The following is a 57,671-nucleotide window of genomic DNA, read 5'->3' on the forward strand; positions in this document are numbered from 1 at the left end:
AGCCTTCGCCCACCTCAAGACCTGGCAGATCCTGCGCAGGGCCAGATGCTCCACACGCCGCATCGGAACGATCGTCCAAGCCGTCCACACCCTGCTGACCTGCGACTATTCAGGATGAAAGACGTTCACTGACGGTATTTTTCAAGTCTACGCCCGAGATTTTACCGTTATCGCCGTGTGGAAAGCTCCTGCTGTTGGGTGGCCAAGTCGTACAAAGCACTGATAGCTGCGTGAGTTACAGATGCCGAGCCTGCGCCCCGGGGATACACGACTTCTTTGGCGTACTGTCCAATACAGTTGGTCGCCGCGTGCGCGGCACACTGCGTGATCATTACGCTGAAGTCTGAGTTGCGTGCTGCGTCTTTTAGTTGCCGCGACGCGACCTTCTCTGCCGAGAGCACCACCTTGACGCGGGGGAATCGTTGGACAATGCGCTCCTGGACGCGCTGAAGGACCCCTTCGTCCAAGCCGTAAACGAGGATTTGCGCCACTCCCACAATGGGTTTATCCTCGGCGCTTTCCGATGAGGCTCGTTCTGGCCATTCCAGTCCCAGGCCAAGCTCATCACTGAGGGAGTGGGCCGTGGAGAGATATGCCTCATCGAGGCGTCGTGCATGGACGTGGAGGGGAGCCAGCAGCATCTGGGCTGTCTGAATACGGGCTTCTGGCGCTGGTGAAGCAAAGGCCGCCAGTCTGTCGACAAAGTCGAGGGCTTGTCCGGCTGTCTCCGGCGCCACCCACTGGTCGAAGCCGATGCTCATTTGTTCCAGGAATTCGGTGTACTCATGAGCGTTCGGAGCGGTACGGAGAAACAGTTCCAGAAGGAGGTCCAGGACAGCGAGGTTCGCAGGATCGCAGCGCTGGTTTACGATGCTTCGCATGACCGTGGTCAGCGCCTGCGGATAGAAGGCCTCTGAGCGGGTGAGTTCCTGCAGAAACGGCCCGAGCGCGTACTGCCACACGGCTTCGTATTCGGGGTCGGTGAGGTCAGCGAAGACGTCAGCCATTTCTGAGTCGGACGCTGTCTCGACCGGGATCGGGGCGTCGCTTTGGCGGACGTCCATCCTGCGACAGAGTTCGAAGGCAGTCTTGTCGCCCTGGGCGACAGCTTTGACTATTTCTGCCCATGTGTTGAGCGGCGCCTTGGCCGGCGTCGCTTCGGACTCGGGCTCCGTTGTGGCTACCGACTCGAGGTCTGCCGGCTCCACTGTCACGGTGTCCGCTTGCACCGACTGGCGGCGATACGAGGCCAGCGCCTCAGGGACGGTATCCCCGCGGCCCTCGGCGTCGAGCAGTGCGATGCTACGGGAGAGTTCCGCCCTATCACCTCGTCCGTGCATGCCGACGAGCAACACCGCGACGGCCTGCCCGCTGAGGGCCAGCAGGTTTCCGTCCGCCAGCAGCGAGAAATGGCTGTCCGGCGCCTTCAACGCGTCTACGGCGCGAGCCAGGTCACCTTCAGCAAGCGCGGGTTCGATGTGCGCCGTGAACAGAGCCGACAGCACCATGTCCTTCACCAAAACCGGCGGGTCCTGAAGCAGCACTTCGCGCAGCCCACGCAAGGCCAGGACCTCGCTCGCCCTTCCCTGCGCAGCCCACAGCCTGATCTCCAGGTGTTTGACGTTAGCTGGCGAGAGGCCGCCCTGGCGGTCGATCTGTTGAAGAAGAGCCTGGGCAGTTTGTGGGGCACCGCTGAGGAGGGCCGCTTCGAAATCCGCCAGCAGACGCCCCAATGGCTTGGGTGCGGACCAGGACCGCGTGGGGGCCCGCTCCACCACTTCCACCATGCGTTCTAGCGCAGTCCTCAGGCTCCTCCTCTCGTCCGTGTCTGTGGTCGCCTGGACGACGAAGGTGCTCCTTGCCCCGTAGCGCTTAAGGAGCGCAGCCTCATGCGGCTTGTCGAGCGCGGCAGGCGCGTCGTAGCCGTACTTCGCAAACGAGGGGCCGACAAACGCCACCAAGAGGTCGCGAACAGCAGTGAGCTCCTCGCGCCGGCGAGGAATCACGTAGTAGGCCATGCGCTGCGTTTTCTCGTTCAGCCAAGGCAGCACCATCGGCGACTTGCGGTACTTGACGGCTGCATCCCGAAGCAGCGTGATGCCGCTCGGGTACTTACCAGCATCGTTGCGGTCCTGATGAAGGAAGTGGTCCACGAACTGCTGTGTACTGGCCGCCTTTTTTGCTGCTTCTTCCTCAGACGCCACGTGCCGTCCATTCATGCTGGTAGTCCACTATTGCCTGCGCCGCAGCCGGTTCGTCCAACGAATAGGTGATCTTTTCCTTGTTCCGGGCAAGGCCGTTTCGCGTGAAGTTCATAGAGCCCTCGAACATCCAGCCCGGGCCCACCAGGCTCTTCTCGTGAATTACCTCGTCCAGAAACACCTCTAGATCCGTACTCTCGTCACGGCCCAAGGCGAGGCGCTCGAGGAAGAGTGCGTTCGCAGGAGCGTCCTGGGTCACCACGCGCACGGCGGTACCGCTGTTCGCCAGCATCAACAGCAGGTCGGACAGTCGGCACTGCAGTGGGGGATTTTCGCCTAGAAGGTAGTCGAAGGAGCCGTCAGCGTTGTCGACCAGGTCCACATCACTGACCCATGCAGAAACCAGCCAGACCTCACCGCCGGGCGCCGACAGTTGAGCCAGCAGTGCCGTCCGGATCAGTGAGTCCGCGCGCAGGGCGCTGCGCGCATTGGTGCGCAATGTACGAGGGGGGACAGTCACTGCTCGGACTCCTTGATGACGGCCTTTATGACGACTTCGCGGCTGTCCCTGTACACCTGGGTTACCTCGCCGTACAGCTTGAGACTTCCACGGTCCACGCGCAGGGCAGGAATGTTTAGCAGTACATGGCGCAGCAGTTCGGGCCGGTCCAGGGGAACGACTACTTCTGCGGCAGGATGCGACAAGAGCACCTGGGCATACCTGGTAGGCCAATCCGGTGATGTGGCATCCAGGCGCGGCCATGCTTGCGTGTGCACGGCGGCTGCTAGAAGTCGATCCAGGATCTGCGGGTTGTCCACCGCACGGTAGGGCTGGTAGGAGTCCAGATGGTAGTTCCGTGCCTGGTCACCCCGGGGCCATAGGATGCTGAAGGCCTGGTCCGGGCTGATCTTGTGAGGCAACTGGATCTTTGACGCGCCTACGGCGTAGGCGATGACCCGGGAGTCGACCTCGATCCCGGTTGCTTCTTCCAACTGATCCCATGCCTGCACTAGGGCAAGGGCCGTCGCGTCGGTCAGGCTATCGGAGCCGCGGCGGAGCAAGCGCATCGCGAGGGAGGCGACATCGCCGTGCCGCGGCGCACCATCCAGTTCGCTCCAAGCGGACCGAATGCGCTGCAGTGCGTCCTTGCTGTCCTGAGCCGACGTCGCCGTGCGCATCTCGCTCATCGCCTGGGCCAACTCGCCGTGAGGTTCGTGCTCCACCACATGACGGAGCAGATTCGTCAGCCGTACATCGGTCTGCTCGAAGCTGTTAGGACGCAGAGCCGTGCTCACCAGGCTCCAGAAGCGGGCAGGATCGCGTCCGTAGGTCTCCGCCAACTTCTCCACTACGCCGAGTCCGCCCTCGGACGTCTCGCTGATCCAGATATGATCTGGTGTCGAGCCAGTACCCGGCACTACGTCGAGCGTGAGGTCCTGGTCGCGTGCGTCGGGACAGGCTCGGGTCACGGCCTCCAGGATCGCGGCGGCCAAGGTGTCCCGGTAGGCGCGGCGGGCCAGGCCAGCTGTGCGGTCGTGGAGGTTCTCGCCGAACAGCAGTGAACCAGCGTCGTCCAGTACGGCCACGACATCGGGGTTTTGGCTGAGTTCCTGCAGATCGCTGATGACACGGTCGGCAGGACTGCCGACGTCCGTAGGCGAGGCAGAGGGATCCTGCCTATACAGCAGCGGGATGACCTTCGTGATGCTGTCCCGCCAGGAGCCCTGCGACAGTCCCGCGTGAATCGCGTCGGGCTTGGTGCCCTCCAGTCCCTCGAGCGCGAACGCGGAGAGGTAGACCAGGGACAACCATCCACGCTGGAATGAGTTGGCTGCCTCAGCGATCCGTTGGTCCTCCAGGACGGTGTTCACAAAGGCCTTCGAACGCCACTGGGGAGAGTTCAAATGCTCCACCACGCCCGGCACAGAGGGATCCAGGGGCTTGATCTGAATCCGGACCGCGTCGACGGACGAGGCGAAGCCCATGGCTGCCCTCGCTCCCTCGAGGATGTAGCTGACCTGCACCTTGTGCCGCTTGCCCGGCTTTCCCTTAATCACTTCAGCCACAGCGCCATAGGTCATCCGGCGCACCTCGGTGGGGTTGCCGCAGGCGTGAGTGGCGAACCCGATGGACAGCACCTGATCCCGCCACTCAGGCACCTTGGGCACGTCCGCTGCAACCGGCGGACCTGCAGGGTTGTCCACGAATTGGGTGGCCCACAAGGGGAAGCCCTGCGAGGAGGTCGCAATCTCCTCGTCCGGTTGCGCAAGCCTGATCCGCCGCGGGCGAGTGACCTCGACCGTCTGCACATCCGTGCGGCCGGTGTCCCAGCGGCCCTGCCGCTCCGCAGCCTCGAGAATGCTCCTCAGATCGATCACGGCATCAGCGACCCCGGTGGGAACCTCCAGCCACGTGCGGTGGCGGTCATCGCGATACCCGAAGCGGCGGCTGACACGGCCGGGCACAGCTTCCCGCAGAGCGCGGCCTACGGGCAGCCTGTCCTCGTCGTCGGACATGGCGAAGGGGAGATCAAAGCTTACCTCCGGAAGATTCAGCGGAGCAAAGAGCGACGTCGTGACGAACTCGGGCAGAAAAGCCTTCCGGTCGACCGTGCCAGGATCCTGATGGATCGGCGATGCGCCGACCTTAAGACGCCGCAAGAGGGTCGGAGCAACTGCCAACAGCAAAGACCGGGGCTGCTCCCACAGGAGGGCCTGCACTTCGTCGGGGCTCAGGCGCAGCGCGCCTCGCAGATGGTTGGCCAGGGAGCGCAGGAGGGTGTCGTCCCCGTCGAGGAGTTTCTCTAGATCCTCGGTGACCGCGCGCCGGGCGGCGGGCAATTGCTCATTGTTATAGTCGGGGCAGGTGTTTCCCGTTGTCAGCGTTCGGGCGCTGACCCACAGGCTACGGTTACGCAGCCGACTGCCGAGCCAGTCGATGAATGCCTGAGCGCCTTGGATCTTGATGATGTGGCGGTTGTGCACCGGCAGGGTGCGAGGGGTTACCTCGGGAGCGAACAGGGACACGTAGTCCTGGTAGGCCAGCCGGTCTCGGCCGAAGTCGGACAGGGTAACGATCGTGAGCGGGCGCGTGCCCCTCTCACGTCCGGCCCGGCCCCGGCGCTGCAGGAAGGAAGTCGGATCGCGAGGCGCTTTGTGCTGGACCACCAGTCCGACGTTGGGATCGTTGAAACCGACTTCGAGAGAGGCTGTCGCGACAACAAGATCGGCGTCCGTGTCGACGCCCGCATCCTGGGAGGAGGTCCGGCCGATCCTCAACGGCCTTTGGCTCAGGTCGGCACTGAGGTTGTGCCCGATCAACTCCGGAAGGTTCCAGGACTGGCCCGCGAGGAAACGCTCCTCTTCGGCCGGCAGGTCCCTGGAACGCAGGGCTGCCAGGACTGCGGCACCCCACCTTCGGCGGTTCTTTCCATACTGCCCGCCCTCTGCGTCCCGCAAGTCGTCATAGAGGCGGTTGGTGACATCCAGGTCGTCGGTGAAGAGGAATCCCTTGGTCCCGTGCAGCGTCGTGCCTGCCGGCCGATTCTTATCGAGGAGGCGTCCGTGGAGCATCGCCGTCTGGATAGTGGTGGACAAAAGGCTTGTACCCGACAATGGGTCGCCACGTAGCGCGAGGTGATACTCACGGCCCTCCGACTCCATGTCCCTGCTGTGCGGCTCGATGAGGGTGACGCTCTCCGCAGGGAGCCCGATGAGTTCCGCCATGAAACGGTCAGCCTGACGCAGAGTGGCGCTCAGTCCGACGAAGGTGACGGGGCCACGGCGTGCGTGACGCCAGCGCCGCAGCAGCAGGGCTGTTTGGGCACCGGTGGAATCGGAGTAGGTGTGCACCTCGTCGAGCAGGACGACACGGGGACCGTACCCCGCCCAGCCGAGAGTCCTACTCAACCTCGACCCTGTGCTGTTGCGGTTGAGCATCTCCGTTGTGGTGAAGAGCAGCTTGGGTGGAACCCTATTGATCGACTCTCGGGTGAGAGTCATGACCCCGTCAGGTATCTCCCCTTGGTTGCACACCGAGCACCGCAACACCTCAATGTTGCGGACTCTGTCCTGGTCGGACCAGAGCATGGCGCCGCCGTCCCCGGTCGGACACGTCAGATAGGGACAGACGCGGGCCCCTCCCTGTTCGGCCCACATATAGGTTCCGTGCATTACGTCATCGCTGGAGGGTGGTGTACGCCCGTAGAGCACGCCGATCGTGGGACTGGGCAGGCCTAGCCGCCGCAGTTCAAGGGCGTGCCTGATCGCTTCACGCAACTGATCACGCAGCAGTTCGATGCGCGGATAGAGCGCGAGGGTGTGCACCCCTGTGCCCTTGTGGTTGGCCATCGCCGCGAAGGCCGGAAGGTAGAACGCGAGGGTCTTGCCGCTACCCGTGCCGGCCCCGACCACGACGCCACGCGAGTCCCCGTGAGTCAAGGAACGGGTGACGGCCTTGGTGGCGTCGACCTGGAAACGTGAGAGGACATACGAGCCGATCAGCACTCTGGCGACCGTGGAATGCATCCCAGTCCACCCTGTCGTCGCCTCCATCTCGGCGATCGCCTGCGTGGCCGTGACCTCACGCTTGGGATAGTGGCGCTCGGAGACGTGCAGGCGGTAGTCGGCGACCAGAGGCTTGCCTCTCTCCCACCAGTCAGCCTGCAGCGGATTACCAGGCCAGGGGCCGAAGATCTGCCGCAGACAGGCAGTTAGCCGAACCCCTTCGGCGAATCGTGTCCGGTACCGCTCGGCTCCACCGAAGGGGACGTAGAAGAGAAGTTGCTGGTTGAGTAGTGCCGTCTTCAACTGGTCGGCGTCGGAGAACAGTGACGCCGCATCTTCGTCACCGTCGAGTACCGACCACACAGCATCCCTAACCTCTTCCTCGGAGAGTGCGCCGTCGGTGACGCCCCATTCAAGAAGGGGCAACTCCCGTTCTTCCAAGGCAGTGAGTGCCTTTCCCAAAACGTTGCGGCGCGATGTCGTTGATGCCACAGGTTGTCAGTTCGCCTTCCGAGTGACGGTGTACCAGTTGTCCTGGTCGTACTCTCGCAGCAGTGCCATGTCCGCGTCCGTGAGTTCGCGAAGAGTGACGTCGCCCGCATCCAGTCGGTTGATGAGTTCGAGGAGACCCTGCGGTGCATCGGCCGGCGCATGCTGAAGGAGCGCTGAAAGCGTGTCGCGGTCGCTGCAGAATGTAAGGATGGTGGCGCTGTCGACCTTGGGACGGTTTGCCTTGGACTTCATCGATTCATAGAGCTCAGTCGCCTCCAGTCGCTCATCGGGGCCAAGGGTGACAAAGCGGACGGGGGAGACCTCTTGGATCCGTGCGGTGGCCCAGGTCTTCCAAAGTTGTCTGAGGGAGGCACTCAACTCGCTGGTGAACGCCTCCAAGGCGCGCCTGGCATCAACGAAAGCCCGGTCACCTGGCAGGCCTCCGCGCGATTTCGATTCGAGTTTGGCCCGTGCCGTGTCGAAACCGGACATGTTCAGAGCCTGGCCGGTGCGCTCGCGAAGCAGTACCGCGGTCCGTTGCTGCACAATCGCTGCCTGCAACGCTGTGCGTACCTCATCGATACGGCGGAGGACCCGCTCCTGGTCATCTCGCTCCTTTTGGCTTTCAGAGATGCTGCGGGCTGTGTTCTGCAGTTCCTGCGCCTTCTCCAGAACCGTCACGCTGTTCATTCGCCTGCCTCCGTTTGGGGTGCGGCGTCATCTACGGCCTGCTGCCACTCCACGAGCAGACCTGCCAACTGGTCCGCGGCATCGCTGACCGCGTTCTGGGTCTGCATCCGCGCTGCCGCGAGAGCGGTGTCGAGCAAGGCGTCGGCGGTCTTCAGGTAGGCGCGCATCTCCTGCAAATGCGGTGAGCGTGGCGCGGCCACCACAGCCAGGAGGTTGTCGGTCGACTGGTCCTCCCTGGCGCGGACTAGTTCCTTCTCCAGCACGGATACCGTGTTCCAGTCGGCTTCCGCGACGGCTGCAGCCCGCATCTCCAACTCAGGCCCCTGGGGTCCTGTGATGCCTTCGGCGTTGGCCATCTGCAGGGCCGTGGCGACCTGCTGGACGAGGCGGTCACCGGGACCGCTCGACCTGGGAAAGCGTTCCCGGATCTCGTGGACGAGGGTGGTCAACTCTTGTAGTTGACCACGTACCGCAACGTCCCATCCGGCGCGAAGGGGGTGTGCGGCCTCCTTGGCCCACTTCGGCAGTTCAATGCTCGACAAGTCCCACTTCTGTGCGGCCTCCTTCACGAGGGCAACGGCACGTGCCGCGTCAATGACGTGGACGGCACCCGTGGCACCCTGGCCGAGTCCCAGAGAATTCAGCAGTGCCTCCACAAGACCGGCGCGATGCTGCAGGTGTACCTTAAGCCGCTTCATCCATGTCTCGGTGCGTGACGAGCTGTCCGGCCGAGCCCATGCCTTCCCCTTGTCGAAGGCGGCGGCATAGAGGGCATCGATCGGCATACCAGGGACAACCTGCCCGGCGAGGGCAGCCCCGAGCAGAGATACGCGCAGTCCTGCGACCAGGTCCCCGTCGGCGTGTTCAGCGTTGAGCGCGACCCGTTCACGCAGGGCTGCTCGGTGTTTCTCTGCGGAGCTGGCGAGTCTGACGACGTCTTGTGGCCGCATTCCGTCGGCATCCTGCGCGTGAACCCTGACCAGACTCTTGAAGAACTCGCCGTTGCGGGGATTGCGCTCCAGGGTGATTGCTGCGCTCTTGTTTAGCGCCTCGGCACTGGCGTCCTCGATTGAGACTGTATTGGCTTTGACGGTCCAGCCAGCTGCTTCCGCGTCGCCGACTCCGATCGGCTTGATGGGAGGCGTCAGCCAGTCCTCCCTGTAGTGAACCGATCGGGAGACCATGGTGCGGACGATGTTCGCCACCTCGGTGGTGAGGCGTAATCCGCTGGCCGCCCAGTCTTCCACCACATCGAGTTTGCGCTGGAGAGCGGGAGCAACCGGCGGAGTCTGCGGCGGATCGACGATAATGACCTCGCGCTGGGAGGTCTCTCCCGCCGGCTGCCTGTCTACGTCCAACTCCGGAAGGGAGAATGCCTCGCCGATGCCCTGTAGCAGGTTCACCAGCTGGGCGGGGGCGTCAGCCCAGAACTCCAGTGCCTTGCGCCGGCGCTTGGCGTTCACAGGGTCGCGTGCCTCGATGTCTTCGCTGATGCTGTTGGGCAGTGCCTTGTCGACGCCCTTGACGGCCTTGTAGTTCTCCTGGAAGAAGGTGCTCGGGAACTCGCCCTTCCTGATCGACCCGTAGGCGTCGTTCAGGATCGGGATGACTCCATTGCCGAGAACGGTGCGCGGGATGAACGCGTAGGGGTTCTCTTGCGGAGCCACGCTGTGAACGACACGCGTCAGCGCCGCACGATTGAACGGGTAGAGGCCGAACCCGTCGACGGATGCACCGAAAGAACCGTGACAAAGGCTCTTTACCGTGCAGTCGTCGCACTTATTGGGGACCGATTCGCCACCAGCGCGCTCCAGTGCATCACGCCCCACTCGTGCCGCATTGAGGTACTTCGCAACGAACCTGGCGATGTCCTCTATCCCCGTCTTGCTCTCTCCCAGAACGATGTCCAGGTTGTAGACGAATCCTCCGGTGGATGTGCTGATCCTGGTGGCTGCGGTCTCTGGAAGGTCGTGGAAATATCCGCTCGTGATCGCCATGAGGGTGCGCATGGGCGCGAGAGCCGTCTTCCCGTCCCGCTGCGACGTCTCGGTGATCGCGTCGAGCAGGTCTCCCTGGACACCTTGGATGAGGGCGAAATCCTCTACCAGGAGGATGATCTCCTTGCCCTGGCGAGCGTAGATCTCGCGCGCCTTCTGCATCGCTCCCAGGAGACGACCGCCTCCAAGCGACGATACTTCCTGGACGGCCTTGTCCCAGTGGTCGTTGAGCAGCTCCACAGCCAGCACTTGTAGTTCGGGCCTTGACATCACCATGCCGAAGATCTGCCGCGTAGGAGCCGCCATGTCGCCGGCGATGGCGTCAGGGCTCAAGGGGAGGTCGCCGAGAGAGAAGCGTGGAGGGCGTTCCTCACCGGACTCCCGGTCGCTGAGGAAATGCTCGGCGAACCGGGGAATGAAGTTGTCGGGCTCGAGCATCTGCTCCTGCAGAAGCGGATCCTGCAGGAGCAGGGAGATGCCTCGTGGCCCGACGAGTTGGCGCTTCTTTCCAGAGACCGCGTCCTTGCTGAGGTCGGCAAGTGTGACGCTCAACTGGGTGATGAGACGGCGCGCCAATGAGGTGGCGGTGAAGGTCCCGGTGACGTGCCGAATGTCCTTGCGGATCTGTTCGATCTCTTCGTCCTCGACCTCGTCGAGGAGAGAGTCGATCACATGCCGCAGACTCGTTTTGGACTTCTCGAGGTAGATGATCTTTCGGTTGTCGGAGTGCTTGATCTTCTCTTTGACCCAGCGCACCAGATGGGACTTGCCGGATCCTGATTCACCAACCACTGGCAGCAGCAGCGTCCCGGTGTTCGTGCGCCGGTTGAGGAAGTCGTCCCGGACATCCTCTTCTGTGACGCTCTCACCCGTGCTGTTGAACGATCGGCCATTGATCCGGCAACGCTGAATGCCCAACCGTGTGTGCGTGGAGAGGAAGATGGCTGGCGAGGAGACGACCGCCTCCGTCTGGATCGTGGAAGTTACGTTCTCCACGTCCCAGCAGACGAAGCGATGGAAGTCAGACATGTGCGGCCCCCTGTCGGGCGATGGCGGAGCAAAGGCGCATGGACGACTGCTCTGGGTCCTGCACCTTGATCGGTTGCTTCGCGTCGGAGTCGCTGCTCAGGACGAGCCACTTCTCGTACTCGCCTCGCATCAGGGCGAAGGAGAGTGCCGCGCCGGCAATCCGGTCGTCCGCAAGCCCGTAGCCCAAACTGTTGGAGATGGCTCCGCCGGGAAGGACAGGAAGGTGTTCGCGCAGCAGGCGCAGGACATCCAGGGCATCCGCAGGAGCATCAGGTGGCAGGTGCTCTTCCAACACCTGCCGCACGGCGAGTGTGCAGTCCGGAATGTAGCGTTGGGCGAGGTGGGGCGCCGAGGCTCCCAAGCCGAGGGATGTCGCCCACGTCGTGAACGGTGACCATCGAGTGTCGTTTACAAAGATCAACTCTCCGTCGGGCGCATCCCTTTGGTGCTGACTGTCCACCACGGCCCAATTGAAGGACTCCGAGAACGGGTCGCGGGTCAGGCTCCATACAAGAGCCCGCCGCAGGTCATCGGCCGTATCGGCCGGTTGGTGTCCGCGCAGGCCCAGCACGGCGGAGCGCAGGCCGCGCTGGAAGGCAGCGTAGTCGTCCCAAGTGAGGGCTGCAAGATCACCCGCCAAAACCCAGTCCTGACCGTCACCGCTTTCCTCAGCGAGCCCTAGTGATCGCAGGGTGGTGAGGGCGTAATGGACCGTGCTGAGCTTCTTTGATTCGCGGCTGTGCGGTTCAAGGAAGGCACGCAGCGTGTCGTAGGCCACCGGCCCGGATTGCGAGGCGAGGAAGCGCACCACCACCCAGATCTCGCCGGGATACGGTACGGGCGTGTTGAGCAATGCCATTACCTGAACTCGCTCCTCGCGTGCTGGATGTTTAACGACGGGTGGGTGGTCACGAAGGGAACCCCGGGCCTGGTCGGATCCTGTACCTGCCAAGGCAGCAGGAGATAGAGAGGGTCCCCGTCCTCAAGCCGGTAGCGGAGTTCTTCCGGGAGGAGCGACGTCGCCTCATCGGCAACCCAGACGACGGTGGCCCGGGTGCCACTGCCCATCAGGCTGCTGTCATGATCAACGAGCACCGGATGACCTGGTGCCTGCTCCTGTATCTGCCGGGCCAGTTCCGCGTCGAGGCCAGGGCCGGTGAAGTGGCAGACACCCGACCGTGCCAGTTTCACCAGAACAGGCAGCAAGTTCTCTTTGCGCTCCGCAGGGTCGTGCCAATAGATGCTGAGGTGCGAGGTCTGGGGGTGCAGGTGGGCCAGAGGACTGTCGCGTGGGGGCCACTCAACAGCGGCCGGATCCGGCGAGAGCGGCCTGTGATAGTGAGACGCCGCTCCTTCACGGGGAAGTCCCTGACGTCGGCACGCAGGACAGCCACGGCAGGCTGCCATGGTGTAGTGACGCCCACCGTTGCTTCCTGTGATCGAGTAGTACTCGGCCAGAGTGTCGGCAATGCACCGCTCGTGACGCAAGACCGTCAGCATTGCGCGCAGAGAGTTGCGCTGGGCACCCTTGACGCTGGAGCGGATGCGCTCGTAGGCGACGCGGAAATTCTCTGGATTGTTGGCCTGGCCCTCCACCAATTCGATCTCGATCCGGTCTCGGGCAGTTTCGTAGAACGCGGTGATCCGCGCCTGCCAGGCCGGGGTGTCTTCGCCGGGCTCACGCATCGGGGGTGTGGGTGGGAAGACACGGATCAGCCCGATGCGATCCATCATGTTGAGCAGGCGAACGTTCCAGTCCTTGTGCGTGGCGTACCCCATAGGCATCCGTGGTGGCCGCACAGTCAAGTCGAGCAAGTAGCGGTTTGCGTACAGGTGATGTCCCTTGGTGAACATCGCCCGCCATCGTCCCCATGCGGTATCCGCCATGAGGATCTTCTGCTCGTTCAGAGACTGGGCTGTGGCCTGGTCGCCAGGTGCCGACGCCAGGTAGGCGAGTGAGGGACTGCCGTCACGGCCGCCTCGTCCGACCTCCTGGTAGTAGCGGTCCACGGTCTCGGGCACGCAGGCGTGCACAACACTGCGGACGTCGTCGAGGTCGACGCCCAGCCCGAAGGCGGAGGTGCCGACGACGACGTCGTACTCGGTCGCGACAGCGCCATGGCTCGTGCGGCCCGACCAGCCCTCAAGCGCGCGGCGGCGCCCCGCATCGTTGGTGTCTCCGTGCACGACGGTGACGCGCTGCATCCCGGCGGCGCGCAGCGCATGGGCCCACTCGGTGGCGTGCTTCTTCTGGGTCGCATACAGCACCATCGGTTTCGGGAGGCGTGCAACAGCCCGGAGCACTGCTTGGGAACGCGCCTCGTCCGAGTCGAAGGCATCCAAGAAGTAGGCAGGTTCACTGCGCAGTTCGGAGGACCAGACTACGTGGGTACCTTCGCGGGAACCGAACAGGTCCCGCAGCGTCGTCACCTGTTGCTCGGTGAGCGTGGCACTCATCGCGACCGTCCTGGGAGCATGCCCCTGGGGCGCGACCTCGCGCCAAGCTCGGTGCGGGGCGGCGATACTCTGGAATCCTGAACGGAATTCGTTGCCCCACTGCTCGACGAGGTGTGCCTCGTCCAGGATGACGAAGTTCAGGTGCCCGTCCTGGGCGGCGTCGCGCAGGGCTTTGCTCAGGCTGGCGACCACGGCCTCCGGCGAAGTGATCACCAGCGCCTGCCGCCCTGCTGAAATGTCCGATCGCATCTGCTCCTTGTCGGCCTCGCTCAACTCCCCGAAGTAGGCATACCGCTTGTGCTGAGCACCGGGATCACGCCTGCTCAGCAACTCACGGACACGCCGCTCCATGTCGATAGCCAAGACCACGGTGGGCACCACCATCACGGACACGCCGCTGCGGCGGTGGGCTAGCATCGCCCCGGCGAGTGCCACCGGTGTCTTACCGTGACCGGTAGGCAGGCAGATCAGGAGGGTCTCACCCGGCGGCATCAGGGCTACCGCGCGAGCTGCTTGACGCTGCCCTTTGGAAAAGTAGTGCTCGTAGCCGAGGACGTCCGTCCAAAACGGATCGGCCGGCTCAGCTTGCAGAACTCGGGCCAGGCCAGAGTCCTTGCCCAGAACCGCTTCACGGACCTGCGCCAGACCTGCCTCGTGCGCAGGTTTGTCACCCTCGACCGGAGCCCACTCCTGGCCCCGCACCAGCGCGCGGCTCCCGTCTCTCACCACGTCGCAACCGCCCGCTCGCCATTGATCGACGGTGGGTAGGCCCTCTCGCAGCGGCACCGACAGCCGGCCTGTCCGGCCCAGTGCCTGATGGTGCAACAACAGTTGCCGAGTCAGCGAGACGATGTCCAGCCAGCCGGTGTTGCCGTTGTCTATCCCAACCAGGGCATCTGCCAGACGGCGTAGTACGCCTTTGGCCAGTGCGTCCGGCTTCACCTCGGGCCACTGGTTGAGAAGGTGCTGAGCGCTCACCCATGCGTCGTCAGACATCAGTAGGCCATTTCCAATCCGCGGCGGACCAGACAGGCAGCCGCCACGACGCGGACAACCGGCTGTGACAGCCCCTCGGCGAGCGAAGTCAGCACCTTCGCATCGGTGACCAAGCTTTCGGTATCGCGCAGCAGCCGGCCAGCGGCCTGCCGAGCCTGGGCCTGCGAGTGCAAAACCGCGGAGACCTCCAGCGCCTTCTGCTGGGCGTCCTGGCAAACCGCCGCGAGATCTGTGTGCTGGTGCAGGAACCTGAGCGCTGCCTGCTGTGCGTCCCGGACGTACGTGGCTGCGTGCTCCTGGCCTCCAAACACCTCAAACAACTCCGAGACGCGCTGGCTGTTGTAGTTGCGGTCACCCTTGCCCTTGTCGTAGCGACGATTCAGAAAGGCCAACTGGCCGTCTACGGTCACGGGCTGGTTCGTGCCCGACTCAATCCAGACGCGCCTGATGACAGGTGGGAAGATCCGATCCGCCTGGCGGCGCAGAGCCCTTGCCGCGTCCGTGCTGTCTTGGACGTGCTCCAGCGCGGCAGCGGTGTCCGCCTCGATGAGGAAATCGAAACCGAAGTACGGTTGCGGCTCGTGCCCCGGCGGCATGCCCTGGTCGATCCGCCTGAAGGCGGCACTCTGCCCGAGACTGTCATTGAGGACAGCATCGGACAGCATGTCCACCAGGGGATTGCCGACGCGGAACAGCCGTGCGTCCCGACTGCGCAGCGCACGCGACCGGTTGAACATCGCATGAGCGATTTCATCGTCTGGGATGCGATCCTTAATCCGCTTCCAGTGGCGGGGAGCAAGAAGCGGACGGCTCGAACTATTGTTGATCAGAAAGCGCCGAGCTGGGGATCCCTCGATGGAACGATCGAGGGAAGACAGCTTGATCCCCCCTCCAGCGGCGTCCGTGTAAGCCAGGAGCGCCCCTTCCATGTCGGACCAGTCACGCTCGACTTCAGTCAACGCGGCCGGAACGCTGCGCAGACGCTGCGACGACACGTGGATGGATTCCAGAAGGTCCATCTTGCGGACCTCGTCGCGCTCCTTGCCGAGCCGGGCAAGCACTTCCTGCTGCTGTGCCACAAGCCCTTCCGGTCCGTCCTCAACCGCCCCGGTCCATACACTCTTGACTGACTGGGCTATGGCGTCCTGGAGAGTGGAGACGGAACCGTCGAAGACCTTGTAAGCATCCCCGAGTAGGGTGGCCCATGCCTCCGTAAAGGAGCCGTCGGGGCCGTTGTCCTCGGCCAGTCGAAACTGGGGCGTGGGACCAGTGGCTCCGGGCAAAGCCGGGCCCGGGTAGCGGTCGACGCGGCCCAGACGCTGTTCCAGTTGGTTGGGCGACCAGGGAAGCCTCAGATGCACGACGCAGTCGGCTTCCTGTAGGTTCAGACCGTCTTCAGCCGTGTCGTCGGCCAGGAGCACCGCCTGCCCGGGCAGGCAGTCGGCCCACCGAGAGATCTCGGTTGCCGCCTTGGCCGCGCCCAGCGTACGCGTGTGCTGGGCAGTCACTACCTTCGGAAAGTCACGGCGCAATCTGCCTGCGAGCGCGTCAGCCAGCCGGCCGGGTCCGCAGAAGACGATGGTGCGCTTTGCCTTGCGCATCACGGGAAGAAGCGCCCGGATGACGTGCTTCAGGTTCTCCTCGCTCGGCTCAGCTCCCGCAGGCCAATCTTCCTCGGCCTCGGCCAACACGGTCTTCTCACATGCAGCTACCGGCACGCTGACAAGCAGTTCCCTCTCCCGCGGTGAGAGCCCGGCACGTTCGCCAGCATCGGCGTCGCCCATCACCCGCCACCGGAGTGCATCGATGGCGTCGTAGGGAAGCGCGGGTGCCCGCGAGGTGAGAATCGCCAAGGGCATGGCAAAGAGCGAGAGTTGATCGCGCATCCCCTCGTTCTCCAGGTGCTCGCGCACCGTGCTCCACCAGAGCATCACGAATGCACCCCCGGCCTCTACGACCGTCGAGGGCGAGTGGATGAGTCCGGGGCGCTGACGGCCGCGCACCTCATAGGGGAGTGCCTCGGCGTCCGGGCCGCTGCCCTCTTGCAGCACCGCTTCACGCCGGTTGCGAATCACTCGGCGATGGATCCGGTACGTCTCACTAATGTGAGCGCGCAACTCAATGACCCGACGGGCAAACTCATCCCCCGCATCGGGATTGATCAGCTCGTCCTCCTCGTCGAGCATGCCGAGGACCTCGTCCGCGAGCTCAGCCAGACGGACATCACTGGAGGAAACCTGTGCTCGGATCTCCTCGATGGAGTCCCGGATGACATAGGTGTACTCCGGGTCCAGGGAGTAGACCGAGTTGGCCAACTCCTCACGCATACGGTAGCGGTCCTCGAAGTCCTGGCGCCGCTCCCACGAGTAGAGCTCTTTGTCGAGCAGGTGGAGCAGACCGAGGTTCGTCAGGTATCCAGACGTTACGGGGGTGGCAGACAGCAGCAGCAACCGCTGGGCCGAGTGCGCGAGTCCGCACAACTCCTTGTAGGGCGTCTCATCCGGACCTGCCTGCACCAGTGCGTGGGCCTCGTCCACGACGACGAGGTCGGCCTGCCTGTATCCAGCCCACTTCTCAGGGGTCTCGTGGCTGGTGACGACGATCGTCGCATCAGGGAAGTCCCTGGTGTGGAACTTGTCCTTGAGTTCGGACAGCCACTGTCGGCGAAGAGCGCCCGGCGAGACGACCACTACGCACGCCTGGGGATTGTCGATGAGTATCTGGCGAACGATGTACCCGGCCTCGATCGTCTTCCCGAGGCCGACCTCATCGGCCAGGAGGTACCGCTGGACCGGGTCGGAGAGGACGGTAAGCGCGGCGTTCACCTGGTGCGGAAAAATCTCCACCGTCGACGACAGGAACGTGCTCATGCCAGCGCAGGCGCCACGCTGCCGGACCAGGCTTTGCAGGATCGGAAGCCGAGCGTCCCGGTACGGCGCCGTGCTTCCGCCGCGGACTGTCAAATCCGCCGCAGGATCCACCACGGGGCGATCCCACCGCACGTACAGATGTTCCTCAGGGACAGGCAGGTCGTAGTCGACATTGGGAAACCGCACGATGTAGGAGCCTTGGGCGGGCTCTGCCTGTATCACTCGTCCCGCGTTCCACAGGCCGTCCGGACTCCGCCACCAGATGCGCTCTTCGCGTTCCAACTGAACCCGATGAACCAGGTGATCCGCCACCCAGTACGACTGTGCGATCGTCGCAGCTGGCGACTCGAAGTAGTCGATGCGGACGCGCCCCGCCTCCACCTCCCCAACTTTGCCGATCCCCGGACCCTCCGGTATCCGGACAAAGGCACCGAGTTCCCATACGCTGCTCACGTGGCCCTGCTTCACGATCTTGCCCCCACCTGATGTGCAGGCCCCTCCTTAGGGCGCAGCGCCCCCGGCGCTATAGCAGCACATCTTTCACTATTTGATCACAAGTTCTCTAGTTGTTGAACCCTTGAGGATGCGCCGTCTGTGAAGAGCGGATGCAGTGACACCCCACAGATGTAACGTGCAACGGATGATAGGGGAGGCGAGCCGTCTCGTCACCGTGGCGAGGTGCTTTGGCTGCCCGCGGCCCTGTGGAGAAGCTGGGCACGGCCTTACCGCGGCCCGCGCCCACCGGATCATCAGGATCTACGAGCGCCAAAAGGTGCGGGTCCTCGCCGATCGCGCCTACATCGGTGCCGGCGCGTGCGTGACCACACTGGGTGAGGGGAACTGACGCTCACCCAGCAGTCCGTCGACCGGGCGCTTATGGAGCGGGTCCCGGTCGAGTGCAGTCGCCCGACTACAGTTCTGGTGGATCACCGCAAGACTTTGTGCAACCCGAACGTTGCTGGTTGGACGGAGCATGGGCCGGGGGATCTGACGAACGGCGAGTGTTTGCTGATCGAGCCGCATCTGCCGTCCGCGGGCAGTCGGGGAGGCCGGTGGGCGACCATCGCAAGGTGATCAACGGGATCCTGTTCAGGGTCCGGACCGCTGCCCCGTGGCGTGACCTGCCGGAACGCTATGGGTCCTGGGAAACGGTCTATGAACGGCATCGCCGCTGGTCGGCGGAAGGCACCTGGACAGGGTCCTGCCGGCGGTCCAGGTCGACGCCGACCTTGCGGGGCGGATCGACTGGTCGATGCCTGACGCTCACCTTGCAGCAGAGCGGGTCGGTTGATACTGCGGACGGAGTGGAGTCGAGCCACCTGCGCGAGATCTGGCGTCAGTACCACGCCAAGAGATTTGGATCATGCGCGTCGAGCCGGGCCCGGGCGCCGACTGGCCGCCTCAAGTGTCAGAAACGCTTGAGCAGCTCAGCCTTCTTCTCCGCGAACTCCCCGTCCGTGAGGATGCCAGCGTCGTGGAGTGACGCGAGCTTCGCGATCTGCTCGATAACATCCGGCTGAGCTGCGGCCTCGGCCGGTGCCCCATGCTTGCCTCGCTGGATCGCCGAAGAAGCGAGGTCCAAGATTTTCTCGGTCACGCCAGGCTGCGCCGGGAGGGGCTCCGAAGACTCGGCTTGAGCGGGGGTATCAGTTAGGACCCGCTGGCCCTCGAGCAGTACATAGAAAATCGTGAACAGCTTCTCCGGCAGCTCAATGATGGACTGTTTGCCGTCGGCCCAGTTCACGCGGACGGTGTGCCCGGATTTCATGGCAGCCCCGAGGCCGGCACCGACAGCCTTACCGATCACCCCAGACAGAGCAGCCTTCGCGGCGGCCTGGCCTATGAAGCCGTTGCTCTATCGATCTCAGTGGGCATGAGTTCGAGGTCACCGACTCGGTCGGGTGATCTTCTGGTTGGCTGGGCATGAGAGCGGGACCTCCCGCACAGCTCGTGGGTGTCGAATCCCGAGCAACAGGAGGCCCCTGGTGCTGCAGTCTTCCGTGCCGACGCCGATGTCGTCCAACTCGGCTTCCCTGTCGTGCGATTGTCTCGCTCACCGGTTCGGGAATGCCAGGGACCGGCCGTACAGGCGACCGAAGTATCCGTCGGACATGAGCGACGCGGAGTGGGCCGTCGTACGTGACGCGATGCCGGTTCCCGGCTGGTTGGAGGGCCGCGGCGGGCAGCCGGAGAGCTACTGCCACCGGCAGATGGTCGACGCGGTGCGCTACCTGGTCGCGGGCGGCATCACCTGGCGGGCGATGCCCGCGGACTTCCCCGCGTGGGACCGTGTCCACGCCTTCTTCCGGCGCTGGCGGGACAAGGGTCTGACCGCCGAGTTCCACGACCGGCTGCGTGACCGGGTACGTCAGGCCGCGGGCCGGGATCCGGAGCCGACCGCTGCCGTCATCGACGCGCAGTCGGTGAAGGCAGCCGCGTCGGTGCCGGCTGTGACCAGAGGCTTCGACGGCGGGAAGAAGGTCAACGGCCGCAAGCGGCACATCGTGGTGGACACTTTCGGACTGCTGCTGGCCGTGATGGTAACTGCGGCCTCGGTCACCAACCGGGGCGCGGGGCAGACCTTGCTGGCCCGGCTGCGTGAGCGCCACCGGCGCGTCACACGGGTGTGGGCCGACGGCGGCTACACCGGACGCCTGGTCGACTTCTCCCGCGAGGTGCTGCGTGTCGCGCTGACGGTGGTCAGACGCAGCGACGACGTCAGCGGTTTCGCCGTGCTGCCCAAGAGGTGGCTGGTCGAGCGGACGTTCGCGTGGCTGATGCGCTCCCGCCGCTTGGCACGTGACCACGAGACCCGCGCCGACACCTCCGAGGCGATGATCCGGTGGTCGATGAGCATGGTCATGAGCCGCCGGCTCGCCCGGCGACCGTCCTGAACATTCCCGGGCACTCCTCGACCAGCCAGCCCCGCGCGGCCAGGCGCTTCATCTTCGACCGAACTCCCTCGACTTTCGCCGCGACCACCTCCAGGCCCAGGGCCGCCGCGAGTTGCCGACAGTCCATCGCCTCCCCGCCCCGATCGGCCAGGATCTCCACGAGCCGCTGGTAGTCCGGCGCCAGCAAGTCGAGAGCGAGCCCTTCCCTCCAGGCGGGAACCACCGATCCGGGCACCGCCTTTGCGACCTGCGCAGGCCGGTGACCGGTCACCTCGGCCAGGGGCGCCTTCTCGCCTGCAGCAGGTTCTGCCAGGACCTCGGCCACCGTCTGACGGGCGATAACGAACCGTTCCCACGCGGCTTCCGCCTCCTGCAGCCCGGCCTGCAGGGCCTCCACCCGTTGCCGGGCAGCACGCTCACGCTCTTCCAGCAGCCCCATCACCGACGGCATCCGGCACCTCCACCGAAGAGACGACACGACGCCCCGTCTCTGCCACCAACGCACCGGCACTATGCCTGACCAGCGGAAACGCACCCGTCACTTTCGGAAAGACAACGGCTTCTCAGCACAATGCCCTGAGTTGCCGATGGGTGATGAGACAGCAGGCGAGTTTGAGGAACGCTTCGTGGATGTCGGCTCGCCGTTCCCAGCGGATGCGCAGGCGTCGGAAGCCGTACAGCCAAGCAAAACTCCTTTCCACAACCCAGCAGTGTGTGCCCAGTCCGGTGCCGTGGAGGGTGCCGCGGTGGGCGATCGCGGCCACGATGCCGCGGGCGCGGACCTGGTCGCGGTAGATGTCGTGGTCATAGCCGCGGTCGGCGAACAGCGAATCCGGCTTCCGGCGAGGATGACCAACCCGGCCGCGGACCGGCGGGATCGCGTCGAGCAGGGGCAGGAGCTGGGTGACGTCGTTGCGGTTGCCGCCCGTCAGCAGGACCGCGAGCGGGGTGCCGCGCCCGTCGGTGATCAAGTGATGCTTGGAGCCGGCCCGGCCCCGGTCGACCGGCGACGGGCCCGTGTGCTGCCCCCTTTTAGCGCCCTGACGTGGGAAGAGTCGACCACACAGCGGGACCAGTCCAGACATGCGGCCGCGTTCAGTTCTGCCAGCAGGACCTCGTGCAGCCGCTGCCAGACGCCGGCCTCGTTCCAGTCCCGCAGGCGCCGCCAGCAGGCCATGCCCGAGCCGAAGCCCAACTCCTTCGGGAGGTACTCCCACTGGATCCCGGTGTGCAACACGTACAGGATCCCGCACAGCACCTCCCGGTCCGGCAACGGCCTGCGGCCCGGGTACCGGAAGCGCCGCTCGCGCTGCGGCAGCAGCGGCTCCAGGCGGTCCCACAGCTCATCCGACACGATCCACGGCGAAGCCCCCACACCGCACCGAACGCTCAACTCCCGCACTGGACACAGCAACCAGGGGCGATCCACCTCATTGTGTTAGCCGCTGTAAAGCCGTGGAGCCGACCGCCCCAGCCACGACGTGCCCCTTTTCTGGTATCAGGCGGCTGATTGCTTTGAGCGCGGCACCGGCGCCGGCAGGGCTGGAGCGGGGCGAAGACAGGAGCGCAGGCCCGGCGGGAGTGTCTGCGGAACGGTGTAACTCCGTTGGTTGATTTCAGTTGTTAGCGGTGCCGAGGGTGAGTCGGCCGTCGAACGCGATGTCGAAGGCGTTCAGGGCCGGCTTCCAGCGGCGGGTCCACGCCTTCGTGCCGGTGCCTTTCGGGTCCAGGCTCATGATCGCCAGGTAGACGCACTTGAGGGCGGCCTGGTCGGTCGGGAAGTGGCCGCGGGCCCGGACGGCCTTGCGGATCCTGGCGTTGACCGATTCGATCGCGTTGGTCGTGCAGATGATCTTTCGGATCTCCGCATCGAAGGAGAGGAAGGGCACGAACTCCGCCCAGGCGTTCTCCCAGAGCCGGACGACGGCCCGGTACTTCGTCCCCCACTTCTCCTGGAACTCGCCGAACCGCTCGGCTGCCGCGGCCTCAGTCGGAGCCGTGTAGACAGGCCGCAGGTCCTTCGCGAGCTTCTCCCAGTCCTGCCGGCCCGCGTAACGGAAGCTGTTCCGCAGCAGATGAACCACGCAGGTCTGGACCACGGTCAGGGGCCAAACGCGGGTCACGGACTCGGGAAGTTCCTTCAGTCCGTCGCAGACGACCATGAGGACATCCGCGACGCCTCGGTTCTTGATCTCGGTGAGGACGTGCTGCCAGTACTTGGCTCCCTCACTGCCGTCTCCGACCCACAGGCCGAGGATGTCGCGGGTTCCTTCCGCGGTCACGGCGAGCGCCATGTAGACGGGCCGGTTGGCGACCTGGCCGTCGCGGATCTTGACGTTCACGCAGTCGATGAACACGACCGGGTAGACGCGGTCGAGCGGACGGTTCTGCCACTCGGTCATCCGCTCGAGCACGCTGTCCGTGATCGTGGAGATCGTCTGCTTGGACACCTCGGCGCCGTAGACCTCGGCGAGGTGCGCGGAGATTTCTCCGTGAGTGAGGCCCTTCGCCGACAGCGACAGCACCATCTCGTCGACGCCGGTCAGTCGCCGTTGCCGCTTCTTCACCAACTTTGGCTCGAACGATCCGCTCCGGTCGCGCGGGACGTCGATCTCCACCGGCCCGACCTCCGTCGTCACCGTCTTCGACCGGTGCCCGTTGCGGTAGTTCCCGCTGCGGCCGTCCTCGGTCCGCTGGCCGTTCTCCCGGCCGAGATGGTCGGTGAGCTCGCCCTCCAGGGCTCCTTCCAGCACCAGTTTCGTCAGCTGGGCGAGGAGTCCTCCCTCTCCGGTCAGGGTCACACCGTCAGCCTTTGCCTGAGCCATCAGCTGGGCCACCAGAGACCTGTCCAGAGACGGCGCAGCCGTCTCCTCGTCCACTTCGGTGGTCGAACGCGTATTCTGCTTCACGGTCCTGCTCCCATCGGTCACAGCAGCCTTAACTGCTGCCACTTATTGGGGAGTTACACCGTTCACGCTACAGACCCCCTGCACACCGCCGTCGACGACCACTCCCGCCTGGCCTACAGCGAGATACACACCGACGAGAAGAAGGAAACCGCCACCGCCTTCTGGAAGCGGGCACACGCCTACTTCACCGAGTGCGGGATCACCGTGGAACGAGTGCTGACCGACAACGGCTCCTGCTACCGCTCACGCGGCTGGCGCGACGCCCTGGCAGCAGCCGGGATCACCCACAAGCGAACCCGGCCCTACCGGCCCCAGACCAACGGCAAGGTCGAACGCTTCAACCGCACCCTGCTGGACGAGTGGGCCTACGCACGGCCCTACCGGTCAGAGACCGAACGCCGCGAAGCGTTCCCACAGTGGCTGCACTCCTACAATCACCACCGCGGACACACCGCGCTGAAAGGGCAACCACCCGCCAGCCGCGTCCCCAACCTCACAGGGCAATACACCTAGGGCCGCTCAGCGCTGCATCTGGCTGCACATACGCGAAGACCCCGCCCTCAGCGTTTCCGCTGGTGGCGGGGTCTTTGTCACACTTACACAGTGTGCCCCCGGCAGGATTCGAACCTGCGCACACGGCTCCGGAGGCCGTTGCTCTATCCCCTGAGCTACGGGGGCGTGTCGGTCGCGGTGTTCGCGGCGACGGGTAGAACCCTACCAGCTCTTTCGGGGTGGTCATGAACGGGTTTCCCCGGGCCCGGCGGTGCCGCCGGAGCCGGGCGCGGGACCCTGGTCCCCCGCGCGGGGCGGAAGTGGGGAAAACCCGGACGCGGTGGCCGGTCCGGACCTACTCTCAAGTTGTGTCAGGCGCGTCGGGCCGGGTGCTTGTTGTGGACGACAACAAGGTCATCCGGCAGTTGATCAGGGTCAACCTCGAGCTGGAGGGCTTCGAGGTGGTGACCGCGGCGGATGGTGCCGAGTGTCTGGAAGTCGTGCATCAGGTGAGACCCGATGCCGTCACCCTGGACATCGTCATGCCGAGGCTGGACGGCCTCACCACCGCGGCCCGGCTGCGCGCCGATCCGCGGACCCGCGACCTGCCCCTCGCCATCGTCAGCGCCTCCGCGCAGTGCGAGGTCGACGCCGGCCTCGGCGTCGACGCCTTCCTGGCCAAGCCGTTCGAGCCGAGTGAGCTCGTGGGGCTGGTGAGGCATCTGGTGGAGCGCAAGTCGCTCCAGGGAAGTCAGGTGGGCGGTGACGCCGAGGGAGCGGAGGACGGCGGCGCCCCGGAGCCGGTCGGCGAGACCGGACCGTCCACGCAGGCGACCGAGCGCGCCGGGTAGCCCGTACGCGCCGGGTAGACCGACCGTACGCGCCGGACAGCCCGTACGCGCCGGGTAGACCGACCGTACGCGCCGGACAGCCCGTGCGCGTCCCGACGGAAGCGCTGTGGTGGAGCGCCGTAGCGGAACCGACGCGGCGGAGGCGCCGCGGCGGAGGCGTGCCATTGCCCCGGGCGGCGGGCGCCGCTCCCCGTTCCCGCCGTCCACATCGCGGGACCCTCGCCCAATCGGCTCGCCCACTCACCCCCCTCCTCGCCTACCCTGGTCCCGTGACCCCCGTCGAGCTCTCCCGCACCGTGTTGCACGCGGTGCGTCGCGCTGTCGACGACGGGGAACTCGACGTGACGGTTCCTGCGCGTGCCGTCGTCACACCGCCGGGGCCCGGCGGATGCGGGGACTACGCCACCAGCATCGCCCTCCAGCTCGCCCGCCCGGCCGGGCACCCGCCCCGCCGGGTCGCGGAGATCCTCCGGCCGCGCCTCGCCGCCGCCGACGGCATCGGCGACGTCGCCATCACCGGACCGGGGTTCCTCAACATCAGTCTGCGCAGCGGCGCCCCCGTCGCCCTCGTCGGGGAGATCCTGCGGCGGGGGATCCGGTACGGGCACACCGACGGCTCGGGCGGCGACGGCGACGTGCCCGACACGGCGGGCGGCCGGAGCACGGCAGGCGGCCAGGGGCCCGGTGCCGTCCCCGGCACCCCCGTACGGCTGCGCTGCCCCCGCGAGGTCCGCGCCCTCGTCGTCATGGACGCCACCGCCCGCATCATGCGCTCCCAGGGCATCCCCGTGCGCACCGGGTGCGAGGCTCCCCCCGATGACGAGTGGATCTGCGTCCTCGGGCTCCGTGCCGACGCGTACGGCGGCACGGAGGCATCGCCCGGCTCCGAACCGCCCGGTTCCGGCGAGGACGGCGGGGACGGCGGGGAGATCCTCGTCCGGCCCGCCCCCGCGCCCGCCGACCCCCTCGCCCTCGGCCGCGACGCCGCCCGCTGGGCGCTGCTGTACCCCGCCGCCCACGACCGGCCCCGGATCACGGACGAGCACCTCGTCCAGCGGGAGGGCAACCCGCTCTTCCGCGTCCGCTACGCCCACGCCCGTACCCGTGCCCTCCTGCGCAACGCCGCCGACCTCGGCTTCGGCCCGCGGGCCGGCGACGTGGCCGGTGCGGCGGGAAGCCGTGAGCTGCTCGCCGTGCTCGCCGATCACCCGCGCGTGCTGGGCGCCGCCGCCCGCCACCGCGCCCCCGACCGTCTCGCCCGGCACCTGGTCACCGTCGCCGATGCCGTACTCCCGTTCCTGCCCGCCGTCCTTCCGCGCGGGGAGGAGAAACCCTCGGCCGCCCACCGCGCCCGGCTCGCCCTCGCCGAAGCCGCCGGGACGGTGCTGGCCGGCGGCCTGTCCCTGCTCGGCATCGACGCACCCGACCACCTCTGAAGAGCGAACAGAGAGTTCCGTAGAGCCATGAGCCGTTCCGCACACCCCGCCGGGCCCCGCCACGCCGACGTCCTCCCCGAGGGCCACTACGCCGCCCCGCCCGCCGACCTCAACGCCCTGGACCCCAAGGTGTGGGCGCAGACCGTCGACCGGGGGGAGGACGGCGTCGTCACCGTCGCGGGCCTTCCCGTCACCCAGCTCGCCGAGGAGTTCGGCACCCCGGCGTACATCCTCGACGAGGCCGACTTCCGGGCCCGCGCGCGGGCCTGGCGCACGGCCTTCGGAGACGGCGCCGACGTCTTCTACGCCGGGAAGGCCTTCCTGTCCCGGGCCGTCGTGCGGTGGCTGGAGGAGGAGGGGCTGAACCTGGACGTGTGCTCCGGCGGCGAACTCGCCACCGCGCTGTCCGCCGGCATGCCCGCCGACCGCATCGCCTTCCACGGCAACAACAAGTCGACGGCGGAGCTCGAGCGGGCCGTGCGCGCCGGGGTCGGGCGGATCATCCTCGACTCCTTCCAGGAGATCGTCCGCGTCGCCCACATCGCGCAGTCGCTGGGCAGGCGGCAGCGGGTGCAGATCCGGATCACCGTCGGCGTCGAGGCGCACACGCACGAGTTCATCGCCACCGCCCACGAGGACCAGAAGTTCGGGATCCCGCTCGCCGGCGGGCAGGCCGCCGAGGCCGTGCGGCGGGCCCTGCGGCTCGACGGGATCGAGCTCATCGGGATCCACTCCCACATCGGGTCGCAGATCTTCGACATGTCCGGGTTCGAGGTCGCCGCGCACCGCGTCGTCGGACTGCTGAAGGACATCCGGGACGAGCACGGGGTCGAACTGCCCGAGATCGACCTCGGCGGCGGCCTCGGCATCGCGTACACCAGCGACGACGACCCCCGCGAGCCGCACGAGATCGCCAAGGCACTGACCGAGATCGTCACGCGGGAGTGCGAGGCGGCCCGGCTGCGCACCCCGCGCATCTCTGTGGAGCCCGGGCGGGCGATCGTCGGACCGACCGCGTTCACGCTGTACGAGGTCGGCACCGTCAAGCCCCTGGAGGGACTGCGCACCTACGTCTCCGTCGACGGCGGCATGTCGGACAACATCCGCACCGCGCTGTACGACGCCGAGTACAGCGTCGCCCTGGTCTCCCGCGCCTCCGACGCCGAGCCGATGCTCGTGCGCGTCGTCGGCAAGCACTGCGAGAGCGGCGACATCGTGGTCAAGGACGCGTTCCTGCCGGCCGACCTGGCCCCCGGCGACCTCATCGCCGTACCCGCCACCGGCGCCTACTGCCGCTCCATGGCCAGCAACTACAACCACGTGCTGCGCCCGCCGGTCGTCGCCGTCAGGGACGGTGAGGCACGGGTGATCGTCCGGCGCGAGACGGAGGAGGACCTCCTGCGCCTGGACGTCGGGTGAACCGGCGGGTGCCGGGGACGGACTGCGCCGGGCGGAAGATCTTCCGCCCGGCGCCCCACGGAAAATGAAATAAATGTCTCACGATCCGGACGATCTGCAGAAAGTTCCGTCCGGTGCGTGAGACTGGTCCCACCGCAGAAGGTAAGAGGAAACGAGGTCGGATGATGCGTACGCGTCCGCTGAAGGTGGCGCTGCTGGGCTGTGGAGTGGTCGGCTCAGAGGTGGCGCGCATCATGACGACGCACGCCGACGACCTCGCCGCCAGGATCGGGGCCCCCGTCGAGCTGGCCGGGGTCGCCGTCCGGCGGCCCGACCGGGTGCGCGAGGGCGTTCCCGCCGAGCTCGTCACCACCGACGCCACCGCCCTGGTCAAACGCGGTGACATCGACGTGGTCGTCGAGGTCATCGGCGGCATCGAGCCCGCGCGGACCCTCATCACCACCGCCTTCGAGCACGGCGCCTCCGTCGTCTCCGCCAACAAGGCGCTGCTCGCCCAGGACGGGGCCGCCCTGCACGCCGCCGCCGAGGAGCACGGCCGGGACCTGTACTACGAGGCCGCCGTCGCCGGCGCCATCCCGCTGATCCGCCCGCTGCGCGAGTCCCTCGCCGGCGACAAGGTCAACCGGGTGCTCGGCATCGTCAACGGCACCACCAACTTCATCCTCGACAAGATGGACTCCACCGGCGCCGGCTACCAGGAGGCGCTCGACGAGGCCACCGCGCTCGGGTACGCCGAGGCCGACCCGACCGCCGACGTCGAGGGCTTCGACGCCGCCGCCAAGGCCGCCATCCTCGCCGGCATCGCCTTCCACACGCGCGTGCGCCTGGACGACGTCCACCGCGAGGGCATGACCGAGGTCACCGCCGCCGACTTCGCCTCCGCCAGGAAGATGGGCTGCACCATCAAGCTGCTCGCCATCTGCGAGCGGGCCGCGGACGGGGCGTCGGTCACCGCGCGCGTGCACCCCGCGATGATCCCGCTCAGCCACCCCCTCGCCTCCGTGCGCGGCGCCTACAACGCCGTGTTCGTCGAGTCGGACGCGGCCGGGCAGCTCATGTTCTACGGCCCCGGGGCCGGCGGTTCCCCGACCGCCTCCGCCGTCCTCGGCGACCTCGTCGCCGTCTGCCGCAACCGGCTCGGCGACACCACCGGGCCCGGCGAGTCCGCCTACGCGGCGCTGCCCGTGTCGCCGATGGGGGACGTCGTCACGCGGTACCACATCAGCCTCGACGTCGCCGACAAGCCGGGCGTGCTCGCCCAGGTCGCGACCGTCTTCGCCGAGCACGGGGTCTCCATCGACACCGTGCGCCAGCAGGGCAAGGACGGCGAGGCCTCCCTCGTCGTCGTCACCCACCGCGCGTCCGACGCCGCCCTGAGCGGCACCGTCGAGGCGCTGCGCAAGCTCGACACCGTGCGGGGTGTCGCCAGCATCATGCGGGTTGAAGGAGAGTAACCAGCAATGACCCACCAGTGGCGCGGAATCATCGAGGAGTACCGGGACAGGCTGCCGGTCTCCGACAGCACGCCGGTCGTGACGCTCCGCGAGGGCGGCACGCCGCTCGTGCCCGCGCAGGTGCTCTCCGAGCGCACGGGCTGCGAGGTCCACCTGAAGGTGGAGGGCGCGAACCCCACCGGGTCCTTCAAGGACCGCGGCATGACCATGGCCATCACCAAGGCCAAGGAGGAGGGCGCGAAGGCCGTCATCTGCGCCTCCACCGGCAACACCTCCGCCAGCGCCGCGGCGTACGCCGTGCGCGCCGGGATGGTCTCCGCCGTGCTCGTCCCGCAGGGCAAGATCGCGCTCGGCAAGATGGGCCAGGCCCTCGTGCACGGCGCGAAGATCCTCCAGGTCGACGGCAACTTCGACGACTGCCTCACGCTGGCGCGCGCCCTGAGCGAGAACTACCCCGTGGCGCTGGTGAATTCGGTCAACCCGGTGCGCATCGAGGGCCAGAAGACCGCCGCGTTCGAGATCGTGGACATGCTGGGCGACGCCCCCGACATCCACGTCCTGCCGGTCGGCAACGCGGGCAACATCACCGCGTACTGGAAGGGGTACAAGGAGTACGCCGCCGACGGCATCGCCTCCGGGGCCCCCCGCATGTGGGGCTTCCAGGCCTCCGGCTCCGCGCCCATCGTGCGCGGCGAGGTCGTCAAGGACCCGTCGACCATCGCCACCGCCATCCGCATCGGCAACCCGGCCTCGTGGCAGTACGCGCTCGCCGCGCGGGACGAGTCCGGCGGCCTCATCGACGAGGTGACGGACCGTGAGATCCTGCGCGCCTACCGGCTGTTGGCCGCCCAGGAGGGCGTCTTCGTCGAGCCCGCCTCCGCCGCGTCCGTCGCCGGCCTGCTGAAGGCCGCCGAGCAGGGCAAGGTCGACCCCGGACAGCGCATCGTGTGCACGGTCACCGGCAACGGCCTGAAGGACCCCGACTGGGCCGTCGCCGGCGCCCCGCAGCCGGTCACGGTCCCGGTCGACGCGGCGACGGCCGCGGAACGGCTCGGGCTGGTCTAGCGGGGGCGGCTGGGGCGGGGGCCGGCTCCACGGGATCCGGCTCCGGCAGGGTCCGGGCGCTGCGCCTGCCGGCCGGTTCGGCGGGGCGCCGCCCGGACGGGGGCCGTACGGTCCGGCCGGAAGCGGCCGTACCGCGTCCGGCCCTCTCCCGGGGCACCCCGGCGCATACCGTCGGACCCGGCCGGCCCGCTCCGCTCCGCCGAGCCCCGCCCCGCCCCGGTGAGCCCCCGCCCGCCCCGCAGCGCTCGGCGCGGGAAGGCGTAAGGGGACGCGTACCCGGGGAAGTTCCCCACAGGGGTTGCACAAGGGGCTTGCGACACGCATCGTGCGCCTTCCGTGCGCCCTATGTCGCCACAGAACCTTCCTTCGATAGGCTGTACCGAACCCGCCCGCCGCATATGCCCCGCATATGGCACGGGCCGTGCCGTCCCCCGGACCCGCAGTGGACCGGAAGCGGCCGGCCGTCAGCCCGGCAGCGGTCCCGGGATTCGTACGTCCTCGCATGTCCTTCGACCATCACGCAGCTCAAGGAGAGTCAACGAGCGATGGCCGGTCCAGCGTTCCGCGCCGCCGCCGTCCGGGTGCGCGTCCCCGCCACCAGCGCCAACCTCGGCCCGGGCTTCGACGCCCTCGGCCTGGCGCTGGGGCTGTACGACGACGTCGTCGTCCGGGTGGCCGACTCCGGGCTGCACATCGACATCGCGGGTGAGGGCAGCGAGACGCTCCCGCGCGACGAGCAGCACCTCCTCGTCCGCTCCCTGCGCACCGCCTTCGACGCCCTCGGCGGGCAGCCGCGCGGCCTGGAGATCGTCTGCGCCAACCGCATCCCGCACGGCCGCGGCCTCGGCTCCTCCTCCGCCGCCATCTGCGCCGGCATCGTCGCCGCCCGCGCGGTGACCATAGGCGGCGAGACCCGTCTCGACGACGCGGCCCTGCTCGACCTCGCCACCGAGATCGAGGGCCACCCCGACAACGTGGCGGCCTGCCTGCTGGGCGGCTTCACCCTGTCCTGGATGGAGGCCGGCACCGCCCGGGCGATCAGGATGGAGCCCTCCGATTCCATCGTTCCGGTGGTTTTCGTACCCGGGAAGCCGGTCCTGACCGAGACCGCGCGCGGACTGCTCCCGCGCACCGTCCCGCACGTCGACGCCGCCGCCAACGCCGGCCGCGCCGCCCTCCTCGTCGAGGCCCTCACCCGGCGCCCCGAGCTGCTGCTCCCCGCCACCGAGGACCGCCTCCACCAGGAGTACCGCGCCCCCGCCATGCCCGAGAGCGCGGCACTGGTGGAGCGGCTGCGGGCCGACGGCGTCCCCGCGGTGATCTCCGGCGCCGGACCCACGGTGATGGCACTGGCCGACGAGGGCACGGCCGACAAGGTCGAGGCGCTCGCCGGCCGGGACTGGGCGGCGAACCGGCTGGGCCTCGATCTGCAGGGCGCGAGCGTGCTGCCGCTCGCCACTTGACACACGGTTGCCGGATTGAGAGGGGGAATGTTCGTTGGATCCGGTAGTGTTAATCTCAAGTCTGCACCCGACCCCACCATGGCGAGGTGCCTCGTGTCCCCGTCCGGGACAGACATCCTTCCGGGAGCCCCCCAAGCCGCCTTGTGCGGTGCGCGCCGAGCACGGGCAGTACGGCGTACACCGGCACTGAGCGGTCCGCCGGGCACGCTCCGGAACCGGTGCGACCACGCCGCGTGATCCAGACACTGGGTGCCACGGCTCAAGGAAGCGCCATCACCAGATATTTCCTCCGCCGTTTCGGCGGATTACCGCCCCGGCACGGTCCACACAGCAAGGACCGAAGCCGGACAGCACAACCGGTCGCCGAGCCAGACAGGCCGACGTCCGCTCCAGGGAAGGACCCTTCGTGAGCGACACCACCGATCTGATGGGCGCACGTGTCGAGGAGACCGCTGCCGCGCCCGCCACGGACGCTGCCGCGCCTGCCACCGGTGCCGGCTCCCGGCGGCGCCGCGGTACCGGCCTCGAGGGCATGGTGCTGGCCGAGCTGCAGCAGGTCGCATCCGGCCTCGGCATCAGGGGCACCGCGCGCATGCGCAAGAGCCAGCTGATCGAGGTCATCAAGGAGGCGCAGGCATCCGGCGGGGCCGCACCGGCCAAGGCCGACGCCGCCGCCGAGACCAAGCCGAAGCGCCGCGCCACCTCCCGGTCCCGTACGGGCGACGAGGCTGTCGCCGAGAAGGGCGACAAGGCGGAGAAGGCCGGGAGGAAGGCCGACAAGGCGACTGCCGAGGCCCCCGCCGAGAAGGCCGTGGCCCAGCAGCAGATCGAGATTCCCGGCCAGCCCGCCAGCGACGACCTCCCCTCCGAGCGCCGTCGCCGCCGCGCCACCGCCGACGCCGGCAGCCCGGCCGCCGCCTCCGAGACGGTCGCCGCCGAGGCCAAGAGCGAGCCGAGGACCGAGGCGCCCGCGCAGCAGCAGAGCCAGGGCGAGGGCCGGTCCGAGGCCGGTGAGGGCGGCGAGGGCCGCCGCCGCGACCGCCGCGAGCGCGGCCGGGACCGCGACCGCCGGGGCAAGGGCGACGACCAGCAGCAGAACCAGGGCAACCAGCAGCGCCAGCAGCAGGGCGGCGGCCGCCAGGACCGCCAGGACCGCCAGGACGACGACGATTTCGAGGGCGGCCGCCGGGGCCGTCGCGGCCGTTACCGCGACCGCCGTGGCCGCCGTGGCCGCGACGACATCGCCTCCGAGCCGCAGATCGCCGAGGACGACGTCCTGATCCCCGTCGCGGGCATCCTCGACATCCTCGACAACTACGCGTTCATCCGCACCTCCGGCTACCTGCCGGGCCCGAACGACGTGTACGTCTCCCTCGCCCAGGTCCGCAAGAACGGCCTGCGCAAGGGCGACCACATCACCGGCGCGGTCCGCCAGCCCAAGGAAGGCGAGCGCCGCGAGAAGTTCAACGCGCTCGTCCGCCTCGACTCCGTCAACGGCATGGCGCCCGAACACGGCCGCGGCCGTCCGGAGTTCAACAAGCTCACCCCGCTGTACCCGCAGGACCGCCTCCGCCTGGAGACGGACCCGGGCGTGCTCACCACCCGCATCATCGACCTCGTGTCGCCGATCGGAAAGGGCCAGCGCGGTCTGATCGTGGCCCCGCCGAAGACCGGCAAGACCATGATCATGCAGGCGGTCGCCAACGCGATCACGCACAACAACCCCGAGTGCCACCTGATGGTCGTCCTCGTCGACGAGCGTCCGGAAGAGGTCACCGACATGCAGCGGTCGGTCAAGGGCGAGGTCATCTCCTCGACCTTCGACCGCCCGGCCGAGGACCACACCACGGTCGCCGAGCTCGCCATCGAGCGCGCCAAGCGCCTGGTGGAGCTGGGCCACGACGTGGTCGTCCTGCTGGACTCGATCACCCGTCTGGGCCGTGCGTACAACCTCGCCGCCCCGGCCTCCGGCCGCATCCTGTCCGGTGGTGTCGACTCCACCGCCCTGTACCCGCCCAAGCGCTTCTTCGGCGCGGCCCGCAACATCGAGGACGGCGGCTCGCTGACCATCCTCGCCACCGCCCTGGTGGACACCGGGTCCCGCATGGACGAGGTGATCTTCGAGGAGTTCAAGGGCACCGGCAACATGGAGCTCAAGCTCGACCGGAAGCTCGCCGACAAGCGCATCTTCCCGGCCGTCGACGTCGACGCGTCCGGCACCCGCAAGGAGGAGATCCTGCTCGGTGCCGAGGAGCTGGGCATCGTCTGGAAGCTGCGCCGGGTGCTGCACGCCCTCGACCAGCAGCAGGCGATCGAGCTGCTCCTGGACAAGATGAAGCAGACCAAGTCGAACGTCGAGTTCCTGATGCAGATCCAGAAGACGACGCCGACTCCGGGCAACGGCGACTGAGCCCAGGTCCGCCGCGTCCTCGACGCCGCACGAGTCCGCCCCGTCACCCGCGTGACGGGGCGGACTTCTGCTTTGTAAGATCGGCGGGCCGTAGTGGGGGGAAACGTATTTTCTGATACGCCACCGGGACGCTCGGGGCTGCCTTCGGGCCGCTCCGCCCCGGTGGTTCCTTTCTCTCTCCTGCGCGTGCAATCCGATCGGTGCCCCGTCCGCACGGACGCCACGGCGCCGCGCTGCCTCCCGGCAGGATCGACAGGAGACCTGAGTGACATCTACTTCCCGGAGAGCGCACAGAGCTCTCCCCGCGGCTGCTGCCGCACTCGCGCTGTCCGGCGCGGTCCTGGCAGCCGCTCCGGCCGAGGCGTCCGGCATACCCCCGGCCCCGGCCCGGCAGACCGTGGAGGCGCCGGCCGGCGCCTCCCGGGCGGAACTGCTCCGCCGCGTCCAGGGCGCCCGGGACGTGCTCGGGGCCGACACCACCACCGCCGCGCCGACGGCGGAACCGAAGCCCACCGCGAGCCCCGACGCCTCGTCCGGCACCGTCGACCCGAAGATCATCGGCGGCAAGGACGCGACCATCGCCGAGGCGCCGTGGATGGTGCAGCTGCACTACTACGACGACAAGGGCACCGCCGACGAGTCCGACGACGCCGGCTACTTCTGCGGCGGCACCCTGGTCGCCCCGGCGAAGGTCCTCACCGCCGCGCACTGCGCGTACGGCCTGGACTGGTCCCGGCACGGCGCCGTCGTCGCCGGCACCAACCGCATCCCGACCGGCCAGGACCTGCACGGCGGCCGGGCCGTCGGCGTGTGGCGCCAGTGGATCAACCCCACGTACAACAACCGCACCAGCGCGGGCGGCGACCTCGCGGTGCTGACGCTCTCCGAGGCCCTGCCGTACAAGACGCTCCAGGTGACGTCGAGCACGGACACCGCCTCGTACGGCAACGGCACCCCGGCGACGGTGTACGGCTGGGGGCGCACCAGCTCCACCAGCCAGGACATCTCGCCGACGCTGAGGAAGGCGACCGTCCCGATGCGGACGGACTCCGCCTGCAAGTCGGTCTTCGGCTCCTCCTTCGTCTCCGGCCAGATGGCCTGCGCCGGCAACCCGGCCTCCGGCCGGGACGCCGGGACGGTCTCCCCGTGCAACGGCGACTCCGGCGGCCCGCTCGTGGTCAACGGACGGATCGCCGGTGTCGTGTCGTGGGGCGTGAAGGACTGCGTCGAGTCGGGCGCGTACGGCGTCTACGCCAAGACCCGTTCCTACGTCGGCGCCCTCAACGCGCGGATCGACGACACCGACCTCGACTTCGACGGCCGGGCGGACCTGTTCGTCCGCACGCCCGGCGGGACGGCGTACGAGTACTACGCCCTGGGCAGGTCGCCGTGGCTGGGCGACCGCCTGGCACTCGGCGACTACAGCGGGATCACCCTGGTCCGCCAGGCCGACCTCGACCGGGACTCCTACCAGGACTACCTGCTGCGCACCTCCGACGGCGTCCTGTACCACTTCGGGTTCAACGGCGTCGACCACTACGAGACCACCCGGGTCGGCGGCGGCTGGAACGCGATGAAGAACATCGCGGTCCCCGGCGACCTCTCCGGCGACGCCCTGCCCGACCTGATCGGCCAGGACAAGTCCGGAGTCCTGTGGCTCTACCCGGGCAAGGGCAACGGCCTCTTCGGCACGCGCGTCCGGGTCGGCGGCGGCTGGGGCAGCCTGACCATCGCCGGCAAGGGCGACTACACGGGCGACGGCAAGGCCGACCTGCTGGCGCGGGACACCTCCGGCGTGCTGTGGCTGTACCCGGGGCGCGGCGTCGCCTCGCCCGCCTTCGGCACCCGGATCAGGGTCGGCGGCGGCTGGAAGTACAACGCCTACGCCGCCACCGGTGACATCGACGGCGACGGCAGGGCCGACCTGCTGGCGCGGGACACCTCCGGCGTGCTGTGGCTGTACCAGGGCCGCGGCGTCGCCTCGGCGCCGTTCGCCACCCGCATCAGGGTCGGCGGCGGCTGGGGAGCCTTCAACCTCTTCGGCTGATCCCCACACCGTGCCCTCCGCGCGCCGGGCCGCCTCCTCACCGGGGGCGGCCCTTCGCGCACAGGCACGAGCGCGCCGTGTGCGGACCGCCACACAGTGGGGACGCGGGGGAGTGCAACTCGTTCCGGAGGTGCCCCGCCGAACCCGGCAGGGCGATGATGGAATCGCAGGAGAGCCGAGGAGCACATGCCCGCCGACAGCACACCGGAGCCCGGCCCACCGGGCACGCCCGGCAGCACGGGCCCGCACCGCGCCGGGGGCCGCCGCCGCGGGCCCCGCGGCAGGCGGCGCACCGGCCTGATCGTCACGGCGTGGACCGCCGCGGGCATCGTGGCCCTCGGCGGCTCCGGAGCCGGTTACCTGTACCTCAAGCTGAACGGCAACCTCAGGAGCGTCGACATCGACCAGGTCCTCGGCGCCGACCGCCCGGACAAGGCCGGCAACGGCTCCGAGAACATCCTCGTCCTCGGCTCCGACACCCGCTCCGGCGGCAACGAGAGGCTCGGCGGCGGCACCGACGACGGCACCGCCCGCTCCGACACCGCGATGATCGTGCACGTCCACCGGGGCCACGAGGGGGCCAGCGTCGTCTCCGTCCCGCGCGACACCCTCGTCGACCGCCCCGCCTGCACCGACGCCGCCGGCCGGCGGCACCCCGCCGCGCACGGGGTGATGTTCAACTCGGCGTACTCCACCGGCGGCGCCGCCTGCGCCGTCAAGACCGCCGAGTCCCTCACCGGCCTGCGCATGGACCACTACCTGGAGATCGACTTCGCCGGCTTCGAGAAGCTCGTCGACGAGCTCGGCGGCGTCCGGGTCACCACCACCGAGGACATCGAGGACCCCGACAGCCACCTCGACCTGGCGGCCGGCACCCACCGGCTCGACGGCGAGCAGGCCCTCGGGCTGGTCCGCACCCGGCACGGCGTCGGCGACGGCTCCGACCTCGGCCGCATCCAGCTCCAGCAGGCCTTCGTCAAGGCCCTGGTCGACCAGGTGAGGGACATCGGCGTCCTCACCAGCCCCAAAAAGCTCTACGACCTCGCCGACACCGCCACCAAGGCCGTGACCACCGACTCCGGCCTCGGCTCGGTGAACTCCCTGATGGCCTTCGCGAGCAGCCTGAAGGGCATCGGCGCCTCCGATCTGCACATGGTCACCCTGCCGGTGCGCTACGACCCCGCCGACGGCAACCGCGTCCTGGTCCAGGAGGCCAAGGCTCGGCAGGTCTGGGACGCCCTCAGGCGCGACGAGCCGATCCCGAGGACGGCCACCGAGGGCACGGCCACCGGCGAGGCCGAGGACGTCGTGAGCGTCCCTCAGGGGGCGCGGGGAACGGCGCGGCCGGCCACGGCGCCCGCGCCCGCCCGCGCGGATCCCGGGGCGCCCCGGCGGGCGGACCCGCCCCCGCCCCGGGAACAAACGACGGCGGCCCCCGGTTTTGGGTGATGGCGCCAGTCCTGGCAGACTGGTACGTCGGCTCCGGTTCACGCCTCCGCAACCCGCGGATGCGACCCGGCGCCCTCCCGGAACCTAGGAGACACCTTGAAGCGCGACATCCACCCCGCGTACGTCGAGACGCAGGTCAGCTGCACCTGCGGCGCGTCGTTCACCACCCGCAGCACCATCGAGTCCGGCACCATCCGGGCCGAGGTCTGCTCCGAGTGCCACCCGTTCTACACGGGCAAGCAGAAGATCCTCGACACCGGTGGCCGTGTGGCCCGCTTCGAGGCCCGCTTCGGCAAGGCCGCCGGCTCCAAGAAGTAGCGAGCCCCATACCGCCGGTCCACGGCCGCGCCCCCAGCCGGGGGAGCGCCGGGACCGGCGTTTTTGGTCGCCCGCCTTCCCCTTCACCGCAGTATCAGGAGCCCCAAGATGTTCGAGGCCGTCGAGGAACTCGTCGCCGAGCACGCCGACCTGGAGAAGAAGCTCGCCGACCCGTCGGTCCACGCCGACCAGGCGAACGCGCGCAAGCTGAACAAGCGCTACGCCGAGCTCACCCCGATCGTCGCCACGTACCGCTCCTGGAGGCAGACGGGCGACGACCTCGAGACCGCGCGCGAACTGGCCGCCGACGACCCCGACTTCGCCGCCGAGGTGAAGGACATGGAGAAGCAGCGCGAGGAGCTCACCGAGAAGCTGCGCCTGCTGCTGGTCCCCCGCGACCCCAGCGACGACAAGGACGTCATCCTGGAGATCAAGGCGGGCGCGGGCGGCGACGAGTCGGCGCTGTTCGCGGGCGACCTGCTGCGCATGTACCTCCGCTACGCCGAGCGGGTCGGCTGGAAGACCGAGATCATCGACGCCACCGAGTCCGAGCTGGGCGGCTACAAGGACGTCCAGGTCGCCGTGAAGGCCCGCGGGCAGATCGAGCCCGGCCAGGGCGTGTGGGCCCGGCTGAAGTACGAGGGCGGCGTGCACCGCGTGCAGCGCGTCCCCGCCACCGAGTCCCAGGGCCGCATCCACACCTCCGCCGCCGGCGTGCTCGTCACCCCGGAGGCCGAGGAGGTCGACGTCGAGATCAACCCCAACGACCTGCGGATCGACGTCTACCGGTCCTCCGGGCCCGGCGGGCAGTCCGTCAACACCACCGACTCCGCGGTGCGCATCACGCACATCCCGACCGGGGTCGTCGCCTCCTGCCAGAACGAGAAGAGCCAGCTGCAGAACAAGGAGCAGGCGCTGCGTATCCTGCGCTCCAGGCTGCTCGCCATGGCGCAGGAGGAGGCGGAGAGGGAGGCCGCGGACGCCCGCCGCAGCCAGGTCCGCACCGTCGACCGCTCCGAGAAGATCCGCACCTACAACTTCCCGGAGAACCGCATCTCGGACCACCGCGTCGGCTTCAAGGCCTACAACCTGGACCAGGTCCTGGACGGCGACCTCGACGCGGTGATCCAGGCGTGCGTCGACGCGGACTCGGCGGCCAGGCTCGCCGCCGCGTAAGCGCAGGCCCGAGGAACCAGACCAGCCCTCGTACGAAGCACCGAGCACCGGAGGACGCGCGTGCAGCAATCTTTTGGGGGGCGACCCCCAGGCCCCCGCAGCGTGCTGCTCGCGGAGGTGGCCCAGGCCACCCAGCGGCTCGCCGACGCAGGCGTGCCCTCGCCGCGCACCGACGCCGAGGAGCTCGCCGCCTTCGTGCACGGCGTCAAGCGCGGTGCGCTGCACACCGTGAAGGACCGGGACTTCGACGCCCGGTACTGGGAGGTCGTCGCCCGCCGGGAGGCCCGCGAGCCACTCCAGCACATCACCGGGCGCGCCTACTTCCGCTACCTGGAGCTCCAGGTCGGGCCCGGCGTGTTCGTGCCGCGGCCCGAGACGGAGTCCGTGGTCGGCTGGGCGATAGACGCCGTGCGGGCCATGGACGTCGTGGAGCCGTGCATCGTCGACCTGTGCACGGGATCGGGCGCCATCGCGCTCGCCCTGGCGCAGGAGGTGCCGCGCTCGCGCGTGTACGCCGTGGAGCTGTCCGAGGACGCCCTGGTGTGGGCCCGCAGGAACGTCGAGGGATCCAGGGTGGAACTGCGCCAGGGCGACGCCCGGACGGCCTTCCCGGACCTCGACGGCCAGGTCGACCTGGTCATCTCCAACCCGCCGTACATCCCGCTCACCGAGTGGGAGTACGTCGCGCCCGAGGCCCGCGACCACGATCCGGAGATGGCCCTGTTCTCCGGCGAGGACGGACTGGACCTCATCCGCGGCCTGGAGCGCACCGCGCACCGGCTGCTGCGCCCCGGCGGCGTGGTCGTGGTCGAGCACGCCGACACCCAGGGCGGCCAGGTGCCGTGGATCTTCGCCGAGACCCGCGGCTGGACCGACGCCGCCGACCACCCCGACCTCAACAACCGCCCGCGGTTCGCCACGGCCCGCAAGGCCCTGCCGTGAGCGTTCCCCACACCCCGACTTCGCAGCACGTGTACGAGGAGGCCCGTTAGACATGGCACGGCGATACGACACCAACGACGCGACCGACCGCGTGACCGGTCTGCGCGAGGCCACGTCCGCCGTCCGCCGGGGCGAGCTCGTGGTGCTGCCGACCGACACGGTGTACGGCATCGGAGCCGACGCGTTCTCCCCGGAGGCCGTCGGCGACCTGCTGGAGGCCAAGGGCCGGGGCCGCAACATGCCCAGCCCCGTCCTCATCGGCTCCCCGAACACCCTGCACGGCCTCGTCACCGACTTCTCCGAGCTGGCCTGGGAGCTGGTCGACGCCTTCTGGCCGGGCGCGCTGACGCTGGTCGCCAAGCACCAGCCGTCCCTGACCTGGGACCTCGGCGAGACCCGCGGCACCGTCGCCGTGCGCATGCCGCTGCACCCGGTCGCCCTGGAGCTGCTCAACGAGTTCGGCCCGATGGCCGTGTCCTCCGCCAACCTCACCGGCCACCCGGCGCCGGAGGACTGCGACGCCGCGCAGGCGATGCTCGGCGACTCCGTCTCCGTCTACCTCGACGGCGGCCCCACCCCGGGCAACGTCCCGTCGTCGATCGTCGACGTCACCCGCCCCGTGCCCGTGCTGCTGCGCGAGGGCGCCCTGTCCCCGGACGAGCTGCGCAAGGTCGTACCCGACCTCGAGGTGGCCAATTGACCGCCCCTGACACGGGGCGTGGCATAGGCAGCGGGCAGTGGGCCGCCGAGGAGACGACGACGTTCGGCCTTCCGCGCGACAGCTTCCGCATCCTCCACGTCAGCACCGGCAACGTGTGCCGCTCGCCCATCACCGAACGGCTGACCCGGCACTTCGTGTCGGAGCGGCTCGGCGTGCTGGGCGGCGGCCTGATCGTGGAGAGCGCGGGCACCTGGGGTCACGAGGGCGCGCCCATGGAGCCCCACGCGGAGACCGTCCTGGCCGAGTTCGGCGCGGACGCCTCCGGCTTCACCGGCCGCGAACTGCACGACGAGCACGTCATCCGTGCCGACCTGGTGCTGACGGCGACCCGCGACCACCGGGCGCAGGTCATCTCCATGGGCCACTCGGCGGGCCTGCGCACCTTCACGCTGAAGGAGTTCACCCGCCTGGTCGACGCCATCGACCCGGCCACCCTGCCGCCCCTGGAGGAGGGCGTGGTCACCCGCGCCCGCGCCTTGGTGCGCGCCGCCGCCGCGCTGCGGGGCTGGCTGCTCGCGCCGAACGCCGAGGCCGACGAGGTGCTCGACCCGTACGGGGCGCCGCTGACCTTCTTCCGGTCGATCGGCGAGGAGATACACCAGGCCCTGGACCCGGTCGTCACCGCCCTGACCGGCGTCCCCGCACCGGCTTAGACGGCCGGGCGCCCCTCGCGCCCCGGGCCTACATTGGACGTACGTCACCGTCGACGCACGCCCGGAGCGCACCATGTCGGTCACCCACGCCCCCGCGGTCGATGTCCTGCGGCACCAGGACCCCGAGCTGGCCGAGGTCCTGCTCGCGGAACGCCACCGGCAGTCCACCACGCTCCAGCTGGTCGCCGCCGAGAACTTCGCCTCGCCGGCCGTGCTGGCCGCCCTCGGCTCCCCGCTCGCCAACAAGTACGCCGAGGGCTACCCCGGCGCCCGCCACCACGGCGGCTGCGAGATCGTCGACGTCGCCGAGACCCTCGCCGTGGAGCGCGCCCGGGCCCTGTTCGGCGCCGAGCACGCCAACGTGCAGTCCCACTCGGGCTCCTCCGCCGTCCTGGCCGCCTACGCCGCGCTGCTGCGCCCCGGCGACACCGTCCTGGCCCTGGGGCTGCCGCACGGCGGGCACCTCACCCACGGCTCGCCCGCCAACTTCTCCGGCCGCTGGTTCGACTTCGTCGGCTACGGCGTGGAGGCCGAGTCCGGGCTCGTCGACCACGACCAGGTGCGCGCCCTGGCCCGCGCCCACCGGCCCAAGGCGATCGTGTGCGGCTCGATCGCCTACCCCCGCCACCTCGACTACGCCTTCTTCCGCGAGGTCGCCGACGAGGTGGGGGCCTACCTCATCGCGGACGCGGCCCACCCCATCGGGCTCGTCGCCGGGAAGGCGGCGCCCAGCCCGGTGCCGTACGCCGACGTGGTGTGCGCCACCACCCACAAGGTGCTGCGCGGTCCGCGCGGCGGGATGATCCTGTGCGGGAGCGGCCTGGCGGAGCGGATCGACCGGGCCGTCTTCCCGTTCACCCAGGGCGGGGCGCAGATGCACACCATCGCCGCCAAGGCGGTCGCCTTCGCGGAGGCGGCGACCCCGGCCTTCGCCGCCTACGCCCACCAAGTGGTCGCCAACGCGCGGGCGCTGGCCGCCGCGCTGGCCGCCGAGGGGTTCGCCGTCACCACCGGCGGCACCGACACCCACCTGCTGACCTGCGACCCGGCGCCGCTCGGCGTCGACGGGCGCACGGCGCGCGGCCGGCTGGCGGCGGCCGGGATCGTCCTGGACTGCTGCGTGCTGCCGCACGGTGACGCCCGGGGGCTGCGCCTGGGCACGGCGGCGGTGACGACCCAGGGGATGGGGGAGGGGGAGATGCGCACGATCGGCGGGCTGCTCGCGCAGGGGGTCCTGGGGGCGGGGGAGGCCGGGGCCACACGTGCGCGGGTGCGGGAACTCGTCGCCGGATTCCCGCCCTACCCGGGGTGAGGCGGGGGAGGCACCTGCGCGTGCACGGGCGCACATGCAACCATGGTCGCTACCCGGAAGTCCTCACCCGTATGCGCGCCTCGCTAGGGTGAGGAGCCGGGAATGGCCAGCGAGACCTGTGGGGAAGCCCGTGCGTGAATACCTGCTGACGCTCTGCATCACGGCCGCGGTGACGTACCTGCTGACCGGACCGGTACGGAAGTTCGCGATCGTGGCGGGGGCGATGCCGGAGATCCGGGCGCGGGACGTCCACCGCGAACCCACTCCGCGGCTCGGCGGGATCGCGATGTTCTTCGGTCTGTGCGCCGGACTGCTGGTCGCCGACCACCTCACCAACCTCAGCGAGGTCTTCGAGACGTCCAACGAGCCGCGGGCGCTACTGTCCGGCGCGGCCCTGATCTGGCTGATCGGCGTCCTGGACGACAAGTTCGACATCGACGCCCTGATCAAGCTGGGCGCCCAGATGATCGCCGCCGGTGTCATGGTGGTGCAGGGCCTGACGATCCTGTGGCTGCCCATCCCGGGCGTGGGCAACGTGGCGCTGACCCAGTGGCAGGGCACGCTGCTGACGGTGGCCCTGGTCGTCATCACCATCAACGCGGTCAACTTCGTGGACGGCCTGGACGGCCTCGCGGCCGGCATGGTGTGCATCGCGTCGGCCGCGTTCTTCATGTACGCCTACCGGATCTGGTACTCGTACGGCATCGAGGCCGCCGCCCCCGCCACGCTCTTCGCGGCGATCCTGATGGGCATGTGCCTGGGCTTCCTGCCGCACAACATGCACCCCGCGCGCATCTTCATGGGCGACTCGGGCTCCATGCTCATCGGCCTGGTGCTGGCCGCGGGCGCGATCTCGGTGACGGGCCAGGTCGACCCGGACGCGATGCGGCTGTTCTCGGGCTCCGAGCGCAACACCGTGCACCAGATGGTGCCGGTCTACATCCCGCTGCTGATGCCGCTGACGATCATCGCGATCCCGGCCGCCGACCTGATCCTGGCGATCGTGCGCCGCACCTGGCGCGGCCAGTCGCCGTTCGCCGCCGACCGCGGTCACCTGCACCACCGGCTGCTGGAGATCGGCCACTCGCACAGCCGGGCCGTGCTGATCATGTACTTCTGGTCGGCGCTGATCGCCTTCGGCGCGCTGGCCTACTCGGTGAACTCGGCCTCGATGTGGAGCGTGCTCGTCGTGGTGGCGCTCAGCGCGATCGGCCTGGTCCTGCTCCTGCTTCCGCGCTTCAGGCCGCGCATCCCGGTCTGGGCCGAGCGCTTCGTGCCACCGCGCTACCGGCGCCGGCGGCAGGCGCCGGCCCCCGGCGCCGAGGTGCCGGCGGGCGAGGGGCTGCGCGAGTGCCACGGGGCCACCGCACTGGGGGAGCGGGTGATGGTCCCGGACCGGGTGCCCGCGGGCGACGGGCGGTAGCCCGCGGGCAGCCGGTGCGGGGCGCGGCGGCCAGGGGGAGGGAGTGCCGCCCGGCTGGTCGGGGAGCCGGCCGATCCGGACGGCCATGGCGCCGGCCTGGAAGCGGCTGCAGGCGTCCAGCCGGGTCGTCAGGGTGCCGGCGATGCGGCGTGCCGTGCGCGGGGAAGGCCCCCGGGCGCCTGGCGATCGTCTCGCCGGTGTGGCCCTGGAGGAGAAGTCCGGGGCCCGTCTTCTCCTGAGTGGGCGGTCCCGCTCGTCCGGCTCGGTGCGGCGCCCGGCGGGAACGCGTCGGCCCGGACGCTCTCGAACAGCGCGCACAGCGCGGACAGGCCGCCGTCCACCGGCCGACCGGCCGCGGCCCAGCGGCAAACGCCTCCGTACGCCCTCGCCGACGGTGTACGGGACGGCCGACTGATCCAGCGCGCACGCGTCCGAGGCCACCCCCGCCCGCACCACGTCCGCCCGCACGGGACCGGCTCGGCAGCCGGCCTGTTCAACGCCGTCCAGCAACTCGGAAGGCACCTTCGGCGTCCCGCCCTGCTCGGCAGCGACTTCCTCCGCACCGCCGGGTCCGGCGCCCCCGCGCGGCGAAGCGCCGCGCCGACAGGTGCCCGGAGCGCCTTCCGCGTCGCGGCCGGGCTGCTCCCCGCCACGGCTGCCGCCACCGCCTTCATGCGTCCGTGACGGCAGCGGGGTTCCGCACCCGCCGAATCCGCGCCCGGTCACACGGCGAACGCCCCGGGTGAGGCACCGAGGGGGCTGACGGCGTCAACAGGCCGCCCGCCGTCAGCCCCCATGGGTGGCCAAGGTAAGAATCTGACGAGAGCATTGCCAAGTCGTGGGGGAAGGAACTTCCCCAATACCAGACAAATGGCCACCGTATTTGCACAGACGCGCAGGGTCACTCTCGTGTGTGATGGCAAGCACACCCATTAGGTAAAGACTGCATCAAATAGTTTGTGATACGGTTCACGAGAACCCGGGACAGAGCTGAAGGGTCGCAGTGCGACGGCCCCTTGGTGCGGGACCGCATCACTCGGCCCGGGACTACGCTCGTCCATGACGACACCCCTGCCCCCTGTGAAAGCGGAGTTGCCGCCATGCCGTCCAATGACGCCCGGAACCTTCTGCAGTGCGCCGTGCCCGCGGCCGCTGCCGGTACGGTCGCCGTCGCCGTCGCCGGCGTGGTGGCCGGAGGCAAGGGGGCGTTGGGGGCCGCCGTCGGTGCGGCGCTGGCCATCCTGTTCATGGGGCTCGGTCTCTACGTCCTCCAGTGGACGGCAAAAACGCTCCCACAGCTGTTCCAGGCCATGGGGCTGATGCTCTACGTGGTCCAACTCCTGCTGCTCCTGATCTTCGTCGCCCTCTTCAGGGACACCTCCCTCTTCAATGTGAAGGCGTTCGCGGTCTCACTCGTCGCCGCGACCGTGGTGTGGATGGCCGCGCAGGCCCGAGCCCACCTGAAGGCCCGGATCTTCTACGTCGATCCGGACGCCGCGAAGAGCGAGCGGTCCGAGAAGACAGGGCTGTCGTCGTGAGGGGTAGGGGCGGAATAAAGACCGGTGGGAACTCCTGCTATCGTCCGGTGCCAACTGCGGCATCGCGGGCGCGGGCATCTGAGCTGACGCCTGCCCGACTGCGAGGCTCGATGCCCCTCAGCCGCCCCCACATCCGTAACACCAGTCCAGTGCCGAACCGCGGCCGCGTGCCGCGCCGACACAACGAGGTTGCCGTACCTATGCGCCACGCTGAAGGAGCCCGCGGTGAGTGCTGACCCAACGCAGGTGCTCGCCTTCGAGACCGACTGCCACATCTTCGAAGGGTGTGGATTCCCGGCTCCCGGCCTGCATTCCTTTGTCTTCAAGCCGCTCTTCACCGTCGGCGGGTTCGAGTTCAACAAGCCGATGCTGCTCGCGCTGCTCGGCACGGTCGCGATCGTCGCCTTCTTCTGGGCCGCGTTCGCCAAGCCGAAGCTCGTGCCGGGCAAGCTGCAGATGATCGGTGAGGCCGGCTACGACTTCGTGCGCCGCGGCATCGTCTACGAGACCCTCGGCAAGCGGGACGGCGAGAAGTACGTGCCGCTCATGGTCTCGCTGTTCTTCTTCATCTGGATCATGAACCTGTGGTCCATCGTCCCGGTGGCGCAGTTCCCGGTGACCTCCCTGATCGCCTTCCCCGCGGGGCTGGCCGCCATCGTCTACATCCTGTGGATGTACCTGACGTTCAAGAAGCACGGCTTCGTCGGAGGCCTGAAGAACATCACCGGTTACGACAAGAAGCTGGGCGCCGTGCTCCCGGTGATCGTCGTCATCGACTTCTTCTCGAACGTCCTGATCCGGCCGTTCACCCACGCGGTCCGGCTCTTCGCGAACATGTTCGCCGGTCACCTGCTTCTGCTGACCTTCACGATCGGCAGCTGGTACCTGCTGAACGGTCTGGGCATCGTCTACGCTGGCGCCTCGTTCGTGATGACCATCCTCCTCACCGCGTTCGAGCTCTTCATCCAGGCTGTTCAGGCGTACGTCTTCGTACTCCTCGCCTGCAGCTACGTTCAGGGCGCTCTCGCCGAGCACCACTGAGCCACCTCGCCTCCCTGTCCACCTGACTGTCCGGTGGCCAACCCCCACCGGTATATGCAAAGAGAAGGAAGAACCGGCATGTCCGCTCTCCAGACCCTCGCCGCCGACGGCCTCACCGGCAACCTCGGTTCGATCGGCTACGGCCTCGCTGCGATCGGCCCCGGCATCGGCGTCGGCATCATCTTCGGCATGGGTACGCAGGCCCTGGCCCGCCAGCCCGAGGCGGCCGGTCTGATCCGCGCCAACCAGATCATGGGCTTCGCCTTCTGTGAGGCCCTGGCGCTGATCGGTATCGTCATGGGCTTCCTCTTCCGTAGCTGAACCGCGCTTCGACGCAACTCCCTTAGACGGAAGGCACTGATGTGAACGCCCTGGTACAGCTGGCGGCGGAAGAGGAGCAGAATCCTCTGATCCCCGCGATCCCAGAGCTCGTCATCGGCCTGATCGCTTTCGCCATCGTCTTCTTCTTCCTCGCCAAGAAGCTCCTCCCGAACATCAACAAGGTTCTGGACGAGCGCCGCGAGGCCATCGAGGGCGGTATCGAGAAGGCCGAGGCCGCCCAGACCGAGGCCCAGAGCGTGCTCGAGCAGTACAAGGCTCAGCTCGCCGAGGCCCGGCACGAGGCCGCGCGCCTGCGCCAGGAGGCGCAGGAGCAGGGTGCCGCGCTCATCGCCGAGATGCGCGCGGAGGGCCAGCGGCAGCGTGAGGAGATCATCGCCGCCGGTCACGCCCAGATCGAGGCCGACCGCAAGGCCGCCGCGTCCGCGCTGCGCCAGGACGTCGGCAAGCTCGCCACCGAACTGGCCGGCAAGCTCGTCGGCGAGTCCCTCGAGGACCACGCCCGGCAGAGCCGCGTCATCGACCGGTTCCTCGACGAGCTCGACGACAAGGCGACGAAGGCCGAGGCCACGCGATGAACGGAGCGAGCCGCGAGGCCCTGGCAGCCGCCCGTGAGCGTCTCGACGCGCTGACGGACTCCACGTCCGTGGACGCGGGCTCGCTCGCCGACGAGCTGGCCGCCGTCACCGCGCTGCTCGACCGCGAGGTGTCGCTGCGTCGGGTCCTGACCGACCCGGCGCAGTCCGGTGAGGCCAAGGCCGAACTGGTCCAGCGCCTGCTCGGCACCCAGGTCAGCGGCCCGGCCGCCGACCTGGTGGCCGGCATGGTGCGCTCCCGCTGGTCGCAGTCGCGCGACCTGGTGGACGCGCTGGAGGAGCTGGCGAACACCGCCGACCTCACCGCCGCGCAGAAGGACGGCACGCTCGACGAGGTCGAGGACGAGCTGTTCCGGTTCGGCCGGATCGTCTCCGGCAGCACCGAGCTGCGGGCCGCGCTGACCGACCGCAAGGCCACCCCTTCGGCCAAGGCCGGGCTGATGCGCCAGCTGCTCGGCGGCCGGGCCAAGCCGGGCACCGAGCGTCTGGTCACGCGCCTCGTGACCGCGCCGCGGGGACGTAGCCTGGAGTCGGGACTGGAGTCCCTGTCCAAGCTCGCCGCCGAACGACGCAACCGCATGGTCGCCGTCGTCACGTCGGCGGTCCCGCTGAGCGACGCGCAGAAGCAGCGCCTGGGCGCCACCCTCGCGAAGCTCTACGGCCGTCCGATGCACCTCAACCTCGACGTGGACCCCGAGGTCCTCGGCGGGATCCGGGTGCAGGTCGGCGATGAGGTCATCAACGGCTCCATCGCGGACCGCCTCGAGGACGCCGGCCGCCGCCTGGCGGGCTGAGCGGCACCGCGGCAACTGAACACGCAGTACGTACTTACGGCCCTGGTTGGGCCGTGCAGAGGATTGCAAAGTTTCTGGGGGGAGCCCCCAGATCCCCCAAAGAAACTTCGGGCCCAACAAGGAGAGCAGGGAACTCAGATGGCGGAGCTCACGATCCGGCCGGAGGAGATCCGGGACGCACTGGAGAACTTCGTCCAGTCGTACAAGCCGGACGCGGCCTCGCGCGAGGAGGTCGGTACGGTCACCCTTGCCGGCGACGGCATCGCGAAGGTCGAGGGCCTGCCCTCGGCCATGGCCAACGAACTGCTGAAGTTCGAGGACGGCACCCTCGGCCTCGCCCTCAACCTGGAGGAGCGCGAGATCGGTGCCATCGTCCTCGGCGAGTTCAGCGGCATCGAGGAGGGCCAGCCGGTCACCCGCACCGGCGAGGTCCTGTCGGTCGCCGTGGGCGAGGGCTACCTCGGCCGCGTCGTCGACCCCCTCGGCAACCCGATCGACGGCCTCGGCGAGATCGAGACCGAGGGCCGCCGCGCCCTCGAACTGCAGGCCCCCACGGTCATGCAGCGCAAGTCGGTGCACGAGCCGATGGAGACCGGCTACAAGGCCGTCGACGCCATGACCCCGATCGGCCGCGGTCAGCGTCAGCTGATCATCGGCGACCGCCAGACCGGCAAGACCGCCCTGGCCGTCGACACGATCATCAACCAGCGTGACAACTGGCGCACCGGCGACCCGAAGAAGCAGGTCCGCTGCATCTACGTCGCCATCGGCCAGAAGGGCTCCACCATCGCGTCGGTCCGCCGCGCGCTGGAGGAGAACGGCGCGCTGGAGTACACGACCATCGTCGCCGCCCCGGCGTCCGACCCGGCCGGCTTCAAGTACCTGGCGCCGTACACCGGCTCCGCCATCGGCCAGCACTGGATGTACCAGGGCAAGCACGTCCTGATCATCTTCGACGACCTGTCGAAGCAGGCCGACGCCTACCGCGCCGTGTCGCTGCTGCTGCGCCGTCCGCCGGGCCGCGAGGCCTACCCGGGTGACGTCTTCTACCTGCACTCCCGTCTGCTGGAGCGCTGCGCCAAGCTCTCCGACGACATGGGTGCCGGCTCGATGACCGGTCTGCCGATCGTCGAGACCAAGGCCAACGACGTCTCGGCGTTCATCCCGACCAACGTCATCTCCATCACCGACGGCCAGTGCTTCCTGGAGTCGGACCTGTTCAACGCCGGTCAGCGCCCCGCGCTGAACGTCGGCATCTCCGTCTCCCGAGTCGGTGGTTCCGCGCAGCACAAGGCGATGCGCCAGGTCTCCGGCCGCCTCCGTGTGGACCTCGCCCAGTTCCGTGAGCTGGAGGCCTTCGCCGCCTTCGGTTCCGACCTGGACGCCGCGTCGAAGGCGCAGCTGGAGCGCGGTCAGCGCATGGTCGAGCTGCTGAAGCAGAACCAGTACGAGCCGATGGCCACCGAGGACCAGGTCGTCTCGATCTGGGCCGGCACCACCGGCCGGATGGACGACGTGCCGGTCGCCGACATCCGCCGCTTCGAGAAGGAGCTCCTGGACTACCTGCACCGCAAGGAGCAGGGTCTGATGACCTCCATCCGCGAGGGCGCCAAGATGTCCGACGACACGATCCAGGCGATCGCCGACGCCGTCGCGGAGTTCAAGAAGCAGTTCGAGACCTCGGACGGCAAGCTGCTCGGCGAGGACGCCCCGTCCACCGCCAAGTGACGTAAGGAAGGGACCTGACTCATGGGAGCCCAGCTCCGGGTCTACAAGCGTCGCATCCGATCCGTCACCGCGACCAAGAAGATCACCAAGGCGATGGAGATGATCGCCGCCTCGCGCGTCGTCAAGGCGCAGCGCAAGGTGGCGGCCTCCACGCCGTACGCGCGGGAACTGACCCGCGCGGTCACGGCGGTCGGCACCGGGTCGAACACCAGGCACCCGCTGACCACGGAGGCGGAGAACCCGACCCGTGCCGCGGTCCTGCTCCTCACGAGCGACCGCGGCCTGGCCGGCGCCTTCAACTCCAACGCCATCAAGGCGGCGGAGCAGCTGACCGAGCGCCTGGAGCGCGAGGGCAAGCAGGTCGACACGTACATCGTCGGCCGGCGCGGCGTCGCCCACTACAACTTCCGTGAGCGCAAGGTCGCGGAGTCGTTCACGGGCTTCACCGACGAGCCGTCGTACGCGGACGCCAAGAAGGTCGCGGCTCCGCTGATCGAGGCCATCGGCAAGGAGACGGCGGACGGCGGCGTGGACGAGCTCCACATCGTCTACACCGAGTTCGTCTCGATGATGACGCAGACGGCGGTCGACGCCCGGATGCTTCCGCTGCGCCTCGAGGAGACCGCTCAGGAGTCGGCGACGAAGGGCGAGATCCTTCCGCTGTACGACTTCGAGCCTTCGGCGGAGGACGTCCTCGACGCCCTGCTGCCGCGCTACGTGGAAAGCCGCATCTACAACGCGCTGCTCCAGTCGGCCGCCTCCAAGCACGCCGCCACGCGGCGCGCGATGAAGTCGGCCACCGACAACGCGGGCGAGCTGATCAACACGCTCTCCCGTCTTGCCAACGCGGCCCGCCAGGCCGAAATCACCCAGGAAATCAGCGAGATCGTCGGTGGCGCGAGTGCCCTGGCCGACGCGACCGCGGGGAGTGACAACTAATGACCACCACTGTTGAGCCGACCGCTGCGTCGGGCGTGGCCACCGGCCGCGTCGCGCGGGTCATCGGCCCGGTCGTCGACGTGGAGTTCCCCGTCGACGCGATGCCGGAGATCTACAACGCCCTGCACGTCGAGGTCGCCGACCCGGCGAACGCGGGCGAGCTCAAGACGCTGACCCTGGAGGTCGCCCAGCACCTGGGTGACGGCCTGGTCCGCGCCATCTCCATGCAGCCCACCGACGGCCTGGTCCGCCAGGCCCCGGTGACCGACACGGGCGCCGCCATCTCGGTGCCGGTCGGCGACTTCACCAAGGGCAAGGTGTTCAACACCCTCGGTGAGGTGCTGAACGTCGACGAGTCCTACGACGGCGAGCGCTGGCCGATCCACCGCAAGGCGCCCAACTTCGACGAACTCGAGTCGAAGACCGAGATGTTCGAGACCGGCATCAAGGTCATCGACCTGCTGACCCCGTACGTCAAGGGCGGCAAGATCGGTCTGTTCGGCGGCGCCGGCGTCGGCAAGACGGTGCTCATCCAGGAGATGATCTACCGTGTCGCCAACAACCACGACGGTGTGTCGGTGTTCGCCGGTGTCGGTGAGCGCACCCGTGAGGGCAACGACCTCATCGACGAGATGAGCGAGTCGGGCGTCATCGACAAGACCGCGCTGGTCTTCGGCCAGATGGACGAGCCCCCGGGCACCCGTCTGCGCGTCGCGCTGGCCGGCCTGACCATGGCCGAGTACTTCCGCGACGTCCAGAAGCAGGACGTGCTGTTCTTCATCGACAACATCTTCCGCTTCACGCAGGCCGGTTCCGAGGTGTCGACCCTGCTCGGCCGTATGCCCTCCGCGGTGGGCTACCAGCCGAACCTGGCCGACGAGATGGGTCTCCTCCAGGAGCGCATCACCTCGACCCGCGGTCACTCGATCACCTCGATGCAGGCGATCTACGTCCCCGCGGACGACCTGACCGACCCGGCCCCGGCCACCACCTTCGCCCACCTCGACGCGACGACGGTTCTCTCCCGTCCGATCTCGGAGAAGGGCATCTACCCGGCCGTGGACCCGCTGGACTCCACGTCCCGGATCCTGGACCCGCGCTACATCTCGGCGGACCACTACAACGCCGCGATGCGGGTGAAGAACATCCTGCAGAAGTACAAGGACCTCCAGGACATCATCGCGATCCTCGGTATCGACGAGCTCGGCGAGGAGGACAAGCTCGTCGTCCACCGTGCCCGTCGCGTGGAGCGCTTCCTGTCCCAGAACACCCACGTCGCCAAGCAGTTCACCGGCGTGGACGGTTCGGACGTTCCGCTGGACGAGTCGATCGCCGCGTTCAACGCGATCTGCGACGGTGAGTACGACCACTTCCCCGAGCAGGCGTTCTTCATGTGCGGTGGTATCGAGGACCTGAAGAAGAACGCGAAGGAGCTGGGCGTCTCCTGAGCCTCGCGCTCACCGTGGGCCCCGTGCTCACGTCCGAGGGGGCGGGCGCGTCCCGCCCCCTCACCCACGCCTACTAGACTTGTAACCAACACCCGGCTCTCCCGCCGGGTGGTGACCCGAGGAGCCACCCTTGGCTGCTGAGCTGCACGTCGCGCTGGTCGCCGCCGACCGTGAGGTCTGGTCCGGCCAGGCCACCCTGGTCGTCGCGCGCACCACGTCCGGCGACATCGGCGTCATGCCCGGTCACCAGCCGCTGCTCGGTGTGCTGGAGTCGGGACCGGTGACCATCCGTACGAGTGACGGTGGGACGGTCGTCGCCGCGGTGCACGGCGGTTTCATCTCGTTCTCGGACGACAAGCTGTCGCTGCTGGCCGAGATCGCCGAGCTGTCGGACGAGATCGATGTCCAGCGCGCGGAGCGGGAGCTCGAGCGCGCGAAGGCCGAGGGCGACACCACGGCCGAGCGCCGCGCGGACGTCCGACTGCGCACGGCGGCGGCGCGCTGACCCACCGGGGGCACCTCCCGGGCCGTTAGGCTCTGGGGGAGCCGTACTGTGACGTGACTCAGCCGCGGCTGGGACCGGAGTGATCCGGACCCGGTCGCGGCTGAGGCAGATGTGGGTGATTTTTACGTTCCGTTACCTAGGAGACGAGGAGGTCGGTGCCGATGGTCCTCGCTCTGACTGTGTGCGGAATCGTCGTCGCCCTCGTGGTGGTGGGACTGTTCGTCTTCGGTCTGCGCCGCCGGCTGATCCAGCGGTCCGGCGGCACCTTCGACTGCTCCCTGCGCTGGGACGCCCCCGAGCGGGGCGACGCCGGCGGCAAGGGCTGGGCCTACGGGGTGGCCCGGTACAGCGGTGACCGCGTCGAGTGGTTCCGCGTCTTCTCGTACTCCCCCCGCCCGCGCCGCGTCCTGGAACGCGAGGCGATCGAGGTGGCCGGCCGCCGAGTCCCCGACGGCGAGGAGGAGCTGGCGCTGCTGTCGGACTCCGTGGTCCTGATCTGTCTGCACCGGGGGGCCCGGCTGGAGCTGGCGATGAGCGAGGACGCGCTGACCGGATTCCTCGCGTGGCTGGAGGCAGCCCCGCCCGGTCAGCGCGTCAACGTCGCTTAGTGCCGGCTGTGCTCGTTGCGCTCGCCGTGCCTACTTCAGGCCGCTGCTGATCGCGCCGACCAGCTCGCCGTTGCCGGTGTCGCCGCTGAACTCCCAGAAGAAGGCGCCGCCCAGGCCCTGGCTCTTGGCCCAGGCCATCTTGGAGTTGATGGTGGCCGGGGTGTCGTAGGACCACCAGTCGCTGCCGCAGTGGGCGTACGCGGTGCCGCCGACGGTGCCGGTGGCCGGGCAGGAGTTCTTGAGGACCTTGTAGTCCTCGATGCCCGCCTCGTAGGTGCCGGCCGCCGGGCCGGTGGCGGTGCCGCCGGGCGCGGACTGCGTGACGCCGGTCCAGCCGCGGCCGTAGAAGCCGATGCCGAGCAGCAGCTTGCTCGCCGGGACGCCCTTGGCCTTCAGCTTGGCGATGGCGGCGGCGGAGGTGAAGCCCTCCTTCGGGATGCCGGGGTACGAGGTGAGCGGCGAGTGGGGAGCGGTCGGGCCGGTCTTGTCCCAGGCGCCGAAGTAGTCGTACGTCATCACGTTGTACCAGTCGAGGTACCGCGCGGCGCCGCCGTAGTCGGCCGCGTCGATCTTGCCGCCGCTGGAGGCGTCCGCGGTGATGGCGGCGGTGACCAGGTAGTCCTCGCCGAACTCGGCGCGCAGGGCCTTCGAGAGGTTGGCGAAAGCCGCCGGCCCGGAGGTGTCGCAGGTCAGGCCGCAGGCGTTCGGGTACTCCCAGTCGATGTCGATGCCGTCGAAGACGTCGGCCCAGCGCGGGTCCTCCACCACGGCCTTGCAGGACTTGGCGAACGCCGCCGCGTTCTGCGCGGCCTGGCCGAAGCCGCCGGAGTAGGTCCAGCCGCCGAAGGAGTACAGCACCTTGATGTGCGGGTACTTCGCCTTCAGCTGGCGCAGCTGGTTGAAGTTGCCGCGCAGCGGCTGGTCCCAGGTGTCGGCGGTGCCGCTGACGGACTGGTCGGCGGTGTAGGACTTCTCGTAGGCGGCGAAGGTGTCGTCGACCGCGCACTGGCCGTTCTTGACGTTGCCGAAGGCGTAGTTGATGTGCGTGATCTTCGAGGCGGAGCCCGAGGTCACCAGGTTCTTGACGTGGTAGTCGCGGCCGTAGACGCCCCACTCGGTGAAGTAGCCGAGGTTGGCCTTCTCGCCGGGCTGGGGGCCGGGGTCGCCGGTGCCGGTGGTGCGGACCTTGACGGCGCCGCTGGCCGGGCCGGTCTGGTCGGCGGTGTCGCGGGCCTGGACCGCGTACGAGTAGTCGGTGCCCTTGGTCAGGCCGGTGTCCGTGTACGTCGTGCCGGTGACGGTCGCGACCTTGGCGCCGTCGCGCAGGACGTCGTAGTTCTTGACGCCCCTGTCGTCGGTCGCCGCCGGCCAGGACAGCTTCACCGAGGTGTCGGTGATGTCGGAGGCGGTCGGGGTGCCGGGTGCCGAGGGGGCGGCGTCACCCGGGACGGAGGTGCCGTCGCAGGAGCCGCCGTTCAGCTTGCAGCCGGCCGGGGAGCCGGTGCCGGAGCCGTTGAAGCCGAAGGAGACGGAGGCTCCGGGGGCGAGGGTGCCGTTCCAGCCGAGGTTCCTGGCGGTCCAGTGGTCGCCGGAGTTGGTGACCGTGGCGTCCCAGGCGGAGGTGACCTTGGTGCCGGAGGGGAAGTCCCACTCGACGGTCCAGGCGTTGATGGTCGTGGTGCCGGTGTTCCTCACCGTCCACTTGCCTTCGAAGCCCGAGCCCCAGTCCTGGGTCTTGGTGTAGGTGGCCGTCGCGCTGGTGGCCGCCTGGGCCGGGGGCGCGAGGGCTACGAGGCCGGCCAGGGGGAGTGCCAGGGTGGCGAGTCCTGCCGCCGCTCTGTGCCTGAAGCGCATCGTGCGCCTCCTTGGAGTGTGGGGATGGCGTGGGCATGACCAATTGGCCGCCCGCAGTGCCGCGAGGATAGAAAGGTCTGGACCACCGGTCAATAGGTCTGGACCTTTGTTCCGGGCGGCTACCGGATCCCCCATTCCTGCGCGAGGATGGCCGCTTGCACCCGGCTGCGCAGCCCCAGCTTTCCCAGCAGGCGGCTGACGTGCGTCTTCACCGTCGCCTCGGCCATGTCCAGCCGCTCGGCGATCGCGGCGTTGGACAGCCCCTCGCCCAGACACGACAGCACCTCGCGCTCGCGCCGGGTGAGGTTCTCCAGCACGGCCGGATCGGCGGCCGTCCGCCGGGCGGCGGAGCCCGCCGCGAACTCGGCGATCAGGCGCCGGGTGACGGCCGGGGCGACGATCCCCTCGCCGCGCGCCACCGTCCGCACGGCCTCGATCAGGTCCCTCGCCTCGGTGTTCTTCAGCAGGAACCCGGCGGCGCCCGCGCGCAGCGCGCCGAAGACGTACTCGTCGAGGTCGAAGGTGGTCAGCACGAGCACGTCGGCCAGTTGCCCGGCGACCACCTCCCGGGTCGCCGACACCCCGTCCAGCCGCGGCATCTGCACGTCCATCAGGACCAGGTCGGGCCGCAGCTCGCGGGCGAGCGCCACCGCCTGCTCGCCGTCCGCCGCCTCACCCACCACCTCGATGTCGGACGCGCTGCCCAGGATGAGCACCAGCCCGGCGCGGACGGCGGACTGGTCCTCGGCGACCAGGACCCGGATCGGTCGGCTCATGCGGGATCTCCTTCCGTCAGGGGCAGGGTGGCGCGGACCACCCAGATCTTGCCGTCCCCGGCCGGCTCGGGACCGGCCTCGAACGTGCCGCGCAGCAGCGCGGCCCGCTCCCGCATGCCGACCAGGCCGGCACCGGAACCGGGCGCGCGCGGGCCGTCGCGGTCGCCGTAGGGACTGGTCACGCACACGTGCAGGACACCGTCGGCACGGGTGAGCGCCACCCCGACCGGGCCCGGGGCGGCGTGCTTGAGCGCGTTGGTGAGGGACTCCTGCACGATCCGGTACGCGGCCAGTTCCACCGGCGCGGGCAGGCCCTCGCCGTGCGCCGCCTCCAGGCGGACGTCGAGCCCGTTGGCGCGGGCGCCCTCGGCCAGGGCGTCCAGGCCGTCCAGGGTGGGGGCGGCGGACGGCGCGCCGTCACCGCCGGTGTCGCGCAGGAGGCCGATCAGCCGCCGCATCTCCGCCAGGCCCTCGACGCTGTTCTCCCGGATCACCTCCAGCGCCCGGCGGGTGGTCGCCGCGTCGTCCAGGGAGAGCGCGGCCGTGGAGTGGATGGCGATCGCCGAGAGGTGGTTGGCGACCATGTCGTGCAACTCGCGTGCCATCCGGGCGCGTTCGGCGTTCACCGCCTGTGCGCGGTCCATTTCGGCGAGCAGCGCCGTCTGTTCGGCGCGCAGCCGGGCGGCCTCGGCGGCGTCGCGGTGGTTGCGGACGATCAGGCCGGTGGAGGCGGGCGCGAACGACACGACGCCGAAGGCCACGCCGATCAGCAGCGCCTCGGGCACCCGCCACACCGCGAACGGCACCAGCGTGGCGGCCACCGACAGCAGCCCGGTGACCCAGGGGATGCGGCGGGCCGCGGCCGGGGTGCCGTACAGCACGGCCGCGTACGTCACGTCCGTGAACATCACCAGTGTGACCAGGTTGCCCTGGGTCACGGTGTCCAGGACCAGCGCGGCCGTGGCGACCGGCAGGGCGACGCGCGGGGCGGCCCGCCGCATCAGCTCGCAGGCCGTGGTCACCACGAGGGGGACGAGGAGCGGCCACGGGCCCGGGAAGAGCACGATCGGTTCGGTCTCCGGCCGGGGCGCCAGGCCCATGCCCCACAGCAGCAGCCCGCCGAGCAGCCCGGCGAGCGCGGCGTACGCGTCGAAGCGGTGCGGTCGGGGGAGGCGAGGGGCGGCCATGCTCCCATCCAACACGGCACGTGCCGCACTCGCCTGATGCCCGGGAAGGGTCCCCGACTGCACCTTTCGATGTACCGCGAGTTCGTCGCCGCCGACGACGACCGGTGCCGCTTCCACCGGGAGTCTGGAGGGGGGACCGAAAGGAGCACGTCGTGATCGTCGCGTTGGTCATCGCCTGCGAGGTGGGCTTCTGGGTGCTGCTGGCGGCGGGCCTCGCCTTCCGCTACCTGCTCGGGATGAGGCGCACGGGCATGGCCCTGCTGCTGTGCGAGCCGCTGCTGGAGGTGGTCCTGCTGGCCGTCACCGCGGCGGACCTGAGGAACGGCGCCGAACCGAGCTGGAAGCACGGCCTGGCCGCGGTGTACATCGGCTACACCGTCGGCCACGGTCACCGCACGGTGAAGTGGCTGGACGGCCACGCGGCGCACCGCGTCGACGGCCGCCCGCTGCCGCCCCCGCGCTACGGCATGGCCCGCGCCCGGTACGAGGGCAGGGTCTGGCTGGGCACGGTCGTCGCCGCGGCCGTGGCGACCGGACTGCTCCGGCTCGCCATGTGGTACGTCGACGACCCGGGCCGCACGGCCTCCCTGGAGAGCTGGCAGTACCTCGCCTGGCGGGTGGCCGGCATCCACGGACTGGTCGCGCT

42 protein-coding genes, 1 tRNA gene and 5 pseudogenes (2 of these 48 only partly in view) are annotated in these 57,671 nt (G+C 68.8%); 32 read left to right on the forward strand and 16 right to left on the reverse strand.

Annotated elements, in window-relative coordinates:
* Window positions 1-118, forward strand: a pseudogene (locus ACSU6Z_RS20075) (transposase family protein) (it extends 687 nt beyond the left edge of the window).
* A 49-nt stretch (window positions 119-167) separates the two neighbouring features.
* On the opposite strand, the gene dpdD reads toward ACSU6Z_RS20075, so the two are convergent.
* Genes dpdD through dpdE form a run of 8 tightly spaced genes read right to left on the reverse strand, consistent with a single transcriptional unit; the run spans window position 168 to window position 17,706 of the window.
* A complete protein-coding gene (gene dpdD / locus ACSU6Z_RS20080; RefSeq protein WP_437047507.1) occupies window positions 168-2,204 on the reverse strand; it encodes a protein DpdD in 2,037 nt (678 codons plus the stop codon).
* A complete protein-coding gene (dpdK, locus tag ACSU6Z_RS20085; RefSeq protein WP_437047509.1) occupies window positions 2,194-2,721 on the reverse strand; it encodes a phospholipase D-like domain-containing protein DpdK in 528 nt (175 codons plus the stop codon). The genes dpdD and dpdK overlap by 11 nt, the downstream gene beginning before the upstream one ends.
* On the reverse strand, window positions 2,718-7,148 hold the full coding sequence (gene dpdJ / locus ACSU6Z_RS20090) for a protein DpdJ (protein ID WP_437047511.1): 4,431 nt from the start codon (window positions 7,146-7,148) through the stop codon (window positions 2,718-2,720). The genes dpdK and dpdJ overlap by 4 nt, the downstream gene beginning before the upstream one ends.
* Window positions 7,149-7,205: 57 nt before the next feature.
* Window positions 7,206-7,889 (reverse strand): hypothetical protein, encoded by a 684-nt coding sequence (locus ACSU6Z_RS20095; RefSeq protein ID WP_437047513.1) that lies wholly within the window; start codon window positions 7,887-7,889, stop codon window positions 7,206-7,208.
* Window positions 7,886-10,915 carry a protein DpdH gene (gene dpdH / locus ACSU6Z_RS20100; protein ID WP_437047515.1) on the reverse strand — a complete coding sequence of 1,010 codons (3,030 nt, stop codon included), beginning with the start codon at window positions 10,913-10,915 and terminating at the stop codon, window positions 7,886-7,888. Before dpdH ends, ACSU6Z_RS20095 begins: the two co-directional genes overlap by 4 nt.
* Complete coding sequence (dpdG, locus tag ACSU6Z_RS20105; RefSeq protein WP_437047517.1) at window positions 10,908-11,774, reverse strand: protein DpdG; 867 nt, start codon at window positions 11,772-11,774, stop codon at window positions 10,908-10,910. The genes dpdH and dpdG overlap by 8 nt, the downstream gene beginning before the upstream one ends.
* Window positions 11,774-14,368, reverse strand: a complete 2,595-nt coding sequence (gene dpdF, locus ACSU6Z_RS20110) for a protein DpdF (protein WP_437047519.1) — start codon at window positions 14,366-14,368, stop codon at window positions 11,774-11,776. Before dpdF ends, dpdG begins: the two co-directional genes overlap by 1 nt.
* Window positions 14,368-17,706: a protein DpdE gene (gene dpdE, locus ACSU6Z_RS20115; protein ID WP_437047521.1), complete on the reverse strand. Its 3,339-nt coding sequence runs from the start codon at window positions 17,704-17,706 to the stop codon at window positions 14,368-14,370. The genes dpdF and dpdE overlap by 1 nt, the downstream gene beginning before the upstream one ends.
* A 162-nt stretch (window positions 17,707-17,868) precedes the next feature.
* Between dpdE and ACSU6Z_RS20120 the strand changes: the two are divergent.
* Window positions 17,869-18,175, forward strand: a pseudogene (locus ACSU6Z_RS20120) (IS5/IS1182 family transposase); the annotation flags it as partial.
* Between the two features lie 2 nt (window positions 18,176-18,177).
* Window positions 18,178-18,493, forward strand: a pseudogene (locus ACSU6Z_RS20125) (transposase); the annotation flags it as partial.
* Window positions 18,494-18,646: 153 nt separating this feature from the next.
* Here the strand turns inward: ACSU6Z_RS20125 and ACSU6Z_RS20130 are convergent.
* Entirely contained in the window at window positions 18,647-18,982 is a 336-nt protein-coding gene (locus ACSU6Z_RS20130; RefSeq protein ID WP_437047523.1) for an SHOCT domain-containing protein, read from the reverse strand.
* Window positions 18,983-19,349: 367 nt separating this feature from the next.
* Between ACSU6Z_RS20130 and ACSU6Z_RS20135 the strand changes: the two genes are divergently transcribed.
* Window positions 19,350-20,132: an IS5 family transposase gene (locus ACSU6Z_RS20135; RefSeq protein WP_437047525.1), complete on the forward strand. Its 783-nt coding sequence runs from the start codon at window positions 19,350-19,352 to the stop codon at window positions 20,130-20,132.
* Here ACSU6Z_RS20135 and ACSU6Z_RS20140 read toward each other — a convergent pair.
* The 3 genes and pseudogenes from ACSU6Z_RS20140 to ACSU6Z_RS20150 all read right to left on the reverse strand — a co-directional run bounded on the left by ACSU6Z_RS20140 (window position 20,098) and on the right by ACSU6Z_RS20150 (window position 22,957).
* Complete coding sequence (locus ACSU6Z_RS20140; protein WP_437047527.1) at window positions 20,098-20,583, reverse strand: hypothetical protein; 486 nt, start codon at window positions 20,581-20,583, stop codon at window positions 20,098-20,100. The genes ACSU6Z_RS20135 and ACSU6Z_RS20140 overlap by 35 nt on opposite strands.
* Window positions 20,584-20,695: 112 nt before the next feature.
* Window positions 20,696-21,561: pseudogene (locus ACSU6Z_RS20145) on the reverse strand (IS5 family transposase).
* Between the two features lie 187 nt (window positions 21,562-21,748).
* Complete coding sequence (locus tag ACSU6Z_RS20150; protein ID WP_437050278.1) at window positions 21,749-22,957, reverse strand: IS256 family transposase; 1,209 nt, start codon at window positions 22,955-22,957, stop codon at window positions 21,749-21,751.
* A gap of 162 nt (window positions 22,958-23,119) precedes the next feature.
* On the opposite strand from ACSU6Z_RS20150, the pseudogene ACSU6Z_RS20155 reads away from it, so the two are divergent.
* Window positions 23,120-23,554, forward strand: a pseudogene (locus tag ACSU6Z_RS20155) (integrase core domain-containing protein); the annotation flags it as partial.
* Window positions 23,555-23,647: 93 nt separating this feature from the next.
* On the opposite strand, the gene ACSU6Z_RS20160 reads toward ACSU6Z_RS20155, so the two are convergent.
* A tRNA-Arg gene (locus ACSU6Z_RS20160) sits at window positions 23,648-23,719 on the reverse strand.
* Between the two features lie 182 nt (window positions 23,720-23,901).
* Between ACSU6Z_RS20160 and ACSU6Z_RS20165 the strand changes: the two genes are divergently transcribed.
* From ACSU6Z_RS20165 to ACSU6Z_RS20290, 26 genes are all read left to right on the forward strand, one after another.
* Window positions 23,902-24,384, forward strand: coding sequence for a response regulator (locus ACSU6Z_RS20165; protein ID WP_437047529.1), 483 nt, complete (start codon window positions 23,902-23,904; stop codon window positions 24,382-24,384).
* A 269-nt stretch (window positions 24,385-24,653) separates the two neighbouring features.
* Complete coding sequence (gene nrtL / locus ACSU6Z_RS20170; RefSeq protein ID WP_437047531.1) at window positions 24,654-25,820, forward strand: ArgS-related anticodon-binding protein NrtL; 1,167 nt, start codon at window positions 24,654-24,656, stop codon at window positions 25,818-25,820.
* A gap of 27 nt (window positions 25,821-25,847) precedes the next feature.
* Window positions 25,848-27,239, forward strand: a complete 1,392-nt coding sequence (gene lysA / locus ACSU6Z_RS20175) for a diaminopimelate decarboxylase (protein WP_437047532.1) — start codon at window positions 25,848-25,850, stop codon at window positions 27,237-27,239.
* Window positions 27,240-27,400: 161 nt separating this feature from the next.
* The gene (locus ACSU6Z_RS20180; RefSeq protein WP_437047533.1) at window positions 27,401-28,693 is read left to right on the forward strand and encodes a homoserine dehydrogenase; all 1,293 of its coding nucleotides are present in this window, start codon (window positions 27,401-27,403) and stop codon (window positions 28,691-28,693) included.
* Between the two features lie 6 nt (window positions 28,694-28,699).
* Window positions 28,700-29,758 (forward strand): threonine synthase, encoded by a 1,059-nt coding sequence (thrC, locus tag ACSU6Z_RS20185; RefSeq protein ID WP_437047534.1) that lies wholly within the window; start codon window positions 28,700-28,702, stop codon window positions 29,756-29,758.
* 545 nt (window positions 29,759-30,303) lie between these two features.
* Window positions 30,304-31,221, forward strand: coding sequence for a homoserine kinase (thrB, locus tag ACSU6Z_RS20190; protein WP_437047536.1), 918 nt, complete (start codon window positions 30,304-30,306; stop codon window positions 31,219-31,221).
* A 406-nt stretch (window positions 31,222-31,627) separates the two neighbouring features.
* On the forward strand, window positions 31,628-33,631 hold the full coding sequence (rho, locus tag ACSU6Z_RS20195) for a transcription termination factor Rho (RefSeq protein WP_437047537.1): 2,004 nt from the start codon (window positions 31,628-31,630) through the stop codon (window positions 33,629-33,631).
* A gap of 265 nt (window positions 33,632-33,896) precedes the next feature.
* Window positions 33,897-35,678 (forward strand): trypsin-like serine protease, encoded by a 1,782-nt coding sequence (locus tag ACSU6Z_RS20200; protein WP_437047539.1) that lies wholly within the window; start codon window positions 33,897-33,899, stop codon window positions 35,676-35,678.
* Between the two features lie 186 nt (window positions 35,679-35,864).
* A complete protein-coding gene (locus tag ACSU6Z_RS20205) occupies window positions 35,865-37,127 on the forward strand; it encodes an LCP family protein (protein WP_437047541.1) in 1,263 nt (420 codons plus the stop codon).
* A gap of 96 nt (window positions 37,128-37,223) precedes the next feature.
* Window positions 37,224-37,445 carry a 50S ribosomal protein L31 gene (gene rpmE / locus ACSU6Z_RS20210; RefSeq protein ID WP_030740744.1) on the forward strand — a complete coding sequence of 74 codons (222 nt, stop codon included), beginning with the start codon at window positions 37,224-37,226 and terminating at the stop codon, window positions 37,443-37,445.
* Window positions 37,446-37,553: 108 nt separating this feature from the next.
* A complete protein-coding gene (gene prfA, locus ACSU6Z_RS20215) occupies window positions 37,554-38,621 on the forward strand; it encodes a peptide chain release factor 1 (protein ID WP_437047543.1) in 1,068 nt (355 codons plus the stop codon).
* A gap of 102 nt (window positions 38,622-38,723) precedes the next feature.
* Window positions 38,724-39,563: a peptide chain release factor N(5)-glutamine methyltransferase gene (prmC, locus tag ACSU6Z_RS20220; protein ID WP_437047544.1), complete on the forward strand. Its 840-nt coding sequence runs from the start codon at window positions 38,724-38,726 to the stop codon at window positions 39,561-39,563.
* Between the two features lie 52 nt (window positions 39,564-39,615).
* Window positions 39,616-40,263 (forward strand): L-threonylcarbamoyladenylate synthase, encoded by a 648-nt coding sequence (locus ACSU6Z_RS20225; protein ID WP_437047546.1) that lies wholly within the window; start codon window positions 39,616-39,618, stop codon window positions 40,261-40,263.
* A complete protein-coding gene (locus tag ACSU6Z_RS20230; protein WP_437047547.1) occupies window positions 40,260-40,937 on the forward strand; it encodes a protein-tyrosine-phosphatase in 678 nt (225 codons plus the stop codon). Before ACSU6Z_RS20225 ends, ACSU6Z_RS20230 begins: the two co-directional genes overlap by 4 nt.
* A 73-nt stretch (window positions 40,938-41,010) precedes the next feature.
* Window positions 41,011-42,249 carry a serine hydroxymethyltransferase gene (gene glyA / locus ACSU6Z_RS20235; RefSeq protein ID WP_437047548.1) on the forward strand — a complete coding sequence of 413 codons (1,239 nt, stop codon included), beginning with the start codon at window positions 41,011-41,013 and terminating at the stop codon, window positions 42,247-42,249.
* Between the two features lie 130 nt (window positions 42,250-42,379).
* On the forward strand, window positions 42,380-43,672 hold the full coding sequence (locus ACSU6Z_RS20240) for an MraY family glycosyltransferase (RefSeq protein ID WP_437047549.1): 1,293 nt from the start codon (window positions 42,380-42,382) through the stop codon (window positions 43,670-43,672).
* A 1,100-nt stretch (window positions 43,673-44,772) separates the two neighbouring features.
* A complete protein-coding gene (locus ACSU6Z_RS20245; protein ID WP_437047550.1) occupies window positions 44,773-45,210 on the forward strand; it encodes a hypothetical protein in 438 nt (145 codons plus the stop codon).
* 210 nt (window positions 45,211-45,420) lie between these two features.
* Window positions 45,421-46,251, forward strand: a complete 831-nt coding sequence (gene atpB / locus ACSU6Z_RS20250) for a F0F1 ATP synthase subunit A (protein WP_437050399.1) — start codon at window positions 45,421-45,423, stop codon at window positions 46,249-46,251.
* 78 nt (window positions 46,252-46,329) lie between these two features.
* The gene (locus ACSU6Z_RS20255; protein WP_437047552.1) at window positions 46,330-46,572 is read left to right on the forward strand and encodes a F0F1 ATP synthase subunit C; all 243 of its coding nucleotides are present in this window, start codon (window positions 46,330-46,332) and stop codon (window positions 46,570-46,572) included.
* A 41-nt stretch (window positions 46,573-46,613) separates the two neighbouring features.
* Window positions 46,614-47,168, forward strand: coding sequence for a F0F1 ATP synthase subunit B (locus ACSU6Z_RS20260; protein ID WP_358784186.1), 555 nt, complete (start codon window positions 46,614-46,616; stop codon window positions 47,166-47,168).
* Entirely contained in the window at window positions 47,165-47,980 is an 816-nt protein-coding gene (locus ACSU6Z_RS20265; RefSeq protein ID WP_437047553.1) for a F0F1 ATP synthase subunit delta, read from the forward strand. Before ACSU6Z_RS20260 ends, ACSU6Z_RS20265 begins: the two co-directional genes overlap by 4 nt.
* Window positions 47,981-48,118: 138 nt before the next feature.
* A complete protein-coding gene (gene atpA / locus ACSU6Z_RS20270) occupies window positions 48,119-49,708 on the forward strand; it encodes a F0F1 ATP synthase subunit alpha (RefSeq protein ID WP_437047555.1) in 1,590 nt (529 codons plus the stop codon).
* Between the two features lie 21 nt (window positions 49,709-49,729).
* On the forward strand, window positions 49,730-50,647 hold the full coding sequence (locus ACSU6Z_RS20275) for a F0F1 ATP synthase subunit gamma (RefSeq protein WP_437047557.1): 918 nt from the start codon (window positions 49,730-49,732) through the stop codon (window positions 50,645-50,647).
* Window positions 50,647-52,095, forward strand: a complete 1,449-nt coding sequence (gene atpD, locus ACSU6Z_RS20280; protein ID WP_437047559.1) for a F0F1 ATP synthase subunit beta — start codon at window positions 50,647-50,649, stop codon at window positions 52,093-52,095. The genes ACSU6Z_RS20275 and atpD overlap by 1 nt, the downstream gene beginning before the upstream one ends.
* Before the next feature lie 130 nt (window positions 52,096-52,225).
* Entirely contained in the window at window positions 52,226-52,600 is a 375-nt protein-coding gene (locus ACSU6Z_RS20285) for a F0F1 ATP synthase subunit epsilon (protein ID WP_437047561.1), read from the forward strand.
* A gap of 161 nt (window positions 52,601-52,761) precedes the next feature.
* Window positions 52,762-53,208 (forward strand): DUF2550 domain-containing protein, encoded by a 447-nt coding sequence (locus tag ACSU6Z_RS20290; RefSeq protein ID WP_437047562.1) that lies wholly within the window; start codon window positions 52,762-52,764, stop codon window positions 53,206-53,208.
* 30 nt (window positions 53,209-53,238) lie between these two features.
* On the opposite strand, the gene ACSU6Z_RS20295 is transcribed toward ACSU6Z_RS20290, so the two are convergent.
* The 3 genes from ACSU6Z_RS20295 to ACSU6Z_RS20305 form a co-directional block, all read right to left on the reverse strand.
* Window positions 53,239-55,062, reverse strand: coding sequence for a glycosyl hydrolase family 18 protein (locus tag ACSU6Z_RS20295; protein ID WP_437047564.1), 1,824 nt, complete (start codon window positions 55,060-55,062; stop codon window positions 53,239-53,241).
* Between the two features lie 119 nt (window positions 55,063-55,181).
* Window positions 55,182-55,838 carry a response regulator gene (locus ACSU6Z_RS20300; RefSeq protein ID WP_437047566.1) on the reverse strand — a complete coding sequence of 219 codons (657 nt, stop codon included), beginning with the start codon at window positions 55,836-55,838 and terminating at the stop codon, window positions 55,182-55,184.
* On the reverse strand, window positions 55,835-57,025 hold the full coding sequence (locus ACSU6Z_RS20305; RefSeq protein WP_437047567.1) for a sensor histidine kinase: 1,191 nt from the start codon (window positions 57,023-57,025) through the stop codon (window positions 55,835-55,837). Before ACSU6Z_RS20305 ends, ACSU6Z_RS20300 begins: the two co-directional genes overlap by 4 nt.
* Window positions 57,026-57,177: 152 nt before the next feature.
* Here ACSU6Z_RS20305 and ACSU6Z_RS20310 point away from each other — a divergent pair, with 152 nt between their 5' ends.
* Window positions 57,178-57,671 carry the 5' portion of a hypothetical protein gene (locus tag ACSU6Z_RS20310; protein ID WP_437047568.1) on the forward strand. Its footprint extends 88 nt past the window's final position, so the window shows 494 of its 582 coding nt (coding positions 1-494); it begins with the start codon at window positions 57,178-57,180; its stop codon lies beyond the right edge, outside the window.

Source organism: Streptomyces sp. enrichment culture (genome assembly GCF_964273145.1).
Classification (GTDB): Bacteria; Actinomycetota; Actinomycetes; order Streptomycetales; family Streptomycetaceae; genus Streptomyces.

Bases quoted from the DNA above. Each gene is read 5' to 3' on its own strand.
- ACSU6Z_RS20095 (WP_437047513.1), bottom strand. From the start codon at position 7,889: ATGAACAGCGTGACGGTTCTGGAGAAGGCGCAGGAACTGCAGAACACA.
- dpdH (WP_437047515.1), bottom strand. From the start codon at position 10,915: ATGTCTGACTTCCATCGCTTCGTCTGCTGGGACGTGGAGAACGTAACT.
- dpdG (WP_437047517.1), bottom strand. From the start codon at position 11,774: ATGGCATTGCTCAACACGCCCGTACCGTATCCCGGCGAGATCTGGGTG.
- dpdF (WP_437047519.1), bottom strand. From the start codon at position 14,368: ATGTCTGACGACGCATGGGTGAGCGCTCAGCACCTTCTCAACCAGTGG.
- ACSU6Z_RS20135 (WP_437047525.1), top strand. From the start codon at position 19,350: ATGAGCGACGCGGAGTGGGCCGTCGTACGTGACGCGATGCCGGTTCCC.
- ACSU6Z_RS20140 (WP_437047527.1), bottom strand. From the start codon at position 20,583: ATGCCGTCGGTGATGGGGCTGCTGGAAGAGCGTGAGCGTGCTGCCCGG.
- ACSU6Z_RS20150 (WP_437050278.1), bottom strand. From the start codon at position 22,957: ATGGCTCAGGCAAAGGCTGACGGTGTGACCCTGACCGGAGAGGGAGGA.
- lysA (WP_437047532.1), top strand. From the start codon at position 25,848: ATGAGCCGTTCCGCACACCCCGCCGGGCCCCGCCACGCCGACGTCCTC.
- ACSU6Z_RS20180 (WP_437047533.1), top strand. From the start codon at position 27,401: ATGATGCGTACGCGTCCGCTGAAGGTGGCGCTGCTGGGCTGTGGAGTG.
- thrC (WP_437047534.1), top strand. From the start codon at position 28,700: ATGACCCACCAGTGGCGCGGAATCATCGAGGAGTACCGGGACAGGCTG.
- thrB (WP_437047536.1), top strand. From the start codon at position 30,304: ATGGCCGGTCCAGCGTTCCGCGCCGCCGCCGTCCGGGTGCGCGTCCCC.
- ACSU6Z_RS20205 (WP_437047541.1), top strand. From the start codon at position 35,865: ATGCCCGCCGACAGCACACCGGAGCCCGGCCCACCGGGCACGCCCGGC.
- prfA (WP_437047543.1), top strand. From the start codon at position 37,554: ATGTTCGAGGCCGTCGAGGAACTCGTCGCCGAGCACGCCGACCTGGAG.
- ACSU6Z_RS20225 (WP_437047546.1), top strand. From the start codon at position 39,616: ATGGCACGGCGATACGACACCAACGACGCGACCGACCGCGTGACCGGT.
- glyA (WP_437047548.1), top strand. From the start codon at position 41,011: ATGTCGGTCACCCACGCCCCCGCGGTCGATGTCCTGCGGCACCAGGAC.
- ACSU6Z_RS20245 (WP_437047550.1), top strand. From the start codon at position 44,773: ATGCCGTCCAATGACGCCCGGAACCTTCTGCAGTGCGCCGTGCCCGCG.
- ACSU6Z_RS20255 (WP_437047552.1), top strand. From the start codon at position 46,330: ATGTCCGCTCTCCAGACCCTCGCCGCCGACGGCCTCACCGGCAACCTC.
- ACSU6Z_RS20265 (WP_437047553.1), top strand. From the start codon at position 47,165: ATGAACGGAGCGAGCCGCGAGGCCCTGGCAGCCGCCCGTGAGCGTCTC.
- atpA (WP_437047555.1), top strand. From the start codon at position 48,119: ATGGCGGAGCTCACGATCCGGCCGGAGGAGATCCGGGACGCACTGGAG.
- ACSU6Z_RS20275 (WP_437047557.1), top strand. From the start codon at position 49,730: ATGGGAGCCCAGCTCCGGGTCTACAAGCGTCGCATCCGATCCGTCACC.
- atpD (WP_437047559.1), top strand. From the start codon at position 50,647: ATGACCACCACTGTTGAGCCGACCGCTGCGTCGGGCGTGGCCACCGGC.
- ACSU6Z_RS20290 (WP_437047562.1), top strand. From the start codon at position 52,762: ATGGTCCTCGCTCTGACTGTGTGCGGAATCGTCGTCGCCCTCGTGGTG.
- ACSU6Z_RS20295 (WP_437047564.1), bottom strand. From the start codon at position 55,062: ATGCGCTTCAGGCACAGAGCGGCGGCAGGACTCGCCACCCTGGCACTC.
- ACSU6Z_RS20300 (WP_437047566.1), bottom strand. From the start codon at position 55,838: ATGAGCCGACCGATCCGGGTCCTGGTCGCCGAGGACCAGTCCGCCGTC.
- ACSU6Z_RS20305 (WP_437047567.1), bottom strand. From the start codon at position 57,025: ATGGCCGCCCCTCGCCTCCCCCGACCGCACCGCTTCGACGCGTACGCC.